This window comes from Pseudomonas sp. KH_046_2 (genome assembly GCF_057838985.1).
The window spans coordinates 57,672-112,837 of sequence record NZ_JBYQOW010000002.1 but is presented as its reverse complement, the minus strand read 5'-3'; the positions used below and the strand labels follow the sequence as shown (position 1 = coordinate 112,837).

Below are 55,166 nucleotides of genomic sequence, written 5' to 3'. Positions count from 1 at the left end.
CGCGACACGCAGGCGTTTGCTACCCTTGCAAGTCATCGCCTGAGAGGAAATCGACTACATGAGCAGAACAAACGACTACGTTCACCAGGCGAGCGACCTACTGGCACGCATTGGTGTTTACCAGCCTTCAGAGGGCGTGTGGGCCTTCACTGACGTGGACACTGCCAGCCAGGCTTACATCCATCACTCCGCACAACCAGCTGCACTCGTCGCATACGCAGCCGTGAACCCTACGTTCGCTGCGGGACGATTTCCGGGCTGGACACTGGTAGATATGGTCGACAAGGTCCCCTGCATGGATGCCATCGAACATTCTGCCCTGGCGATGGTATGCGGCACTCCTGCACCGACCTTCCCTAGCGCCGAGGTGCGAGGGGAGATTTTCGGTCGCACGGCCTGGGGCATCGTTGAGAATTACGCGCTTGAAGGGTGTTTTGAGTGTGTTCGCGAATACGGTAGTGAGGGTAGCCACTTTACCCTGCGACCCCGTGGTTTCGACTGGGCAGGCGGGCTAGGCCCTATTCCTGAAGCACTGAAAGCTATGCGCAAGAGCTATCGGGCGATGACGCCACTGCAACAAGTGATGGTTCTGACAATCCTGCACTTGTTTCACCAGGGCAAGGATAAAGACTTTTTGATCGGAGGTTGCCCGACACGCGTCCTCGCCGCGGACGCTATGAGTATTCTGCGTGACAATGGATCAGCACTACCTACTTGGGGGCGGCTGGTGTCGCATTACGCGGGATGGTGATGAGGGTAACCGCCCTGGGTAACGCGGCTCCGTAAGTGATTCCTGAGTGGCTGGTGCGAGCCCGTATTGCCAGTGCTGCAAGAGGCACTTCAGGACCTGAGTTTATTCAACGCATCAGCGGCAAACAGCGATTCGCCCGAGCGGTAGAACGGCCAAAACATAAACCCGCATCGGTAGCGCATCGGTTGCTGGGCATCTTTCCCGGGTGCAACCTCGAGCCAATCACCCGCTGAACAATTCACATCGGCGATTCGGGCGTTGGCCAAATTTATTCTGCCCACGACCTGGTCAACCCATACCATGCGATCCGCCAACAATCCAACTGCCACGACAGCAGCCAGGCCGATCTTCACGACCGTGGCAAGGTTCGACTTTTTTTCCACTGTAACCATCGGCATTCCATTTTTCTGCGGATGAACCATGAGTGCCCGGAGCGCCAGCATTGAAAGGCAATCCTGAGCAGATTCAGGTCGCGATTCTACATTGATTCAGGCACCGGCGTGAGCATCAGCATGCTGCACGCTGATAGGTAGAGTTCGTCGCTGACCGCGCCTGCATGCAAACCTTTTTTAGGGAATGGGAACTGGGCGAATTTTCCGCCGCTGTGCGTGATGTGAATTACGCGCATCGACCCAGCACCAACCCGGCGTCCTTTTACCGTTTCCACTGCAAGTAATGGGTGATGCTCTTGCAGCGTGGCCAGGAGCCTCCGAGCAAAATGCGCTTCGCTATGAGTGGTCACCGCTGGGGGCTCCTATGATCGACTGTATGAGGGCGATATATGGCTCATCAGTTCATCGATTTCGCCAGCAGTAGGAGTGTATGCAGGCTCAAATCGGCCACTTTCACCGGCGAACACGTACTTTGAACAGAGGCATTCATCATGCGACTGGTCACAGTTCAAGCAAGGGGGGTTGCAGAGTTCGATCATTTGATCGATCGCCGTTGATGGGTCAAAGGGATCGTAGATATCAAGGTACGACGAGCTCTCCGCAACGATGTATTCGCCCCTAGCGAAACTCACAACGTCGTCTGTGCCTTCAAATTCCCAGTTCGACAAGGCTCTCAGGGCGGGCAAGAGCACCACACGACAGTAGTCGAATCGGTACTCCTCAAGGTGACACAAAACGCGCCCCTCCTCCTCCACCAAACTCTGAAACGAAATCTGCCCGTAGCGTTCGCCCAGACCTTTGTACCGGGCCGGGTTGATTCGAATATGCTTGAGCGCGTTGTTGATCCCGTCGACCAGTTCCATCTTCCGATTAGCAAGATAAGCTCCTGGAACTGAGAACTTTGCATCGAACGTCGCGACCAGATCTCTGCGGGTTTCTGTTATCCCGTCGGCCGCTCGCACTGCCTGCAAGTAATCAACGCTGTGAGCCAAGATCAGATTTGCACCGAACGCCTGGTGGAGCTTGGTCTCATTTTTTCTGACCATTGCCTCCAAATCGTCCTTCGCAGGCTCAAGGATGTAATTGATGAAATGTTGGAAATCTTCACATGCCTGTTCAAGGGTCGAGGTTTGCTGGACAGCCGCTGGCTCGACTTTTAACGAAGAGACCACACTTTGGGGGTTGTTGGATTTCTCGGCAGCTTTCAAATCTACCGACGCACCCGTAGCAGGTTCTGGGGGCCGCCATTCCAGCCCTCCACCAAACAATTTGGCAGCAGCGGACTTCGCACCTCGAAGGGTTTGATCGTGGCGTGGCAACTCCAAGTAAGCCGGACTACCACGGCGATCCAGATTGCAGTCAAGGGTGAATGGTTTGTCGAAGCGGTTAGCTACCCTGATGTACAAATTATCTCCGCCGATCGCCGCAACAAACATCACGTCACTCATGACAACACTCCTCAATGAAAAGTAGGACTCAGGCGCACTTGAACATGGTTGGGAGCGCCAACAGGTAGGCGATACCGGTGATTACCGCGGCCATGAGAGACAGAACGAAGTTCAACTGGTCTTTTCTACTCCACGTTCTGAAGCCGGTAGACACGTATTGATCGGTTGTCAGCTGGCCAGAAAACAACAGGATCGAGAAAAAAGTACTAAAGGCGCCTACGCCAAGAGCCGGGTTATGCCAACCAACCCAGAGAGAGACGAAAACGCAGAACGCCGCGACCGGCCAGAAAAAATGCCGAACGGCCGATTTACCCATTTCCTGATTACTCACTTATCTAGTTCCCCACCATGCGGGCGCAGAAAGTAGCGCCCCTCTACTGACTCAACCCCGCACGGGCAGGGATATCGGCGGGCTCTTGAACGGCGGCGCCAGGCACATCTGCTTATCCAGCGAAATACCGCTACCAGATCACCCCGCTGGCGCGACTAACGCCCCCGCAAGAACCATTTTTGCTCCTGCACGTTTAATAATTGGACCCCAGTCTTCTAGCGTATAAACCGGGCCGGTCTTTGATATCTGGACCCCCGCCTGCTCGCCAGCCTGGATAATTAGATTGGAGACCGTCTTCTTATCGATGCCGGTTCTTTCAACGAGTTTCACCAACGTCGCATCAGGAATGGCGTCGATCGCAGCTAGCACAGAAAGCATGCGCCGCAGGTCACCTTTTGGATAGCTCACAACATTGGTCATTGAACTGCTCTGAGGTGCGATTAATGCACCTATTCTAGACAGTGATAGTTGCCGTTGTCACGCTCAAAACTCGAGCGCAAACACGCGTCAGAACGGATCTTGAGGGGGGTATGCTTTCGACTCGGTTTCGTCCGGCGAATCATCCAGCCCGACGTTCATGAGGAGATGGAAGTACTCGTCGGCAGTTACCCTCGCCAAGGCTTCGTCTTCATGCCGGTCCATGAACCAGGGAAAATCGATGACTTCCTCATTGACCTCATCGGCGGGTACTCCAAGTTCGATAAGGCGATCGGCAACGACTGCAATCCATTGGTTGTACTGCATGGGTACTCCTGGCGCCATTGGCGGCATTACGCAACGGGTTAAAGCATCGTGGTACTGGCCTGCAATGTAAGCCACCTCTTGCGCTTCGCAAGCGCGTCTCCGCCGACCACACGAGCATCCCACTTCTAACCCGCGTTCGACGCCCAGGCAGCGGTACAGGAGCCCTCAAGAATCATTTGTTCAATCGTCACTGGTGTTTCCATGTGTCTGTAGCTCCGTGATCAGTTTGGGGGAGCAATCGCCACTGCCGGGGGCCGCGATAGGATCACTTACGAACCTATGTGAAATCAGTTGGGCTTACTGAGGCCTATCAACGTCATGCCGGGTTGCTGATTCACCAAATGCAGCTGCTGCTTATCGGCCTCATTCAGTTCCGAGCAATCCAGTCCCTGAAAACCAGCTTGGCCAAGCATCTTTGCAGCCAGGTTTGGATCGCCCAGCCGGGACGCCGCGGCGGCGGCGACAACGAATCCATGCTCAAAATCACTGAGCGGTTTGAGTGATGCCATCGTGAATCAGTCCTAAGTCTGGGTTGGTCATCTACGGTCGCAGCCCCGCAATCGCGGAGCTCGGTGCTGTAGGGTCAAGAAATGTGGATCTACACTGCTCTCTTGTGAGCATCGAGCCGCAAAAGGATCTGGCAAGCCGGGCATTCATCGTCACGGACCATTTCGCCTTCAACCTGATCAGGACACGAGCCGTTGAACGCGTGTGCAGTGCGGCCGACCGCAATGCCCTCCAGATCATGTACCAATTCCGCCGGCACAAGTGACGTAGTGGTACGTGGCAAGGCAAGCGCAGCACGCAACTCATCACGAACAGGCTTGGCAGCTTTGAATGCAGACGCCGAATGGATCATCTGTTGGTAAGCACGCTCAACCAATGCGCGAGCCAGGGTGATGGTATCGGGGGCCATTGTGTTTTTCCATTGTCGAAATGACTGTAGAAAGCAGACTTTAGAAAATCTGCTTTCGACAGGCCCCGGCGCACCAGGGCGTATTGAGTTCAGACAGTTTGACTGTCCTCCGTCATCACCACCTTTAGAGCTTCATCGAAAGGCAGGTCCAGCTCCTCGATGAGGTGGACGGCCTCACCGAAAATATATTCCTGCTCGCAGGAGCAGTCGAATTCCTCGAAGTCCTTGTACTCCATGTGCTCGACGCCTTCTGCCAGGTTGCGATTGACCTCGCGAACGGCTCGCTGGCCCACTGTCTCGGCAGCCCTCTTGATGGCCTTGATCTTCTGCGCCCACGTCGGTAGCGAAGCCTGAACTCCAATGGTCTCATTGGCCATTACTGACTCGCTGACAACGTTCGGTCCTGCCTGTGCAGACACCTGCGCCCCCTCGCTCGGTGCCTTTTGGACAATGTCGTTCCGGGTTTCAGATGTTGCGAGGATCCGCCCGCTTTTATGCCACTTATCAGCCGTCCCGCATGCCACGTAGGAGCCGACACAGCCATAGTCATGCCGGGTTGATGCACGATCGATCATGACGCGGTCGCCGCCACGGGTGAGGTACTCACCTGGCGCATCGATGATATCCGGGAGTGTGAACAGGGGGATGAAGTAGACGCTCATGTGTGCTTCCAAAAAGGTGGCTTTGGCGAAATCATAGGTGCGTTAAACGCACCTGTAAAGCCATTTCAGGCCCCAATATCAAATTCCAGGCCGGACCCCGACCGGCAGTGGGCACACCTGAAATTGGACGCGCAACCCCGACAGGCTCCAGTCACGGTGAAGCGGCATGAGTACGTTCATAGCAGGGGGTGACGGTGGCAGGGTTCAAAACCATCGATATCTGATAAAATGGCTACGCGCTTACAGAAAGCGCCCCGCTCGCACTGGGGAAGCCGCAATGGCGCTGTGAGTCTAGATTCGACCCTATTTGTAACTCCTTACGGGTTCAAGGGGCATGCGGGCAGCTCCTTGAATTACGGAGGAGTCACCATGAAAGTTATCCCAGCAAACCTGCCGACTACCAAAAGTTTGGCGAAGTCGCTATTTGAAAATCTCGTTGATTTCCTCGATCTAGATATTAGTTTACAACAAGGTTACGAGTTGTACGCTAAAGCTCTCGGCTATAACAATTGGCATGAGCTTTCGAAAGTTGTTCAGAAAGCTCATATACCTATGTACTTGGATCTATTACCCGAAAGTGAACAAGAAGATGCTCAAATTGTTATCTGTACTAGATTAGCAGCAGAATTAGGGTTCGATTATCTTCACGGGCGTGTCTTCAACGCCGCGGAAGCATCCGGACTTGGTTACAGCCCTAAAAAAGCATCTTCACTCAAAGAGATGGTAACTCCTTGGGGAATTTACTCTGAAAAGGATATTGTAGCACCAGGTATCATCTGGTATGAGACACCAAGCCATGGTGGATATTGGTTGTCACCGGAACGCCAAGTGCAAATGGAGAAAATCGCGGGCACAACCCAGGAATGGTTCGAAGAGGACTGTGAAGCCGCAAAAGTAGAGGCTGTCTTTAAAGAATTCTTCGATCAAAAATCGGCCGCTGCTAGGTTGAGGAAAACCTTTCCAGAACTCATGAAAAGGCTGTTCAATCTTTCCCCCGAGGAATATGACGCTCAGAGGCATTCCGATGCCCTCAAAGCTTTCAGAAGCCAACCTGATATTTGGTTTGTCGTCGACCGCCTGGGCTACATGAACAAAATCCGCGAATATTCAGCGTTTGGATATTTCGCCATGAAAGGCAGCGACGCTACTCTCTGGTTTGAAGATGGCAACAAGGATGCGGTAACAAGAGGAGCATATTTTGTTACCGCACCCTCAGATTTTGAATTAATGGCTGTAGGTGAGCCACTACCAACTTCATGCCTACCTGTTCCAGTAGAGAATGACCAAAATACAGATTCAAAATCATATTTCGGCGGTCGTCTTCACACGTTGGAAGACTTCATGATTAATCGACAACGCATTGTGTGAATTAAAGATCACAGTTCTTACGCGCAATGCATCATGTCTGGCGCACATAAAAAAACCCCGGCCTAGGCCGGGGCGGATACTACGTTAACACTGAAACAAATGTCATTTCGTTGCGCATGCCCTGAATGTGTTCTAACACCTTCAGGCGCGTTCGCTGCACAGTTGCTCGTAATCCACATAGTCGAGCAGCTTGCGCAATCGCTGAAGCTCGTTCAATTCGGACCACTCAACGCCACTGAAAAACAAACCCGCAACGTCCCCAGTTTCTATGAAGCAAGTGTCCTGGACGGCTCTGACGGCATCGTCAATGTCGTCAATCACTGCGGACGCAGCAAGAAGCTGAGCAGAGGCTTTATTGATGTCGAATTTCATGCAGGAACCCCTTGCTTAACCGCCAAGTTGCGCTTTGCAAGACACGCTCGAGCCTGCTCTTTCGCTTCTGCCAACCCTTCAGAATCCGAAGGATCTTCATCCAACCAATTTTCAGCGTCTAAGGCCTCAAGTGCACTGATGCCCTCAATTGGCGTGCCCGCCTCCTGTGACAAGTTGAAGCCAGCCGGGACAATGAGTTTCCCCGTCCGCTGCGGCGTTTTAAAGTCGAGCACTACCAACGTGCCCTCCTCGATCAGTTCCTGGACCGCAAGGCGCACCTCCAAAAACATTTGGCCTCGTTCCATCGGTGACATTTGCGCTTGAAGATCGTTAAGGAACTCGCCGTACCGGTAAGGCAACCCATCAAGTAGCAGCAATGCGGATTGCTTGATGCTGGTTTTAATCCGGTCAGGGGTATCGCCTTGAGTTTGCATAGTGGTCATCGTGAACATCTCCGTTGGGATTTAACTTCGTGGCAGGAGATGGCCAACAGCGACGCAGAAATTTGCCGGCTCGTCGTACTCAGGGAGCCTTCTTCGTCGGTGAAACATCCAGGGGTGTTACTGGCTTGGGGAAAGCCAGTGAAAAAAAACCGGCTTCAAGGGGCGGTTTTTGTGGTCAGGACAATCTGTCTATTGGTTCGCTCATATCGTTGCCAATTGTCACCTTGAAGGGGTTGTATTCCTCCGGCCGTAAGGCTTCAGCTGGCTCGTAGTCCTCGGGATACAACTCGGCACCGGTGGTGCTGCTTTTGGTGCCGGCGAGCTGACTAAGGAATGATCCGGCCATAAAAGCAATTGCGCAAACCAGAAGAGCCAGGAAGCCGATACTCGGAGCGTACGCTGTGTTGAGCACACAAAAGACTCCCAGCCCGCCGAGCGTGAAAGCAGGCACCTTCATCTCCGCGTTCTTGCTGTGCGTCAGGTGCAATGCCCCCGAGGCAATAATCAAGGCCAAGGCGATATAAGCAAACATCTCGTAGCCGAAGGTCAAGGTTTTGGTGCTGCCTACAAGGACGCCAGCGAACGCCAGTACGATCGTCACCAGGTGCTTCAGCGTCCAGAGTCCGCCAGCATTGCGAATGCCCTCCTCCACCGTCCACAGTTTCTGGATGGGAGCAGGCAGTTTCTGCCCTTGCGCGAGTTCAGCAATTAGGTCAACCGCGCTCACCGCGTAGGCCACATCGGCTTGCGAAGGATTATTTTTAACTGCTATTTGGCGCAATGCGGTGATAGCGCGTCCAAAGTCGGCGGGAGCCCTGCGCAATGCATCAGCGTTGAAGCTGAACAGATCTATCGTCTCTGGCGGCAGGCCCATGTAGTGCTCAACCAGCACTTCAGCTCTTTTGACTTCTGACTCGATGATCATCTTCATTGCGAACTCTCCTTTCGACTGAGGATATCCTACCGCACCAGGTGGAAATGCAATCTGCCCGTGCAGGCTGGCAGTTGGAGCGCATTTCACAGCAGCACTACCCGATCGGCTTGATCGATACCACATCGAAAAAACGGTACTTGTCCTTTTTGGCCAACGTTTTGGCCTCCTGCTCGGCATCGAACTGGCTCAACGTATCGGCATCATGAGTGAACTCGACGGTTTCACCCTCAAATTCCTTGCTGACAAGTAACGTCACCCGGAGCTTGGGGGACCGGGGTTTATGCTTGCTACCGACAACCCGGGGTTCCGACTTCACTTTTGTCGCCGGCGCGGGTGCCTGAGGAGTGGAAGGACTGACATGTGTCTCGGTCAGGCCTAGGGCCCGACGCATTTCGTCCTCGGTGAATCCGCTGCTCATTGTCAGGGCTCCCATAACTGAGTGGTGGCTGTCGCTCGATGTTGCCAGCGAGTGAGGCCTCAAGGTGAGCACGGACGCCCACCATTCTTTCAAACGAAATTTTGTGTTGCCGACCCACGTGGAAGACGGCACCGATTGGGTAGAGCCTCCAGGTGCACGTGCCAACTGGCCTTGAAACAGAAACCACTCGCCTTGTTCTGTTTGCTCGGGACCACATGCGACATCACGGATATGTCATCGACGGATGCAGGCACTGGTGCCGGTACCAACTTAACCAGGGATCGCTGACACAACTTGCAAGTAACCCGACCAGAATCGGTAGTGCAACTGAGATTGTGATTGTTGCGTCCACAGGCGACATCGCTGCCACCAGTTGAGTAGTGAATAACCAAACCGTAAAACTCCAACCTTTGAAAATTGCCATTTTATTTTCGCACACGTTTGTAGAGAGTGCAGATCCCTTCACCGGTCAATGGGGACAAATACTTCAAATCCGACGCATCTCGAAACTCATGTAGGTGTGGCAAGATACATACATGCGGAGTGGTTGTGCTGGCAGGGAGCTTTGTCAGCTTATTCAGGGTGACAGCTTAATCGGGCTGACTTTTCGCCCCACCATCACAACCACTCTGCACTGTCCAACCGCGGCGCCAGCGTGCAACGACCGCCGACCATAACGAAGCAACTGGAAGCCCAGGGCTAAGACTCTTTTATACCCCCCAAACAATGAAAAACCCCCAGCCTCGGCCGGGGGGTAGTGTTGCGTTAAAGCTGCGAAACGAGATGCTGATCAGTAGAATTCGACTTTGCAGCACGGACCGCTATCGCCACTGACAACCAGGTGATGCCTGAAGAGCCGGGCATTGCATGACATGGACGTTCGACCATTGGCGTTCAGAAGGACACGAAGCCTTACTTCACGCACAGGCGGCACTTTGAGCTCGTTCGCGTACCAGGCCGCCAGCGACTTTTCCAAAGTGCCTAACCATTTTGTGCCCGACTTGCTGCTCTCTCCATGGTAGATGTTGAAGTTCTCGCCGCGGCGGATGTTGAGGGGGACGCAGGCGCGACGCAGAGTTGGATGTCCGATCACGTCGTAATCGCGAAAGCCATATGCGGAGCGGTGAAGTCTAGTTTGGAACTGCTCGATGTTCGTAGATGGGGTCATCGTGTTTTCTCCGAGGAAATTGAACTGGTGCTCGGAGATGTCGAACAAGAAACAAGAACACGCCCTGTATTCGATATCAGAAAGGCTTTCGCAATTCATCAGCTAAAAGGCTGCTCGTAGCCTAAGACTCTGCCGCCATCCGGGAGTGCACGAACTTTCGAAAATGGAGTCCCGGCTGCTCGCTTTCTGGATTAACCGGTGGGCGGCTGGCCGCGATGCGAACGTATGGTCAGCTAGAATGAAAACAGGTGGTCAAGTCCCTGCATTTGCTCACCAATCATTGGATGGGATCTCAAAATATCAAATCGCTACCTGCGGAATCCATTGCGGGCATTGCACCCAACGATGATGTCGAATCAGTAGGAGGTCTGGCCATGCCTGTAAGCGAAATATCAAGTAGCGCTACAACGAGGCGCCCGATCCGTTTTGATACCCCAGACGATCGCGCTCGGGGTGCATACGCTATGCGTCAGAACGGATGTACATACTGCCAAATCGCTTCGTTCTTAGGTGTGAGCACCACGCGTGCACAGCAACTCTCTAGAAAAGGGGGGTGGCTACCTGATCAACCTGTTTGGTATGACGGCTTAGACAAGCCTTTGCCGACTCTTCTTCTCAGTGCCAATTTTACGGGGCGAGATCAGGTGTATCAGGCCGTTGAAAGCGGGGAAATTAAAATTCCAGGACTAGGACCGAGGCGTTACCAAGCGTTGCGAAAATGGCTTGGAATGGAGCCAGTTCAACCTGTTTGGTATGACGGTTTAGACAAGTCTTTGCCGACTCTTCTTCTCAGTGCCAATTTTACGGGGCGAGATCAGGTGTATCAGGCCGTTGAAAGCGGGGAAATCAAAATTCCAGGACTAGGACCGAGGCGTTACCAAGCGTTGCGAGAATGGCTTGGAATGGAACCAGTTCAACCTGTTTGGTATGCCGGCTTAGACAAGGCTTTGGCGAATCTTCTTCTTAGTGCCAATTATACGGGGCGAGATCAGGTGTATCAGGCCGTTGAAAGCGGGGAAATCAAAATTCCAGGACTAACGCAGCGCCGTTACCAAGCGTTGCGGAAATGGCTTGGAATGGAACCAGTTCAACCTGTTTGGTATGACGGCTTAGACAAACCTTTAGCGAAGCTTCTTCTCAGTGCGAATTTTACGGGGCGCGATCAGGTGTCTCAGGCCGTTGAAAGCGGTGAAATCAAAATTCCAGGACTAGGGCGGGGCCGTTACCAAAGTTTGCGGAGATGGCTTTCAAAGAAAGCGAGGATCGATTACGAATTGAAAAACGAAAATGAAAGCTCTGAAAAGGCAACACTGACATTGTTTGCCTTGCTGACTGGGGAAGGCTCTCTCTAGAGCACCGCCCGGAAAAAACAGGAAAGAAGAACACGCTTGCCTTGCAGGCATAGCTTGAGATAGCGGAGTTTCACATCAAAATCACCAGCGTAGCCAGCTGGTTGTACTCACCGGCAACGCGCCATATCGGGCAAAAAAAAACCACCCCGAGAGGTGGTTCACATCATTCAAAACAGATCCATAGTGCGACCTGGATCTCCTGCCTTTAGGGCCTCAGTTTTCAGCGACTGAAGGATTGCATCGTGCTCAGCGTTGCTGATCGATAAATGACGAATGTACGAACGCAGATCGATACCACCAAGATCGCGTTCCATCCGCTGCCAGAATTGCGCCCGGCGTGCCATCTCGTCGTAGTCAGCAGCCTTGCCCCTGGCCAACTTAACCATGCCTCTGTTCAGGTAGAACTTGGCACTGTCGGTTGGCGCAAGACCTTTGGCCATCTCATAAAACGCTTCATCGAACTCGTCCACGAAACAAATTGCATCCGCCGGGTCGATATCCATCTCGTCAGATTCTTCGTAGTAAACGATGTTTCGTTCCTTGCCTTCGAAGCGGTCACGGATCGTGCGCATCGCCGGGCGTTCAGGGTAGCGGTCCTTGTTGGTGGCTTCGAGGTAGGGGTCTTGCAGACCCAGTTCCAACGCAGGGCTTTGCCAGTCATCAAGCTTGAACCATCTCTGCTCTGGAATGATGTCTTTCTCCACAGGAGCGACATCCTCGATCAGATAGCGTTTGCCAAGGACACGGATCTCGTACCACTCAGTCAGCGCCGGAAAGGCGTGATCGAAGCCGTAGCTCAGTGACCAGGCGAAGTCGATGGCCAGAAGGTTCTTTGGCGTGATGAATTGGAAGGTGATCCCACGAAGTGTCTCGTTGGATTCCGTCTTCTCCAGTTCGCCGCGGAACATGCGCGCATCGTGCTCCTCTGCCCGCTCCTCTTCCAGCACATCCAGGGTCAGCAGGTACCGCAACAGCTCACGACGCATCGCTGCGCTGTAGGCCGTCCCTGTGACGTTGATGTAGCCGGCTTCAGAGTAGGTTCGCCCGATCCAATCTCGACGCCCCATGTCCCAGCGGGTGTTGATGAGATGGTTCCTGAAACGGTTGATCCCTGTCATGTGCCCGTGCTTCTCGGGGGCCGAGGCGATCAGTGCCTCCATGGACTTGTCTCTATCACCGGTGACCGTGCACCACGCACAACCGAAGCGAGATCCGCATGCCGCCTTGTTACCACCGTCGCCGGTGATGATCGCGCACACGCCTTCATTTGCCTCTTTGTAGAGCTCCAGACACCAGTTGAAGTTGTCGACGTACGTCCGATACGGACCACCGCGCTTCGCATCGCATGCCATCAGCAGTTCCCAGACCTCTTCCATCTCCCAGTCAGCGATGATCGAGCAGTTGTAAGAACCGTGCTCATTCAGCGCCAGCCGTCCGGCCTCATCTTCGCCCCGCACACGCATGTTGGTTGCACGGGTTGTCGACTCCGATAGGCGGGTGCCCACGAACGTAACCAGCTCACCAGGATTTTGAAGTGTTGAGAGCAGCTGCTTGAGGGCCTTCTGCTGCGGACGCAGCTTCCAGTCCACGGAGCAGCTTCGGGATGCGCCGGCGAAAACCGGAAGCTTTCCACGGCCAAGGGTGGCGTAGGCAAACGACGAGGTCATCGAAGGCTGTACCTTGATCACCGTAATCGGCAGGTTGTGCCGGGCACAGTACATTTCCAGTTCGGAGATCATAGCGTCGGCATAGACGTCCATGGCCGGATTCTCGGTACCAGTGTTCGCCGTGGTTACAAATGCCGGCGGCACGTATACCCCAGCCTCCACTCGGCGTCGGATAGCCTCCAGCATCAGAATCAACACGACGCTACTGTCTTTCCCGAAGGAAACTGCCGAACAGCAGGTGTAACTCTGGTCGATCAGCTCGCCAATTCGCGCGATGCACGCTTCAGCCCGTGCCACGATCCGGGAGAAACGACCAGCACTGATCATTGTCGGGACTGGATGAAGCTCCCTGGCGGGTATGATTTGAACTGCTTGCATGGTGGATCTCCTGAGGAAGTTGGCGTTGTGCAGAGAGATGTCCAACATTCGTCAGGAAAAACGTAGGTACATTGCCAGCTCCTTGTTAGCGCGTTACCAGAAAGAAAAAACCCCGGCCAAAGAGATGGCCAGGGTGGGTGCTGCGTTTTGGGAGATTGTCCAGCAAGCTGTGCAGTTGAGCTTCAAAGGTCTTTGAGGTATTGGGAAACGGAGATCTTCTTGCCGCAGTTCACAAAGTTCTCAAGGTGGCGAGTCGCCTCCTCCTTCGTCCAACCCTTGTCAGCCATGATGCGCTTCATGAACAGACCGTTCAGATAGTTTTTGATGACTCTGGAACCATTCATAGTCGATGTCCTTGGATTGCCCAGGGTACCGGCCGTAGCAGGTAGTCGTTACGAGTAGAGGTGTTTGATGTTGTGGCAAGGGATCTCATGGAATTTCCGGCCACAAGCATCGTGAGCAACGAAACAGCCACTGTCGTCATCAGTGAAATCTATTCCCAGCCTACCGCGATCTTCAGACCTGATTGTCCCTTTTGCTCCAACCGTTGCGATCAGTTCACCGTGCAAGTTTCGGTAGTCCTGCTGAATCATGACTCTCGTGAAATTAGCCATTTACATGCTCCTAAGGGCAGGCAAGGCCGGCCTCTGGTTGCGGGTTGAAAATCAATTCGAGTCCAATCCACCTGCACGGTCGATCGCGAGCATTTCAGTGCAAAGAGCCCTGAGATCTTCAAGCTGCGTCGTCGGATCGTCCTCCACCGGGTCATAACCCACGTTGCGCTGGTACCACGCGGCCAGGTCTTTCAAGTCCATGGTGGTGAAATCAGCGTCCTCGAATTCACCGACAGGCCTATCCACCGGGTCGGCGAGTAGACTTTCTCTGTCAATCTTGACGGCAAACTCGTACTCATCACCTGGCAGCGGTGTTACCTGGAAAAACGCGGACACCAACACCAGCTTCGTGGCGAGTGCTGTAGCCTCTTGAGTGCCTGTAACCATTTTGAAAGCGAGTTGGGGGTATTTGCTCATTGCGTGCATCTCCTGAAGAAGTTGGCGTTATGTAGAGAGATGCCCAACATCCGTCAGGAAGAAATTGTGGAGTAGCATCCGATCGCACTGTGTTGTTGTCGGGGTACGAGAAAGAAAAAACCCCGGCCAAAGAGATGGCCAGGGTGGGTGCTGCGTTTACTGAAAGCTCACCACGCAACACGAACACTCATCGGAGCTGCGTGCGGTGATGGCTAACCGGAAAAGACCCCGGACATCTGTCAGTCGGGGTTTACCCTTGATCGAAACCAGAACCAACAGCCGAGGCCTCATTGGTGCGACACCAATTCAGCGGCACGGGCAGCCGGCGATGGGGTTTCTTTTATCAGTCGTGCGAGGAAAGCAACGTAACTTGCCTCCTCGTTGACATGCATGATGCAGGCGATGAACTCACGGCGTTTTTTCTCCAGCCATTGTTCCGCTTTGGCAGCGCCTTCACAGGGCACACGCCCTTCAAAAATCTTGAAGTCATCAAAAGCGACCTGTTCTGGCCAGGTGAGTTCGGTAGCGGTGAGCAGGTTCATGTTGGCGTCTCCGGGAGGATGTAGGCTTTGTATCCGGGAGATGCGCAACACCGAGCATGAAAAGCCGTCAAGGATTCCGCTCGGTGCGGCCAATGGCGTACACGCGGCGATGGCCACCGCCGTTGCAGTTCACCTCGACGACGAAACCCGAACAGATTGCTTATTCATCTGCCAACTTCAGAGCCTGCGCTATCACTTCACGCCGCTTGCTTGAGCGCTGAGCTTTGCGAGCCTTGTCCAGCAGGCGGTTCACCACCCCCATCCGAGTTGGCGTCCTACTACTTCGCACCTAGCCCCACGTTTGACGGCGGGGCTTGGGGTACCTGATGCAAGGTCCTACCTGGAGGGACCGCCCGAGGGCATCACACTGGTAATAAAAGCCGCACCCTTTAACGCCTCGGTCCAGATTTGGAGTGTTTCGACGGCTTGGGGCTGGGAGAGAATTTCGGCCCGCCGTCCATCCAAATTGCGCTGTACTTCATCCAGACACTGGGCGGGTGTAATTTTCAAGTCCAAGCTTAAGTAGTCTTTGATGGCTGATTGCATATCTGCCAAGAGACTGGATGCCTGATTTCGACGCCATTGGGTTACCGTAATGTTGGACCAACGCGGCGGTTCCTCTTGCATCACTTTGCGCAGCTGCGGGTAGCCCTTCAGATAGACCGCTGGCCCCAACACCACCCGTGCTACCAGGTACAGTTCCAGTAAACACAATTGTTCGGCCACCGTGTCCGCTGGTAGGGAGAAGTGCGTTTTGACCAGTTGCTCGGCTTCTCGCTCCCACTGCTGGCGTTGTTTGGCCACGGCTTTCTCGTCGCGGGCCTTGCGCTCTTTTGCATGCTCGACGTTGTACTTGACCGAATCCAAAAGCGTTGCGGCGTTGGTAAGCAACTCGCGTTGCTCGATAGAAAGTTTCTCGCCCAGGCGGCCAAGTAGCGAGCCGTGCTGGGTCAGAGCACGGAGTTCACGGGCAGCAGTGGTAAGGCCGGTCTGCACCTGGCGCATGTCCTTGGCGCTGTAATAGGTGCCTAGCTCCGACACCACGTCAGCCGTGATGCCTGATGCCTTGGTCAGACTGTTGGGTTTATCTGTCATGGCTCGATTACCTTTGACTCGTAACTGCATTGGTAGAGCGGCCCGGCCTGACGTTTGATTACCTTCTGACGACATGGTCATCCCAGGCAATCGGTACTCCGGGCAGCTCTCCGATGCCGCCCCGTGCGGCAGTCGGATTTTCCCGCAACAGTATAATGATCAGTTGTCTTCGGCGCCGTGCATCCGCCGGTATGCTGCCCTGGGATCACGTCCCGCCAGTTCGGCGAGCTCGGGCGCCAAAGCGTTGAGAACATCCCACGCGTGTGCAATCGCTTTGTGTTCCTCTCGGAAATACTGAATCGACACCAACTCTTCCAAAGCACGCTTGAGTCGGGCATCGGTAAGTTCAGGCACCTCTGCGCGAGGCACGTATTCGATACCGTCAATCAGAACAGTGGGCATTACTAATTTCCTACATCGGTTCAGGGACTGGTGTGAGCTGCAACATACCTCAGCGGCATTTCCTAGCGGCGTATTCGCGAAAGCACCTTGCCAAGCGCATCGCCTACTTCCATTGATATGGCTCGGTACCAAAGAGATAGCTTGGCCCGTCTAACGCGCTCAAATCCTCCCGTAAGGTCGTTTGTAATGTCTCGACCCTGCCAATGGACTTATCGAACATTTCCGTAACGTCGAGAAACTCGTTCCGTATTTGTTGAACCTCAGCAACGGTATATTCGACGTCATGACGTTTTTTTAGTACCTCGGCGGCCCCCTCCGGCGTAACCCGCTTACCTATTTGATACGGAGCTTGAGAAGTTTGTCTTGCTGGCTGTCACAGGTAGCCCCCACTGCTGTGGTTACCGCCCATGCTAACGGCTCTTCGCCCAGCTTAAGCTCGATGATTTTTTCCGAAACTTTCGTCGCCAGCTCTTCAGGGGAGAGCTTGTTGCGGCAGGTCGCCCACTCGCTGTCAGCTAAAGGCGGCTTGCTCATCTTGGCGGATACAGCCTCCGAAATTTCGCGCTGATCTGCGATCCCTTTGAGATACCAAATCATGGCCGATTTATAGGCGCTGCCGCTGTGAGGATTCAGTGCGGTGACAAAGTCCAGACCTTGCGGGTCGGAGGCCGCATGGCTTGAGAGTGAAGCGGTTAGAGCGATGAAGCACAAAGCAACAGCAAACGCATTTCGTCGCGGGTTCATAGTTTTCAAGATTATTTTCCTTCACATTTCGAGGGGGCGACGGGGGCCATCGATCCCGCTTTCGAGGTCGAACGCTTTCACCAGCATGGCTTTTGGTGCGTCGAAGTTCGGGGCCGACTCCGCATGGCACGTTGCGCCGTAGTTGTGGAAGCCGTCGCTGAAAAATACTGGACGGTCGCCGTACAGCTTGATGCTCTCTTGCAGGACTCGAACCAGTTCGGAAGCTTTCAGGGTTTCGCGTGCCATGGTCATTCCCTCGATCAGTGGACGCGAAAACCGCGCCCTGGTACTGCAAAAGGCCCTTTCGGGCTGATGGTGTGCAGCGATCTTTTCCTTGAACAGTTGCGTTGTTCGATACAACACCGCCTATTTGAGATTTGCCGTCATCGAATACCCATAAAAGGGAAGATCGCCGAGTGTTTGGTCGGCTCGAAAGATCTCCTCCCAAACGGTACAAATCTGGTGAAGAAATTGCAGCAGATCGACTTTCTCGTCATTGCTGAGAACGATTTCGAAGGATGGGTGAGACCGTTCTGAGCCTTCGATTGGCCCAAAAGGACCCAGCGCGACTCTCGTTTCAAGAACGTCGGTCAATACGGCTATCTTCTTTCGAGACTCGAAATGCTTAATCACATTGGCCATATCTGCGCATTCACCAAAATAGCCTTTGGCACCTGATCGCCATTTTTCGAAAGCTACTGATCTTTTAAGGTGCCCCTGGTGCTGCAATACCCAGTCTCTGAGAGCAGAGTTCGTTATGCAAAAATTTAGCAGGTGATCCGCCGCAGACTCGGCATCCTCAGCCGTCCAAGCTCTTCCTGCTTCGCGAAACAGTTTGAGTGCCATATCTCTAGGGGTATTCAAAGCTGCGATAGTCATACTTGAATTCCATTTCCTTGAAAGACATTTCGATCTTTCCTACCTACGGTTGAAGGAGCGAGTTTGCTAAATGCTCCCTGCGTTCTGACCAATAGAGCTGCATGCCCACATCACTGATCTGATCCAGCTCAATAATGTCAGTTTCGTTGAACATCCCGTGACCAGCCCCGGAGTCTATCAGCGCCTGAATCCGTGCTCGACGCTGGTTAAGCAGCTCAACACACGCTGCCTTGATAGTGATAGGTACGCCGATCACACACATGGTTTCGGCAAGAAGAAAGGTGACGATCATAAAAATACGCAGACGGTTTTTACTGCGAAAACGATCATCAGCCAACCCGACAATAGCGTGAGCACCAGAAGGGCTGTAACACACCTCATTGACTAGCTGTTGGTCATGACACTGGGCTTTCAACTCAGCAGCAACCCGTGCCAGAAGTGCGCGTCGTTTCAAATAGTTGAAAAACAGCATTCGTTTCCCTTGTCTTGAGCTTCACGGACGCAAAACCACGCCCTGGTACTGCATTTCTGCCGAAGCCCGCAACATTGGCGGGCAGAAGGGCAGAAGGGCAGCGGCTTTTCCGTTGCACATCGGAGAGCCCCTACTTCATGCAGTCGCGGCGAGATTCCGGGCTTACCTCGCAAATTTCCTTACCGTCTTTGCTCAGTTTCAAGAAGTACTCTACCCGTCCCTCTGCTTCGACGATCTTGGTACGTGAGACGACCACATCGCCAGGACCGTTGCTGATCGTTCCGAAGTAATGGCCATCTACGTAAACCACTCGACCGTTCGCGAAAAACTTTGCTCTCGGCGTCTCGCCATGCAGAAGGGCCACCATATCGAGAGTATAGATCGAGGACGAGTTCGCGCCGGTATGCGCCTCTATGTACGCCAAATTGCGCAGCTCGTCGTATCCTCCGATATGGAAGTCCTCGACCTTAAGCTCAGGGTCCATCGCAGTCGATACCAGGACGAGCCTTTGGATAGCATTTCCTTCTGCCTTGATCAGAACAATCGCTGCTTCTGGTTCTCCGCCGTCCGAGCGCGGCTTGTTTGCGGCAATCAGCGCGACGTTGCTCAGGGGATGAATACCGGATGTCATCGTCAGGCCTTGGCCGGCAGCCGCCTGGGACACGTCTTCTCCGAGGTAGCAGAGTCGGTCCCGGTATGTATTCAGGATATCAGCGGCAGGTCCGTGGAGCGGCATGTTGAGGCTTAGGCGACCCATGCGATCCAAGTGCTGATAGATAGAGGCACAATTCAGCGCCACCTTATCCGGCGAAGCCAAAAGTGGTCCAGGTGCTAGGACGGCGGCAGGGAGCAGGCAACAGGCGAGTGCTTTGAGCATGATTTTCCCTTAGAACGGCTCGCAGGTTCCGAAGAACACTCCGTCATTAATCATGAAGTTGAATGGCTTTCTTTTGCCCTCAACGAACTCCATCACATTCAATGCTGTTACCGACGTCCCAGGCATCCCCTGATCAGCGCTAAACACCGACACGACCTTGAAGGAATTCGCACTGTTTCCTCGATCAATAACAGTGGGCTTCGAATCAGTTGAGTTTTTCAGTGCACCTACGGTGATCCCAGATGCGCGGTCAACTGTGAATTGCTTCCCCACGATGTTATCGCTGAGCATTTTGTAGGATGGCCCGTCATCGCCTTGAGCCTGAGAGAAGCGCTCGATGGTGCATCGGTAGTCGTCACCGCCTTGCGAAGCATTGACGTTGCTCATAACCAGCAGGAGCATGGTTACCAACAACATAGTTTGACACAGCCCCTCTCGTAAATCGGGGCCTGTAGGATGATCCGGGATCCACACGACAGCAACATAGACTGACACAGACGGGTCGCACTTCAAATACGGGGCTCGATTGGTAACAACATAGATTGACACAACAGCGAGAGCGTTCATTCAGGCCGAAATATTATGTGAGCGCGACCGGTCACTCACCTGTGCGGAAATAGTCTTTTTTCAGCACAGGCTCAGTGCGATGTCTAAATCCGTGCGCAACCTTCGACCAGTCCCCATCAGCACATAAACTGTGTTTTTTGTTCGAAATAAGCAGTCATGGGTGAAGGAAACACCCAGCGTTGTTCGGACCCAATCACCAGGCGGGAAGCGGCCTTTACTGTCTTGGATAACGGTCAAAGCGTAAACGAGAGCAGGAATTAGCTGTCTATCCGTAATGGCTTTTCGCTGACGTGTTGGAATGTCGAGATCCAATATTGCCCAATCAGCAACAAGACAATAGGCATGGGAAGGAAAATGCAGACTGGCGAGGGCCACAGCATCTGAGGTGGTGAGTTGGCACCCATCTATTTTCTCACCCGCAGAAAGCACTGAGACAAAATCTGCCAGATTCATCTGTACCTCCGGCCGATCAAAAAAACGATTCGAACGAGAAGCATAAATCAGCTTAGCTCCCATCGACACACGAGGTTCCGATGCCGAAGACTGGGCCATTTCACAGCTGGTCCGTCTTCTCCCCTCATCCCACTGAACGGGATGATTTCTATCTAGCTGTCACCGGATAAAGTGGGTTTTCGCCAGTACCCAGCTATGCCATTGCCGTGCGTGAACCCTACCTAGCGGTAGGTGCCAATGTGGGTGAAACCTAGTGCTTCATGGATGCCCGTGCATGTCGTATTCGGCAAGGCGACGCCGGTATAGGCGCATGAAATCCATGTTACTCAAGGAGCGGTAGAAGCCGTTTGGCTGCGGCTGAATCAAAATGACATGCCCTCAGACACTTGAATCAGCATTTCTTCGACTAGATGTGTGCCAAAGGTTGTAGTGACCATCGCCGATGGGCTTTCTCCCAAAAAACGGGCTTTGGGTTTGGAAAGCCATTGTTTGGCCTTCCCTTTGTCACCGAAGATCACCTCGGCCATGGCGGTAATATGTGCAAACCGGAACAGGCGATCGCTCTCATGCAACGTTAAAAGCTGATTGGCTGACAGTTTTGTTTTGAGCGTTTTGGGTTGAATGATTCTGTCGCGTTCTTCGTCGCTGAGGGTTCCATCATCACAAAGCATTTTGATCAGGCTGACCGAGAAGCCAGCTACTATCATGTCGTGAATGTCCAGATCCGAAGCATTGACAGAGATATGAAGAAGCGTCTCCAGACGCATGCGGTAAGCATGATAGACATCCTGACGCAGGACGCCAGCAAACATGGGCCGCACTGATGTTGCGTTGCTCACGGGCGTCAGGACTAATGTGCCATTCACTACCGTTAGCTCCATGTCGTCCCCAACACCTAACCTCATTTGGTCAAGCAACTCTTGAGGCAGATCAATGATGATGTCGCCAGTACCGTCCTCAGTTTTCTGGCATTTTACTATCCAGCGCTCAGTTTCACTCATGATCGTCCGGCCCTCATCCGCCATCAGAGAATGACACACATCATTATGCTTGGGCCCAGAGCTGACCAAAGGAACGCGCAATCCGCTGGTAGACAGGCACTGCCGCTGCTCGAACGCCGGATAGCGAGTGAAACAGCAAAAAATGGGGCAATGACTATACCTGCCTTTCCACCTTCACATGGCTAAGAGCCTGAGCGTGATCAGGTAACTACACTAAAGGATATGACATGCACCCTGATGAGCTTTATGTTTCCGTCGACGTCGAGACTTCTGGGCCTATACCAGGCGAATACAGTCTGCTTTCCATTGGAGCCTGTCTTGTAGCCCAACCTGTAACGTCCATCTATCTTGAACTACGACCTGACAGTCCAAAACACGACCCGGAAGCACTGGCAGTATCGGGGCTGAGTCTGGAGAAGCTGGAGCGCGAGGGCCTCGCTCCGCAACAGGCGATGCTGACATTTGATCAATGGCTGAAATCGTCCTGCCAACCGGGGCAAAAGGTCATTTTCGTAGGACTCAATGCACCGTTTGACTGGTCATTCGTCAATTACTACTTCCACAAATACCTGGAAACCAACCCCTTTGGTTTTACCGCTATCGACATGAAGGCCTACTTTATGGGCGCTGTAGGTTGCAGCTGGCAGGAAACAAAATCATCCAAAATGACCGCTGCGCTGAAGCCACTCAGCGAACCGAACCATAACGCATTGGATGATGCCCGCTTTCAGGCAGAGCTCTTCGCACTAATGCTAGCGGGTAAAGGTAAACGCTGACCTACCTTCCACCGCACTGACTCGAAGCTCATCTGACCCAGGTTGCCTCAACATATCTGCCGTCCCTGAACGACCACGCCTTGATACCTTCTGGTTTTTCGGACTTGCCGACAATAACGGCTATTGGGTGCGGCAGATCCTGCGTGTAACGTGCAGCAAATTTGGAGAAACTTCCGATGTCTGCCGGAGAGATCACCGGAACGGATTGGGGATGCGTATGCCAATAGCCCACCAGACGTAACCCTTGTTCGTTGGCAGCCTGGATTTCCTGACGGCACCGCTCCGCATCCAACTCTAGCCAAGACCAGCCTGACCGATCGGCGCGATGAGGCAACGTGGCCAAGGCCAGCAGCAACCCTTTCGGATCAACCGGGTTGACAAATAACTGTCCCCCTCGCTCCACGCCAAAAAGGCCCTGCCGATGACTATCCAAGATGTCCGCGACAGCTTGGGACACCAATAGCTCGGAATTCACCTCCGGCCATCGCCAGCGCCATGCGATATCCGTCATACCGTTTCGTCCTTATCTTCCGGCCATCCGCGCTCGAGTAAGATTTGCTGCGCTCCCTCTGGCAGTTTGGGACCATGGTATTGGCCTCCTAGGCTCAGAACATCTTCAGGCCTGTAGATACTGCTGACCCAAGATGCAGTGGCGATGTTGCCGGTCAATGCGCGTAAGGCCGTGTGCGACACCATAGAGGCGATATTGGTCATTCCCAGCGAGCCGCCTGGGATAAAGCTCTCGCCACACGCGGGCAGTGGAACAACACCGCCTCCCGGCCACTCTGTAAATCTATGCAGAAAATCGCCGACGTCCGTGAACAACTGACGGCCATCAAAGGTGCCGGCTGGTGCGAATAGCGCATGGCCTACCTGGGTATACGGTTCGCTCCAGGCTTGTAAAAGCCCCCAAGGAGCGCCGCTTGATTTGGCTCGCCATACAGTGACCTCCGACAGCCAGTCTGCTGTCGTGATCACCACCAGATCTGCGTTATCAAACACTTCTGGTTTGCTGCTCATCACCACTTCGGCAAAAGTCGCATAAGCGGTGCATTCTGTCGTCGGAAGATCTAACAGAATCTTGTCCCTCAACGCGGAGGCTTTCAGTCTACCTAGGCTATCCGCTCCCAGAACGTGCCTCCCCAGATTGGCTGACACCAAAGTGTCAGGATCGATGAGGGTAAGGTGGCCGACACCGGATCGTGCCAATTGTATTGCCACCGCACTGCCTAACGAGCCAACGCCAACACAAACGACTCGAGCATTTTCAAGGTGCTGTGCAGTACCGCTTATATCGCGGGACAGAATGGACGCTCGATCAAGCACGTCCAGGGCAGTTGCTCGGACGAGCGCCGGAGGATGTGCATTTGCGATAGCTGGCCGACGGCGCGCTGTACGCAAGCCAAACTTTGCCCCCCGCTCCTGCTGTACGCCGAGCGAGCGCACATTGAGGCAATATGTTGGAGCATCTGCCCCTCCTGGAAGCTCCAGAACAATCCATCGACTCGCCAACGTTCCATGCAGCTCAAACCATGCCAGCAATTGCTCGGCATCGTCTGGTTGAAGGTGTGGCGTGAGCCACAGCAATAAATCTTCCGGATCCGGGGTGCGGATATCCGGATAAGTCTGAAGCTTTACGTAAAAACCGGGAGTTTCGGCCGCGCGAATGACAGCGGAGCGCCCGACAACCCGTCGGTAATGCCCTTTGAGTGCAGCTACGTTCGATGCTAACCAAACCGTTTCCTGACCGGATGGCACAGCTCGGCGCGGATCGCTGAGCGCAAACAACTGCGAGGCAGCCTGAGGTCGATCCAACAGTAAGAGGTTCTGGAATGACTGACCGTGCTGAAACGACCAGTAGGTAGTGATCTCATTCTGAAATTCAATATCGCGCGTTGCCTGGCTTGATCCCTTCTTGGACAACGAAACGATCTGGGCCAAGCGAGCAAGGCTGTCCTCTACCACGACCTCCGGGGAGCCCATGATGGGGCGTTCCTGAAAGCCATGAAGGCAAAGCCCCGACTTGGTGGCATGCGGCCAAACCAGCCATGGAGAGGGTTCGACGTTCAGCCGCAAGAGCCCACGGGGAAAGTTGGAGGGGAAACCAATGCGCAGTCGCCGCTCCTGCCCCGTGTAATCGATGGGCAAGGGGAAGTGAAAGCACGCCGCTTCGTCAGCCCGCATGGGTGCGGGCTGGAGCAATGCATCGGCAGCATCCTGACCTAGGGTGTTTCGCAGTGCGGCGATTCCGCGCTGCAATGGCGTCTTAATAGGATCAGCCAAGGCGTCCAACTGGCTTTACGCTCGACTGAGAGGTTCCGCCACCGCTGGCCCCTCCGAAGAGCGAACCCATCGAAGCAGAGTTTCGAGTAGTGCCATCCGGTCGGCCGGGCATCGTCCAATTCGCAGGGATTTCATTGTTCACTGCCGTGATGAACGCCGGCGCAATACCGAAATTCTTTTTCACTGCCTCGGCAAAGGAATCATTGGACTCAAAACTTTCCAAACCTAATGACACAGATGCACTGGCGTCCGCATGCCACTTGGCGAATGCCTGACGATAGCCTTGCCCCTCGCTCGGTCGATTCCACTTTTCTGCAAAGTTTTCGCCGTTATCGGCAGGGTTGCAGACAAAGCAATCGTTACCTCTATGCGCGATGTGCTGCGGCATTCTGCGGACGATTTCCAAAATTGCATCGAGCGGAGCCAAAGGCTTGGACTGCGATTCCTTCACGACATCCAGGTATGCGTGAGTGGCCAGGGTGGTGATGACCGCAGATATGGGGCGAGTATCAGAGCTCCTTGTGTTGATGGCCCATTCATCGCGATGCCGCTTGAGCAGCTTTATGGTCGCACGCAGGGGATCTTGATCGATGTAATCCTGATAATGCGGCAATGGATCTTGTGTCGCGGCATCGAGCATCCGCTGGCTTTTGGCAACTACCAAGCTTTCCAGAGAGATTTCCTGGGCAGAAGCAACCTGTAACCAATTCGAGTAAGGGATAGGGCTGCTTGCTTTCCACCCTGTGACCCGATCCGGAACCTCCAGCTTACCTTCGCCGTTTGCTTCGCCATTTCCGTTGATCGCGCGGGCAGGCGTGACATCGATGTGGAAACCTGGATTTTCGTCGGCATAAACGATCCGGATGCCACGACGTAATTGCTTAACTTCTTCTTGAACGCGGGAGCCTTCCCTAAAACGCTGCTCAATCGCTTCTAGAACTTCCTTTGCACCAGCGCCCTGAGCGTGAGGAAGCCAAATAATTGCGTCCGCATCAATGGTGTCAAGATCCGCAGGCGCGCCGGGGATTGGCTTGATGGTCGTTTTCAGCCGCATCGAGCCTTGAACGAAAATATGGGCTTCAGCGAGCAGCGGGTTGTCGGAAGCCGAGAGGATTTTTTCCAGTTGGGAGTAGCGGTCATTGATTTTTTCGTACTGCGCTTCCGACAGCGAGATTTCCCGCGCGGCGCGAAGCAGAAAATATTCCCAACTGCTGCGCTTGGTCTGTTCGTTGCTCAAAAGCATTACATAGCCTCCTGGGCCACGGGACCCAATTGCAGTGTTTGCGTAAACCGATCTTGGTTTTCTTTGTCCCGATCGAAGATCAGGTATGTATGTTGATGCTGTGTTGTGAGCAACGCGCCAAACTCGATGGCCAATGCCGCAGGAATGGCGGCGAAGACGTGGATAGGGTCAGGAGTCAGAGCCTCAAGCTGGCTCAGTCGTATTTGAAGTGCGTCGCGAAAGGCATGAATCACCCGACGGTTCTGTACCATCGCGTAGCTTGGTTCTGGGATCGACAGCTCTGCAATACGTGCACCGGGTAGAGCGTCGGTCACGTCGCGAACTGGAACTTGCGCAGAAATGGAGAGCACCAACGCCAGTGGGCCATCGCCGTTGGGTGGAGGCGTAAACAGAAAACTAGGCGGCTCAGCAGACTGATCGGGCCAGCGCAAAAGATGCTCGCGGTGAAAAGAGAAGATCAAGCGTTTGGAACGGTCGCCGATACTCTGGCCCAACATCATCAAGGCCGGAATGTCGGCCAAGCCGACTACTGCTAGCGCGGGCGAATCGCCATAAGTGCCGCCACGACGCTTGAGTTGCTGCTCCAGCTCATACTGGACGCTGTCTTTGACGTTCTGCCAATAGGTAGTGTCCCTGCCACGTGGTCCGGGTGCAGCGAAGGCGATTTTGATGCCTTGATCGAAGGCGGTTAATCCCTCGGCGGACATCGCAGTCAATAGATCGCGAACGGGGATATCGTTGATCGTCTGAAAATGCTGACTCTGGACGATGAGAGGAATGGCTCTGCCACCATCGGGGGTCGTTGCGGCGAGTCGGATGCGTTCCAGGTACGCTTGGTGTAAACCACTCAAATCATTTTCAGGATACCCATCTGCGTCACGATCAATTTTGTCATGACAACCTGGGCACAGGAGCATCAGATTAGCGGTATCGTTTGTGTGCGCCTCAGCATCATGATCCGCGCGTCCCCGAGGGCCTTTGGGACTGGCGGGCAGGATATGCGCCACTTCGCCCCATTTCATTGGCTTGCCGGCACGATAATCGAACGTCAGATCCGTGCCGCACAGTTCACAATGACCAGCGGTCTGTGTCCATACGATCCGCTTCGTCTCATCATTTGTGTTGAAGCGCCCGCTTGCGGGCTTAGCGTCTTCTTGTTCTGCCATTCCGACCTACCCCCGAGAAACATCCATGATTGAAAACGATGATGGCAAGATAAGATCATATTAGGGTCATTTGCCTCGATTTCAAGAGAGATCTAAGGGTGACGAATGCTGAGTCGGCTATAAGCAGGATGCTGTTTGTGGCTCATCGAAACGGAGTGGTCGCAGCGTTCGTTTTTCTGGCAAGTGCTGGTGGGTAATGGCACTGGCCACAGCGTATGTATCGAAATTAGCGAGTTTATGCAAAAGACATAAACTTGCTAATTTCGATACATACCGCGCGTAGGACTGATGAAAACGGGCTGTGCAGCTCAAACGAGGCTGCAAGCGCAGCCCCTTTTGTATGCATTTTTACGCGTCAGTGCTTGCCAGGCTCAACGGACAAGTGTCGACGACGCATGAGGTGATAGGCCGCCGGGATCACAAACAGCGATAGCAAGGGCGCCGTAACCATACCTCCAATCATCGGGGCGGCAATGCGGCTCATCACCTCGCTGCCGGTACCGCTTCCCAAAAGTATTGGTAACAAACCAGCGATAACCACCGCAACGGTCATGGCCTTGGGTCGAACGCGCTGCACAGCGCCTTCACGAATCGCCGCGACCAGACCGCGCTCAGTGCTGTCGCCGAGGTCTTCACGTTCGGCCCAGGCGTTCTTCAGGTAGAGCAGCATGATCACGCCAAACTCGGCGGAAACACCGGCCAAGGCAATAAAGCCGACCCCGGTGGCGACCGACAGGTTGAACCCCAACAGATAGAGGAACCATGCCCCGCCAGTCAGGGCGAATGGCAGAGTGGCCATGATCAGCAGGGCCTCGTCGAAGCGGGCAAAAGTCAGGTAAAGCAACACGAAGATGATCAACAGCGTGGCAGGCACCACCAGTTTGAGTCGTGCGTTCGCCCTTTCGAGAAACTCGAACTGCCCCGAGTAGCTCAGGCTCATGCCGGGCTGCAACTTGACCTGCTCGTTGACCACCCTGCGTAGATCGGCGACTACCGAGGCAATGTCCCGGCCACGCACGTCGATGTAAACCCAACCAGAGGGTCGTGCGTTCTCGCTCTTGAGCATCGGTGGACCGTCCGTGACTTTGACCTTCGCCACTGTGCCGAGGGTGATCTGGCTACCTAGCGGGGTATAGATCGGCAATTGCTCCAAGGCACCGAGCGAGTCACGCCACTCCCGTGGATAACGCACGTTGATCGGGAAGCGTGCGAGCCCTTCAATGGTCTCACCGACATTTTCACCGCCGATAGCGCCGGCCACGATCGACTGCACATCGGCGATATTCAGTCCGTAGCGGGCGGCGGCTTTGCGGTCGATATCCACATCGATATAGCGACCACCGGTCAGTCGCTCGGCCAGAGCCGAACTGACACCGGGTACGCCCTTGGCCACTCGCTCGACCGCCTGAGTCGCGGCATCGATCTCCGTCAGGTTGGTGCCGGCAACTTTCACCCCAATAGGACTCTTGATCCCCGTAGCCAGCATGTCGATTCGGTTGCGAATCGGTGGTATCCAGATATTGGTCAGCCCAGGAACTCGCACTACTCGATCCAGCTCTTCCACTAGCTTTTCCTGAGTCATGCCTGGGCGCCATTGCTCCTGTGGCTTGAACTGGATGGTGGTTTCGAACATCTCCAACGGCGCCGGGTCGGTGGCAGTTTCAGCACGACCGGCTTTACCAAAGACATGTTCGACCTCCGGCACGGTCTTGATCAGGCGGTCGGTCTGTTGCAGCAGTTGCGCGGCCTTCTGCGCCGACAATCCCGGCAGAGCCGAAGGCATATAGAGCAGGTCGCCCTCGTCCAACGGCGGAAGAAACTCGCCACCCAAGCGCGACATTGGCCAAAGTGCGCTGATAAAAACCAGCAACGCGACCAGCAGCGTGATCTTCGGTCGTCTCAAGACTGCATCCAGAGCCGGCTGATAGATCCGGATGAGCCAGCGGTTCAACGGGTTCTGTTGTTCACTGGGAATTCGTCCCCGAATCCAGTAGCCCATCAACACCGGCACCAAGGTCACTGACAATCCCGCCGCTGCGGCCATGGCGTAGGTCTTGGTGAAAGCCAGCGGGCCGAATAGCCGCCCCTCTTGCGCTTGCAGGGTGAACACCGGAATGAACGATAGGGTGATGATCAACAAACAGAAGAACAGTGCTGGTCCTACCTCCGCTGCCGCTTCAGTCATCACGTGCCAATGACGTTCACCTTTCAGTTCCTCCCCAGGATTGGCCACGTGCCAGGCCTCAACCTTCTTGTGCGCGTTTTCAATCATCACCACGGCAGCGTCGACCATGGCGCCGATGGCGATGGCTATCCCGCCCAGGGACATGATGTTGGCGTTGATCCCTTGATAGCGCATCACGATGAAGGCGATCAGCACCCCCACCGGCAGGGAGATGATTGCCACCAGAGATGAACGCAGGTGCCAGAGGAAGATGCCACACACCAACGCCACGACGATGAACTCTTCGATTAGCTTGTGGCTGAGATTTTCCACCGCGCGGTCGATCAGCTTGCTGCGGTCGTAGGTGGTGACGATTTCCACTCCCGCCGGCAAGCTGCTTTTCAACTCGTCGAGTTTGGTCTTGACCGCCGCAATGGTTTCGCGAGCGTTCTTGCCGCTGCGCAGAATTACCACACCGCCAACCGTCTCGCCTTCGCCGTCGAGTTCGGTGATGCCACGCCGCATTTCCGGACCCAACTGGATCGTGGCGACATCGCCAAGGGTCACCGGCACACCGCCCGATCCCAGCTTGAGTGGGATCGCCCGAAAATCATTGAGCGTTTTCAAGTAGCCGGAAGCCCGCACAATGAACTCGGTCTCTGCCATCTCTAGGACGGCGCCGCCGGTTTCCTGATTGGCCTTGCCGATCGCTTCGGTCACCTCGGCCTGCGTGATACCGAGGCTGGCCAATTTGAGTGGATCAAGCTGCACCTGGTACTGCTTGACCATCCCACCCACGGTGGCCACCTCGGCAACGTTGGGCAGAGTCTTGAGTTCGAACTTGAGGAACCAATCCTGAAGTGCACGAAGTTGCGCCAGATCGTGTCCGCCACTGCGATCTACCAGCGCGTACTGGAAAATCCAGCCAACGCCTGTCGCATCTGGCCCCAACGCCGGTTTGGCGCTGGCCGGCAAGCGACTTTGTATTTGGCTCAGGTACTCCAACACCCGCGAGCGGGCCCAATACAAGTCAGTACCGTCTTCGAACAGGACATAGACAAAGCTGTCACCAAAGAAGGAGTAACCGCGCACCGTCTTGGCGCCAGGCACCGAAAGCATGGTGGTGGCCAACGGATAGGTCACCTGGTTCTCGACGATCTGCGGTGCCTGTCCCGGATACGGGGTGCGAATGATCACCTGAACATCGGAGAGATCCGGCAGCGCATCGATGGGCGTGCTCTGCACCGACCAGATGCCCCAAGCCGTGACAAACAGTGTCGCCAGTAGCACCAGGAATCGGTTGGCTACTGACCAACGAATCAGGGCAGCAATCATAGCTGGCCCCCTGATTTCTCTAGACGCTCAACACGCAAGCCATCGTCGGTTTGACTCACTGCAATCCGGACCTTGTCGCCCGTTTTGAGGCCCTGCATCAGCTCCGGATTGGCGAGCGGGAACGTCATCGTCATGCCAGGCATGCCCAGCGTTTTGAAGGGGCCATGGGCGAGTGTGACTTCTTTGTCGTTGATCTCAACGATCTGCCCATCCGCCTCATGAAAACTGGAGGCTGCTGCATTGGTTGGTGACTGTTCCTCTGAGTTTGCAACGATGCCCTTAAGACTGGCCTCCGAGTCGAGCAGGAACTGGCCAGAGGTAACCACCTTCTGGCCCTCTTCCAGACCTTTCAAGATCGCCGTCTTGCCATCGTTTTCCTGCCCGATCAACACTTCAACAGGACGATAGCGGCCAGCGTCTTCAGCGAGCATCACCAGAGCACGTCGACCGGTGCGAATGACGGCCTCGCTCGGCACCCACAACACACTTTGCTCCGTTGAACGATTGAGGCTCACTCGTGCGGTCATACCCGGCCTGAGACGGCCTTCTGGGTTAGGTAACTCGACGCGTACGCGAAGGGTGCGGCTATCCGGATTGGTTTCCGGAAGAATCGCGCTGACGACGCCCTTGAGCACAACCCCAGGGAACGCGGGCAAACGCGCCTCTGCCGCTTGCCCCATGAGGATCGATCCAGATTCCGTCTCCGGAACGGCCAGGGCCAGCCAGACGCTACTCAAACCATTAACGCGTGCCAGTGTCTCGCCGGCGGCCACCGTCATACCCTCGCGCACATTGAGCTCTTGCAGCACACCACTAATAGGGCTGGTGAGGGTCAGGTTTGTTTGGACTTTGCCACTGCGCTCTACTTGAGCAATTGATGCCGCCGGCATCCCGGTAAGCCGCAAGCGCTGGCGAGCCGCTGCCAGCAAGCCCGCATCGCCACTGCGCTTGAGTGCGAGAAACTCCTCCTGAGCCGCAGCCCACTCAGGTACAAGGATATCCGCCATGGCGGCATTGGCTTTGATCACGTCGCCAGGAGCATGGGCATACACGCGCTCGACGAAACCCGCCGTACGGGCTTGAATGACGGCGACGTCCCGTTCGTTGAAAGCCAACACACCGACAACGTCCAGACTCGAAGCAAACACACCTCGACTGACGGTAGCCAGTCGCACACCGAGATTCTGAGTCAGGCTTGGATCAATGCGAACGACTGCGCTGTCCCCTTTGATGTCGGCGTACTGAGGGACCAACTGCATGTCCATGAAGGGCGACTTACCCGGCTTATCGAACTTTTGCTGCGGGGACATAGGGTCGTACCAATACAGCACTTTGCGTTCGTCCAGAGAGGGTAGGCTCTGCTCCGGGGCTGCACCGGGTACTTCGCTCATGCCCTGCTGAGCGAACCAGTAACCACCGGCAACACCCAATACCAGCGAGAGGCCTACCGGCAATGCCCCGTTCCACTTTCTAAGGTTCATTGGCTGGACTCCCCGTAAGCAAAATACAGACGCGCACTGGTCAGCGCTCGCTGCTCTTCCACGTCGATCTGTTTGAGGCGGGCTTCGATGAGCTCACGTCGAGCGGCCACGACGGAGCTCAAATCGCCTTTGCCGGCGCGGTAGCTGGCCATGCTGAGCTCGACCTTTTCCTTGGCCAAGGGCAACAGACTGTCCTGGGTTCGATGGACGGCACGATTCAAGCGTTCATAGTCGGCCAGCTCGTCCTCCAGTTGCTGGGTGTGCTCGCGTGACAGGGCTTCCCGCTCGGCCTCTAGCTGGTTGAGTTCAGCGTGCTTGGCCGCAATTTTGGGGTTTTGCCGAGAGTCAGGAAACAGTGGTAGATCCCAGGAAAATTGCACGCTGACCATGTCGCCGAACTGTCGGCCGCGATTCTGATAGTCGACTTCCCAGCTCCAATCCGACTGTTTTTCCGCTTCGGCTTCACGGACCTTGGCTTGCGCTTCGCGGGTCATTGGCGCAAACGCTGCCAATTCTGGGTGATGTTGCAGCTTATGAGAGTAACCAGATGCGTCGACAGGCCATTCAGGCAAGCTACCCACAGGTTTGTCGTTGGCGGCTGGTCCAATCCAGCGCTTCAGGGCCGCTCGGGCCTGCGCTCTCTGGCGAATCAGATCGTCCTGCTGCTCTTCCAGTTGTGCCGCTTCCTGTTTGGGCGTTACTGCATCAGCAGGTTGAGCGCGGCCGCCGGCAATTTGTGCCCGGACGGTATCGGCCAGCAGACGGTTTTCTTTGTAGAAGTCCTGAAACAGCGTGTCTTTGCGCTCAACCGAGTAGCTGTTGATCCAGGCCAACGCCGTGGCCTGACGAACCTTTAGACGTTCGACCCGGCGCTCAGCGGCTGCGCGGTCAATGGCCGCATCAGCGACCTCGACTCGGGCTTTGCGCTTGGCGCTGTTGGGCATCTCCTGACTGACTCCGACCATTCGCATAGTCATGAAGTCCTGGTCGATGCTCCAGCGATCCGGGCCCCCAATGGGGTAGTTCTGTACGCCTAGCAGCAACTTGGGATCGGGTAGTTCACCAGCGGGGATGGCCGCACTACTGGCAGCCTGAATTTTCGCGTCTTGTGCAGTCAGCGACGGCGCATTGTTTTCAGCCAGCTGCAAAGCTTCATCGAGTGTCAATGCGGCAGCGAGACTCGGCAATGCCAGTACGCTTGCCGCCAGGCCGGCCACGAGGGACCACCCTGTGCAATAGCACTTGGAGTTCATGTTCACGATTCCTGTGATGATCCACTGCGCGCTTCTTCAGACATGCACGCAGATATGCCATCCCGCTAACGCGGAATGAGGCTCAGTGTGGTACAGGAATCAAGTGCGGGGCGGTCGCCATACCCCTGACGGGGTTTGTACTGGATGGGAATCTAGGGAGAAGGACAGTACGAGGGGGCTGGATAAGGTGATAGGAGGCTTGATGATGGAGACTTGCAGCATGCCACCTGTCTTGCACTCCTGGCCTGGCTTGCAGGGTTTGCCGTGCTCGGTGGGACTTTTCATGTCATGGCAGCAGTCTTGACCCATGCCATCCATCATCGCCATGCCCATGGTTTTCATGGGGCAGGGCTCAGTCGGCGCCTGGACACCCGCCATCCCGCTGAGGGGAAGCGCCAGGCTAATCAGGAAAATCAGGCAAAACCGTAGGTAGCGTTTCATGGGCTGGAGTGTAGCCGGTGGAAATGGCCCTTACAATTCACCTTCGAGACTCCTTAGTCGGCTGTCACCAACCTCTATTCCGAGCTCATTTCCATTTCCGGACTTAAAGTGCCTAACCATGCGACAAGACAAATTATGACGACTGCCATTAAAAACTCGAGTGTCATGCTGCGGCGCAAGGCATTGACTGCGGCAGAGTATTCTCCATTTCGAACTGACCGCTCCAATACCGGACTTAGGTGAAAGCGGTTCAGTGTGGCTAAAACGATCATCACAGCAAAGAGCAATATTTTCAAAAACAGCAGCTGGCCATAAGTACTGAGCATCACTTCATCAAGGTTTGGGCCAACGATAAACAGGTAATTTACTACGCCCGTAACGCTTATGATCGCAACAATCACTCCGCCGGCCGACTCAAAACCAGTTAGTACCCGTGCAAGAATTTGAGCTTCTTGTTCGCCCTTCAGCGATTTCAACCGCAGCAGTAGAGCGAATGCCAATAGAGCACCCAACCAGCCACCTGCGGCTAAAAGATGGAATATATCGGTAATGAAATGCCAGTAGCGTCGGCTGCCTTCATCCATGGCGCCGTGCCCTGTCCAAGCCAACGTCGCCAACGCAATTGCTCCGCATACGGTGACGATCCAGAGACTGGGTGTCGGAAATCGCTTGTTCAACGCGACGCCAATAATTGCCATCACCAAGGCAGCTATTCGGACCATCCAGGTCAACCCGACGTCGGTCCCCATGAGGACCATTTCAAAAATATGGCGATGTAGCTCCATAAGCTCCGACACACCGCTCATTGCTTTCGCAAGCAACAACATGGCGACAAGGGATAGAGCTACACCTGCAACAGAAGTACCGTAAAGAAGCGACTCAAAATTCAAGACCGTGCCCGATACTCTTTCCTTTCCCCTGAGGCTGTACAAGCCGAAAATTGCCAATCCGAATAACAACATCAGGTCGAAATAAAGAGCAAAGCGAACCACAATATTTATTGAGTCGCTCATAAATCATTTCACTTTAAATGAGAAGTTGCCGGTGATCGGGTGAGTGTCCGAGGAGACAGCACGCCATTCGACTTTGTAGGTACCGGTGGTCAAAGGTGCTGCCGGTGTAATCACCATCGTTTTCGGATCACCGCCACCAGCGACGGCGGCCTTAACACCCATTGGGGAGTTCGGCATGCCAGGCATATCGGTCATGATCAGTTTTGCACCGGAAAACTGAGTGGTGAGATTCTCAGAAAAGTGCAGTTCAATTTTCGAAGGGGCCGCCGCATTCGAGCCTTCTGCCGGAGTGGAAGAAAGGAGCTTTGGATGTGCTTGAGCAACGGCACTCAGAAGCAAACCAGCGGTAAGTGCAACAGCTACGGTCGTAGTTTTAAGGAATGACATGCAAGACTCCTCACAGCAAGAGCTGTTGATTCGAGGTTTGTTTGGGAACATCTAATTTTTACTTTTCGATTCTTGTTAAAACCACTGATGATTAGCTAGTAGCCTCCGTGTTCTAGGTCAGGTTGAACACGAGAAACTCACTAGGCCCCAACGTCACAGTGCAAGAACACGATGCCACACGAACGCAAACTGTTCGATTACATTTCAGTCAGCTTGACGCGGTGTTTGGCCTCGAATTGGCGGGCGTAGCGAGACTTAAAGACGAGACCGCGTGCCCAGATACTAGGGTTTTCACTCATTCTAAAATAACGAAAGTGGACGCTGGGCGCAGGCTGAGAGATCGCCGTTGATCACAAATGCGCCGTTGTTCAGCTGACCTTCAAGTCAACACTAGGAAACTCTAGATGAAAGGCCGTTTTCCCGTCACATGACGTACACCAGATCTTGCCATCATGCGCTTCAATAATTGATCGGGTAATCGACAAACCTAACCCTGCGTTGCTTGGACTCCCTTCTCGCCGCGCTGGGTCCACGCGATAAAAACGATCGAAAAGCTTTTCAAGATGTTCGGGGGCAATGGGTTCTCCGTGGTTCTCCACGACGACCAATACCGACATCTCCTTCTGGAGGATTTCGACACTGATCGTCTTCCCTTCAGAGGTGTAGCGAAGCGCGTTAGAGAGCAGGTTAGAAATGGCTCTGTGGAGCATAAGGACATCGCCTCGGACGCTGCCCCTTCCTGAAACCTTGAGTTCAATCCCTCGCTCATCAGCCAAAAGGCGGTAGTACTCAAGCAATTTTTCCACGACTTCCACGAGGTCTATTGGTTTGTTCTCGTGTGTGATCAGACCGTTGTCAGATTTCGCCAGAAATAGCATGTCATCAATCATCCGACTCATACGCTTCAAGTCATCAAGATTTGAGTACAGGTTGTCTTCGTAGTCCTCAATATTCCTTTTTCTTGAAAGCACCACTTCGGTGTGGGTCATCAAGTTGCTCACGGGGGTCCGTAGTTCGTGGGCAATGTCTGCGGAAAAGTTTGATAACCGGACAAATGCATCGTCGAGCCTGGACAACATTGCGTTAAACGACAGCACCATTTGCTGAAGTTCTTTGGGAACGGGTGCTAAGGGGATGCGCTCTTTGAGTGATTTTGCTGACATTGAGGCAGCGACCCGCGTGACCTGGCGAATAGGCCGCATGCCACTGCTTGCTACCATCCAACCGAGTCCAGCACTGACCAATGCGCTGATCACCAACCCTATCCAAAACCAGCGCTCAAGCGTCTCGAAAAAGGACATATGCTGAGTAACGTCAAAGATTAAAATGACTGTCAACGGCTTGTCTTGCCCCGTCACTACGGCTTGTGCTGTCACGCCACGGAACATCTGCTCTTGCTCCCGCCACTCCCAGACGTTGTTGTTTGTGGTTGTGCGGAACTCCTTCGGAATATCTACCGGACCGGGATCAGCAAACAGCAGCTTGCCGTCACCATCGATTATTAGGGCAGTCAAATCACGGTGAGCCCCCAGCAGCGCCTCCAGCTCAGGCTTAAACTCGCTGAATTGATCGATGCTGTTCAACCCGGACAAAATTTTCTGGGTCGAGTGGAGCTTTTCGTTCAATGCCTGCTGATCCAGCATCTTAAAATGATGCCGGCTGAGGTTATTGAAACTGAGTCCGGCGACCGTGAGCACGGCCGTTACCGCGAGCATGAACATCAGACTCATGCGGGTCGTCAGGGACATTCGGTTCATTCCGACTCCGAATCAGGTGCATCAAGCATGTAACCCATTCCCCTTGCGGTATGAATCAACTTGACCTCAAAGTCGTCATCTATCTTGGCCCTCAACCTCCTCACTGCAACCTCGATAACGTTGGTATCGCTGTCGAAGTTCATATCCCAAACCTGGGAGGCGATAAGTGACTTTGGCAGCACCTCTCCTCGACGTCGTAGCAACAGCTCAAGCAACGCAAACTCTTTGGCCGTAAGGTCTATGCGCTTGCCTCCACGAATGGCCCGACGCTTGAGCAGGTCTACCTCCAGATCAGCCAATTTCATGTAGGTTTGCGAGGGAGCGCCGTTACCCCGACGCAGCAACGTTCTGACACGGGCCAGCAATTCAGAAAATGCGAAGGGTTTAATCAGGTAATCATCTGCTCCGAGTTCAAGTCCTTTTACTCGATCCTCAACACGGTCTCGCGCCGTGAGAAAGAGCACGGGAACGTCTTTCCCCGATGCACGAACCTTCTGAAGCACTTCCCAACCATCCAGCCCGGGCATCATGACGTCGAGAATCAGCAGATCATAGGCCTCGCTCAAAGCGTGCTGAAGCGCCACTTTGCCATTAGTAAAGCGATCAACATTGAACCCTGCCTCGGTGAGTCCTTGCTGCAAATAGATACCTATTTTTGGTTCGTCTTCAGCGACAAGAAGTCTCATGAGGGTCGTTCTCAGATAATGGTGAAGCGGAGTCTGCAACGAAAACCGGCAGCCAACCAGCAACTGACAGAAAAGTAATATTGGCTTCAGGTAGATGTCAGCAAGCGCTGTCTAGGGTTCAAGCATGAGTACTTCCTGGTGCTCGACCGACTCTTCAGCATGAAACGTTTGGGAGCCGGAAAACAATTCCATAAGGAGTTGCCCCATGAATCGCCTGAAAATGCTGTTTTTTGTGAGCTCGATACTCGTCTCAGCTTCTGTATGGGCTGAAAGTGGCGGAGACCGGGTGATAGAGCGTATGAAAGGCCTGCGCGACAAGGCTGAAGCCGTACTGATTCAAGCTGAAAATGCCCCTGAAGGACAGCGTCATGCCCACATGGCCGAGCATATGAAGATGCTCGGCGACATCATGAGCCAACTCCATAAAGATCATCCAGACGCCTCAATGTCACCCCAGCAGCACGTAGCCTGGATGGAAAAGCACGACAAAATTGTCGACGACGTTTTGAGCCAAATGCAACGTGAGCACAAGCTGATGCTTTCAGAGAACCACCAGTGAGCAACTCGCTGAAAAGAGCTTTTTGAACAGTCTTGTTGAATGCGGCGTCATCTGGACGCCGTATTTATTTCGAAAACTGACAGAAATGTAGTGTTCAGGTCAGTTAACTGGCAGCTCCGTGTCTTTAGCATAGCCAGTACTCCCACTCTTACTCTCGAGGTCACCATGAAAGCTAAGCTCGTTACCCCTGTCATCGCAGCAATCACTCTACTCTTCGGTGCTACGGCTATGGCCAGCGCAGGGCATGGGAAAGAGGACATCGGCCAACCTGGGGTCGCCTCTGAGGTTACCCGGACGGTGGAGGTCGAGATGGGCGATATTTTCTTCAAACCTGAAAGCATCGACGTAAAGCCTGGTGAAACTATTCGATTTGTCCTTCGCAATGAGGGTTCGCTGCTGCACGAGTTCAACATCGGCAAAGCCGCTGCTCATGCAGCACACCAAAAAGAAATGGCAAGCATGTTCCAGAACGGGACGCTTAACCCCACCGGTACCGGGAAAACGATGAGCGGTATGAGCCACAGCATGGGTGGAATGAAGATGGTCGGAATGGAGCACAACGACCCGAACAGCATCCTGATTGAGCCTGGCGCAACCCAAGAGCTGATCTGGACCTTCAACAACAGCACAGGCCTTCAGTTTGCCTGCAACGTGCCGGGGCATTATCAGTCAGGGATGGTTGGTCCGTTTGACCTGAAGTAAGCCGGAGCTGGCTGCTAACACCGCTTCGCCGCACGAGTTGGCTACGCTCTGTCGCAGAGATCACAGCAACGCTCACACAGTGGGGTTTAGATCATGAATAACCATCAGCATCCGGAAGGAAACACCACCGCACCATTTTGGAGGCGCAAAACAGGCGTTGTACTGATCATGCTCATTGCGATTGGTGCCTTTTACGTTTTGCGGGAGCATTTCAGCCACGTTTATCCATTTTGGCCTTATCTGATTCTGTTGATCTGTCCATTGATGCATTTTTTTGGACATGGCCATGGCGGACATAGCCATGGCGATCAGGAAGCAACCCACAAGGACGAAAAAGGGAAATAGCCATGCCTACCATATCGAGCCACCACGACCACAGTCACGCCCATGCTGCTCCGCTCAATGACGATGATCTACGTGACCCGGTGTGCGGGATGGCAGTCACTTCATCAAGTAAATTCGGTGAGTCTTATCAGGGACGGACGTATCGATTTTGTAGCCTGAAATGCCAGGAGAAGTTTCGAGCTGATCCTGAACGCTACGGCGGTAATGTTTCGAGCGCCGAGTCCCGTGTCACCACTTCAGAGTCTGCGGTACAAACAGGCACTGAGTTTACCTGTCCGATGCACCCGGAAATACGCCAGCCCGGACCCGGTAACTGCCCTAAATGTGGCATGACATTAGAGCCGGTCATGCCCGCGCTCGATGAAGAAGAAAATCCTGAACTCCGGGATTTCGCCCGACGCTTTTGGTGGTCGCTGCCATTAACCATTATAGTGACCGTGCTCGCCATGGCGGGACACTCGTTACAACTCCTCCATGGCTCGATCCAAAACTGGATCGAGCTCGCTCTGGCGACACCGGTGACCTTATGGGCAGGTTGGCCCTTTTTTGTAAGGGGCATAGCCTCTATTAGAAATCGCAGTCCAAACATGTGGACTTTGATTGGTTTAGGTACCGCCGCAGCCTACCTTTACAGCGTCATGGCAACGCTCTTACCCCAAAGCTTTCCCGCCACCTTCATGCAAGATGGACGTATCGGCGTCTACTTCGAAGCCGCCGCGGTCATCATCTCGCTCACCTTGCTTGGGCAGATTCTTGAGCTCAAAGCCCGATCGCAAACCTCCGCCGCCATTAAGTCCCTTCTCGGTCTATCGCCCAAGACCGCACGCCGGATCAATGCCGATGGACAGGAGGAAGACATTCCTCTCACCCATGTTCACCTTGGAGACCATCTGCGGGTCAGGCCTGGTGAAAAGGTGCCAGTTGATGGCTCAGTACTGGAGGGTGAAAGTGCGGTGGATGAGTCCATGCTCACTGGTGAGCCAGTGCCGGTAATGAAGAGAGCTGGAGATAGCCTGATCGGCGCCACGCTGAATACACATGGCAGCTTGGTAGTGGAGGCGCAGAAGGTCGGCGCCGAGACCATGCTGTCACAAATCGTACAGATGGTCGCTCGGGCTCAGCGCTCCAAAGCACCAATGCAACGAATGGCCGACTCTATTGCTGGCTACTTTGTGATGGGTGTTATCGCGATTGCGATACTGACATTTGTCGGCTGGGGGCTTTTTGGCCCTGAGCCCAGTTGGGTGTTTGGTCTGATCAACGCTGTCGCCGTACTGATCATCGCTTGTCCCTGTGCGCTAGGTCTTGCTACGCCGATGTCGATCATGGTTTCGACGGGTAAAGCAGCCAGCATGGGTGTGCTGTTCAGGGATGCCAGTGCCATCGAAAACCTTTGCAAGATCGACACGCTGATTGTCGATAAGACAGGCACCCTGACAGAGGGACGGCCAGTGTTTCACAGTGTGGAGGCCACACCCAGATTCAATCCCCACGATGTTCTTCAGCTGGCTGCCAGCCTCGATCAGGGCAGCGAACATCCCTTGGCTCATGCAATCGTCGATCACGCCCGAACCGAGAACATTAAGCTCACCAAGCCAGAATCCTTTGAGTCTGGTTCAGGTATCGGGGTCAGTGGCATCGTTGATGGCAAGAAGATCCAGCTGGGGAACACCGCGCTGATGGAAGCCGCAGGCGTAAACACCAAGCCCCTACAAGTTCGTGCAGAGTTGTTGCGTCTTGACGGCATCAGCATCATCTACCTCGCAGTCGACGGGGTATTGGCAGGGTTGTTGGCAGTATCAGATCCAATTAAGCCGACCTCCAAAGAAGCAGTCACCAAGCTTAAGGCTGATGACATCAAAATCATCATGGCTACTGGCGACGGGCTCACCACCGCTCGGGCTGTCGCCAGGGAGATGGGGATTGAAGAAGTCCACGGTGAAGTGAAACCTCAGGACAAGGAGCGTCTGGTCGCAGATCTCCAGCAATACGGCCGGAAGGTCGCCATGGCTGGTGACGGTATCAACGATGCACCGGCCCTGGCGCGAGCAGATGTGGGCATTGCCATGGGGACAGGGACTGACGTTGCGATGAATAGTGCGCAACTCACGCTGGTAAAAGGCGACCTGATGGGGATTTTACGAGCAAGGGCTCTTTCGGTCGCAACAGTAAAAAACATGCGGCAAAACTTGGGTTTCGCCTTTCTTTACAACTCGATGGGTATTCCCCTTGCCGCAGGCTTGCTCTATCCACTGACGGGACACCTCCTGTCGCCAATGATCGCTGCCATAGCCATGAGCGTCAGTTCTGCATCTGTAGTTTTCAATGCATTGAGACTGAGGAATGCCCGAATTGACTGAGCTTCAATGACGCTCACAACCCGAAACAGATAACTGTTGACCTTGCCATCGTGTCAACGTTGATGCTGTCTGTGCGGTGAAACGAGACCGCTCAGCACGAGAGGAATAACCATGTTCGTCTTAGATGTATCAGGCATTGGATGCGGCAGTTGCGTCAGCAAAATCACCAAAGCGATTCAGTCACTGGACACCGAAGCTACGGTTTCCGTGGATCGGTCAGCCGGTAAGGTGAGTGTTGAAAGCAGCGAAAGCCCAGAGCAGATTCGTAAAGCTGTCGAGGCGTTAGGTTTTCCTTCCCAGATCAGCGCTTGAATGCTGACACCTGCCCCTGGTCAGAGCCCCATATGCAAAGGGCTCCCCTTGGTGAACCCTCAGGGAATACCGAAGCAGCCGGTCACAATTACCGCTCGCAAGCCCCTGCGCTACTAATCACCTCGCAGAGCTTTGAGCAAACCTTTGAATGCTCCATTCAAGCGAGTAAAAGCGGCGTCGAAACGTATTCCATTTTCTGCGTACTTTGCGACCTCGATCTGCTGATCGACAGTATTTTGATCAATGGCAGGTTGAGCCGGTGTGCTGTAAAGCAAGCCACCTCCATAAATATCACTTGCTGATTCTTTTCCGGCAATGTGTTTTATATTTGTTGTTTCCAAAGAAAACGGAGTAGTAGGTGTTTCTTTTGTCTGGCTTGCAAGCACAGTAGAAAAATCTAAATCTCGGGCCTTGAAGTTCGGCGTATCAGCGTTTGCGATATTGTTACTCAGGATCTCAGCTCTTTGACTACGATAAATTAACGCTCTTTCTGCGGAGCCAAGCGCTTTCTCAAAATTAATACTCACACTCAATCACCCTCAGCAGCGCTACTTTTTTCAAGAACATCGAACACTTAAGTGTTGACACGGTGCATCCAGATTCACATAAGCAATTCCAGTGTAGAAACTAAAAAAACGTCTTCACCTTGGAAATTAACGAAAACTTACAAAGTTCGCACCTCAAACTGATACTCAGTAAAATTGCGGTGTGACGTTGGAAGATCGAGACCTTACGGATTAAATAGCGTGTTCCTCAAGAGATATATCGCAACCTGACACAACTGTAATATTCACCTAAGGTTCCTGACAGGGGATGAGCCTTATAGTCCTATTGAGCCTTAAGCTCTTCCCTAAGAATCATCACTTGATGTGGATTCGGGGATTACCAATACTCATCAGAGGAAATTCAAATGAACCCCATCAAAACTTTGTTCGTCATCGCAGCCCTGACCGTCTCTTCTTTGGCAATGGCTGAAGGCGGTGGTGACCGGGCGTTCGCACGTATGGAAGCGGCTAGGAATAATTCAATGGAATCGTATCAAGTAGCCCAAAAGCAAAGCACCCAACCTCCCATCGCAGAAAGCCAAGCCAAAGCGATGGACCACAAGAATTGCTGAATAGTTGCTGCGTTCCCAAGCTGACAGAAATGTAATCACTGTGGTGGTTCAAATGTGGCAATTTCAGAGCTCGCTTGCCGTAAGAACTCGTTTTTAGTGACGGCGAGCGAGCTCATTCGGGCTCATTACCCCCCCGAAAGAGTGCCTTCACCTGTTTGAGCAACTCATTGGTTGTTTCGCACGGCTTCCCTTTTGACTGATCGGACATAAACGGCATGCATTCCAAAACCTCTAGGCGGACATTCGTTAAAGGCCTGGCCGCTGGTGGCATTCTCGGCGGCCTTGGTCTGTGGCGCACTCCTGTATGGGCAGTGACCAGTCCTGGTCTGCCAAGCGTTCTCACCGGTAACGAATTTGATCTGTTTATTGGTGAAACCCCTGTAAACATAACTGGCTCGCCGCGCACAGCCATGACCATCAATGGTTCGTTGCCCGGACCTTTGCTGCGCTGGCGCGAAGGCGAGACGGTCACACTGCGTGTGAAAAATCGCCTAGACCAAGACACCTCCATTCATTGGCACGGGATCATTCTGCCCGCCAACATGGACGGTGTACCGGGTTTGAGTTTCCATGGCATCGCGCCCGATGGCATGTACGAGTACAAATTCAAGGTGCATCAGAACGGTACGTACTGGTACCACAGCCACTCTGGTTTGCAGGAGCAGGCAGGCGTTTACGGTCCAATCGTCATCGACTCGAAAGAGCCTGAACCTTTTCAATACAACCGCGACTATGTAGTGATGTTGACTGACTGGACCGATGAAGATCCTAGTCGCGTCATGGCCAAGCTCAAGAAGCAATCGGACTATTACAACCACCACAAACGTACCGTGGGCGACTTTATCGACGACGTCAGCAAGCAAGGTTGGTCTGCTGCCGTGGCCGACCGGAAGATGTGGGCTGAAATGAAAATGAACCCCACTGATCTCGCAGACGTCAGTGGGGATACTTACACCTATCTCATGAATGGCCAGGCGCCTAACGGAAACTGGACCGGTATTTTCAAGCCGGGCGAGAAGCTGCGCCTGCGCTTTATCAACGGCTCAGCTATGAGCTATTTCGACGTCCGCATCCCTGGTTTGAAAATGACCGTAGTGGCGGCTGATGGCCAACATGTCAAACCAGTCAGCGTCGATGAATTCCGCATCGCCGTGGCAGAAACGTATGACGTGATCGTAGAACCTGCCAGCGAAGAGGCTTACACAATCTTCGCCCAGTCCATGGATAGAACCGGTTATGCACGTGGGACCTTGGCAGTTCGCGAAGGATTAAAGGCACAGGTACCGGCGATCGATCCTCGCCCGCTTTTGACCATGGATGACATGGGTATGGGCGGTATGGCGGGCATGGACCATGGCAGCATGGCTGGTATGGGCGGCGGCGATATGAAACAAGGTGACATGTCAGGCATGGCTGGCATGGACCACAGCAAGATGGCGGGAATGGACCAAAGTGACATGACCGGGATGACCGGCATGGACAGCGGCGACATGACTAACATGGCCGGTATGGACCACAGCAAGATGGCGGGAATGGACAAAGGCGACATGTCCAACATGGCCGGCATGGACCACAGCAAGATGGCAGGGATGGGCGGTATGGATGGCGAAATGCAGACTCACCCAGCGTCCGAAACCAACAACCCCTTGGTTGACATGCAAGCCATGAACCCTACGCCAAAGCTAAACGATCCAGGCATCGGTTTGCGGAACAATGGTCGTCGAGTACTCACCTACTCAGATCTGAAAAGCACTTTCCAAGACCCTGACGGTCGCGAACCCAATCGCACCATTGAGCTTCATCTGACCGGTCACATGGAGAAATTTTCGTGGTCCTTCAACGGAATCAAATTTTCTGACGCCGAGCCACTTCGTCTGAAGTATGGGGAGCGTCTTCGAATCACCCTGGTGAACGACACCATGATGACCCATCCCATCCATCTTCACGGCATGTGGAGCGACCTTGAGGATGAGAACGGCAAGTTCATGGTGCGCAAGCACACAATCGACATGCCACCAGGTACCAAGCGCAGCTATCGAGTCACCGCTGATGCCTTAGGTCGCTGGGCTTATCACTGCCACCTGCTTTTCCATATGGAAATGGGCATGTTCCGTGAAGTACGGGTTGATGAGTAAAGGAGACGATCTGTGAGCACATACCTAAATCGTAAATCGCTGGTCGGTTGCCTCTTTGCCATCGGCTTGATGGGTGGACTCTCGTCCGTGGCGCGGGCAGTCGAAGATAGTAGTGATCATTCACCTGCTACTCCTGCAAAAGCAACGAGCAAGCCTGCAACTACGACAAACGAGTCAAAGCCCGATCACGGGTCAATGGACCACAGCAAGATGAGCCATGAGTCGATGGATCATGACCAAAAAACCAAAAAGGCAGATTGAGATCATGACCAGTAAGTTTTTACGCCCAACGTTGATGGCACTGGCAGTCTCTACCAGTCCTGCTTTCTTTGTCGTGGCTCACGCCGCTGAAGAGATGGATCACTCCAAGATGGACCACGGCTCAATGGGAGCTATGGACCATAGCAAGATGGGGGCTATGGATCACAGTAAGATGAGTTTGGATGATGACGGGCAAATGGACGGAATGGAAAGTATGGATGGAGGGGCGACTACCACCAGTCGAACCCCAGTCCCCGTACTTACCGACGCTGACCGTGCAGCCGCCTTTCCAGATGTTGCTGGTCATGGTGTCCACGACAAAAAACTCAACTCCTTCATGCTGCTGGATAAGTTTGAGTACCAGGATGCTGACAACGGTAGTGCATTGGCCTGGGATGCAAAAGGATGGATCGGCGGTGACGTTGACCGACTGTGGTTGCGTTCGGAAGGCGAACGTACCAATGGCGTAACGGAAAACGCTGAACTCTCAGCACTTTGGGGGCACTCCATCGGTCCATGGTGGGATGTCGTCACCGGCGTACGACAAGACTTCAAGCCCGGGTCACCACAAACTTGGGGAGCGCTCGGTATTCAGGGCATGGCCCTCTATAACTTTGAAGCCGAAGCGACTGCCTACATCGGTGAGAACGGTCAAACCGCTGCTCGATTGGAAGGCGACTACGACATTCTGCTGACCAATCGCCTGATCTTGCAGCCGACGGCCGAAGCCAATTTTTACGGAAAAAATGATCCTCAGCGCGGCATTGGGTCTGGATTGGCAAACACCGAAGTCGGGCTCCGATTGCGTTATGAGATTGTTCGCCAATTTGCCCCTTATATTGGGGTTAGCTGGAGCCGCTCCTACGGCAATACGGCAGACCTGGCCCGCGATGAAGGAGAGGATGCGAATGAGGCGCGATTTGTCGCCGGTATTCGGATGTGGTTTTGAGGGCCTGACATGAAAAGGACATTGAAAACATTGACTGCTGCCGGGGTGGTCGCCGCAATAGTAGGTGCCGGCGTGGTGTATTTTGGTGTGATCAATGTTGGGGCGGATGATCCACATTCCGATCCCGTTTTAGCCCTACTTTCCACCGCTCGGGATCGCTCGATCGAAGTGCGCTCACGCGACATTAAAGTCCCCGACCTGAGCGAAGAAGCTCTCATCCGCGCAGGTGCTGGCAACTACAACTCTATGTGCATCGGTTGCCATCTGGCTCCGGGTATTGCAGGAACCGAGTTAAGTAATAGCCTTTACCCTGCACCTCCAAATCTTTCAAAACTGGGCGTTGATGGAAACCCTGGCGCAGCTTTCTGGATCATCAAGCATGGAATCAAATCCACAGGCATGCCCGCTTGGGGTAAAAGCATGGCCGATCCCTACATGTAACGGCCTGCATTTGAAAACTCCCCGGCCTGCAATCAAGGCGTTTTCCGACCAGGATTAACTGCGATTGTCCGGTCCTGCAAACCAGCATTAACTGCGAATGAACCTGCATTGATCCGCGTTGACCTGCATTCCATCGTCGCCAACCAGCATTAACTGCAAATGACGGGGCTCAGATCGGCAAGCCCGCTGCCAGCATCTTGTCGCGTAATTCGACGGCCCGAGTCGGGTCGAGCGTGTTGCTGAACAACGCCTTGATCTCGGTGGGCCTGGCATCGAACTGTTCCACCAGGTCCTTGATGCGGTAACCGTGACGCGTGAGGGTCGGCTCCAGGTCATCCAGTTGGCGCGACAGCACCGAGAGCACGAGATCTGCCGACACGGGTTTCTCGCCGGTCAGGTAGCCCGCTTCCAAGGCTAAACTGAGATGCAGTTGGATTTGCAGTGGCGTGCGCAGCTTAGTGGCGAGCAGGTCAACGGCGTCTTCGGTCAGGATCGACTCGGGTTCGACCTTTCCCTCGGTGCAGGTTTCCAGCAGCCAATGAATGTATTCCCTCTGACTGCCGGTGATGCCGTCGAGCGAGAAGATGTCGGTGCGGTAGCCGATTTCCTCCATCGTTGGTCGGCGCAGGTCGTTACGTAGCTTGGGGTGCCCGGCCAACACAATCGACAGCCGCCCGTTGCCATCCTCGACCAGCTCCATCAAGCGTTTCAAGCCGGTCAGGGTATGACCGTTGAGGTCATGGGCCTCATCGACGAACAGAGCGACTGGACGCTTGTTCTTCCTTACCAACTCGCGCAGGTCACGCTCACGCTTTTCGCCTAGGGTGGGGATGCGTACCTGCTTCTCGGTGGAGAGGTCATAGAATAGCGCTGCGATGAAAGTAGCCAGCTTGATGCTGTGCTTTTCAATGGCGAGAGACTTGGAGACAGTGATCTTCTTTTCCTCTTCCATCGCTTGTTGCAGTCGGCGCAGCATCACGGTCTTGCCGCTGCCGATGACGCCACACAGTGCAATCAGCCGTCCTTCGAAGATCGCTCCCTTGATATCCTTGATCAACTGCTGATGGTGGGCGGTTTCAAAGTAGCCGGCCTGGTTCAGTGGCAACGACAGTCCGTAGTGCTGCATCACTTCAGCCCGCATGTTCTTCTCCTGCTTTCTTGTGGCGGAAGTAGTCCCGCACGCGCTCCAACACAATACGGCGTGTCAGGGTTTCGCTCAGCACCTGGTGGATGAAGGCCTGATCGTCGGGTGAAAGCTTAGCCAACGGCTGCGCCAAATCATCGGCAATGGCGAGCTTGGCGGCGATGGTGCTGGGAAACCGATATTCGTGCGCCTCGGCATTGAAGGGTTGGCGCAGCAGTGCCATAGGCGTGGCGGGAGGTGTCAGCCGTACATCGTTACCGGCCAATGCGGCGATGGGCAGGCCAAGCTGGTCGGCCAGCGAGCGGATGCGATCAGAACGCTCGTCCGCCTTACCGCGTTTGAAAGCGCGGTAACGATGCAATGGAATTGGTCCGGAGACAGGGTAGTAAGGTCCGAAGCGCTGCCCCTCGAACTCGGCATAGAGTTCATCATCGAACAAGCCCCAGAGCAACATCACAGTTTCGCCCGCCATGTCGGGCTCCACCTCGTAGGCTGTGCCCTCGATGGTGACGCGCGCATCGACGCCGACCTTGCGCCGTTCTGGCTCACGGGCGAAGCGGCAAAATTGCTCCCAGGTGCACATCTCGCGCAGACCTTCGGTCGACAAGTTAGCCAGCCAGTCCTCGATCCGCGAATGCGGTTCGGATCGGTGATCCTGGGTGTTGTAGGTGCGCACCAAATAGCGCAGCAACCACTCATTGGCCTGAGCTTCGGTTTCCGGTTTATGGAAGTGATACAGCGTCTCGTGGGCTTCCTTCACGGTGCGGAAGGGCCGCTCCACCTTGCCTTTCGAGCGAGCCGTGGTACGGGTGCCATCCTTGCCGGCCGGGATGTGTGTCTGCCATTCGATACCCAGTGCCTGCATGACGTTCTGGAAGACGCGGCGCTTGGCCACCGGGCCGTTGTCCAGGTAGAGCATCTTGGGGCGGCCCTGAAACGGAAAGGTCGGGTCCGCCTTCGGTGACATGGCTTTGAACAGGAAGCGCAGCGCCGACTCGGCGTCTTCGCCATACACGCAGTGGTATTCCTGATAGGCCACGCCACTGCGGTCGTCCACCACGCTGAACAGCATCAGCGTTGGCTCACCCCTGGCCGGGTCGATCCAGTCCGGTTTGTCGAGGTGTTTGAGGTCGGAGGGCGACAGGTCGAACTGCCAGCAGTCGTTGCTATGCTCCGCCTGAAAGCGCGTGGCTGGCGGTTGCCGCAACAACCGTGACTGATCCAGATGCCAGCGGCTGAGGTATTCGTTCACCGTGCTGCGGGTCAGCACCCCTTGGGGAGCCTTGACCAAGCCTTGCTCGGTCTCCACCCCGTAGTCTTCCAGCAGCTCGATGGCGCGGCGGGTGGACAGGTGCCGCCCTTGCTTGTTGGTGGTGCGCAGTTTCAGCGCGGCGATCAGTTCGCAGTAGCGTTCCAACTCGGCATGCTGCAACACGCGCGGCTTGCCGTGGTCGGCGCGATGGGCCGCGTGGGGTTTATGGATAAAGTTCAACGCCCTATACACGGTGCTTGGGGACACGCCGTACAACTCGGCTATCGCGGCCACCTGGGTAGTTCGTTCCGGGCTTTTCTTCGGCAGGCGGTCGAGCCGCTGCCGCAATTGAATCAGCGAATCGGTCGGAATGATTTTACGCCGCCCGCTGGGCATCACGCTCGGCCTCGGTCAGGTAGTTGTAGAGCGTCGAGCGGCCGATGCCCATCATCCGACAGATTTCCGCCACCGTGTGTTGCCGCTCGTGATAGAGGCGTAGGGCCATCTTCTGTTTGGCCGGATCAAGCCGCTTCTTACGGCCGCCCTTGCGGCCGCGAGCCCGCGCGGCGGACAAACCGGCTTGGGTACGTTCGCGGATCAGGTTGCGCTCGAATTCGGCCAAGGCGCCGAAAAGGTTAAACACCAGGCGGCCACCAATCGAGGCGGTGTCGATATTCTCCTGCAAGCTGCGTAAGCCGACGCCGGCGGCGTCCAGTTGCTCGACCAGCCGGATCAAATCCTTCAGCGAGCGGCCGAGACGATCCAGGCGCCAAATCACCACGGTGTCGCCACGGCGAAGCGTGGCCAGCAAGGCTGTCAGCCCGACCCGCTCGGCCTTGGCGCCGCTGGCGGTATCCTCGAACAGGCGCTCGCAACCGACTTTCGCCAGCGCATCGCGTTGCAGATCGAGGAGTTGGTCGTCGGTCGAGACGCGGGCGTATCCAATCAACATGACGATGTCCAACTATTCAGCGATAACTCAGTGTAGTCGGATGCTGAAAGATGGAGACTGTAGTTGGATATCAGCAACGCGGGGTTGGGTGAGAATTGTGTCGTTTTCAGAAGCGAAATGCACCGTAAGCGATCCATCGCCTACACATTCAAAGCCGCCAGTTGAAGCCTGATGCTGTGTTGCGCACAAGCGCAACCAGCTTGGCTGTGGTGGCCTCGCTGGTGACTTGGAGGTGAAAGTCCTCTACACACCCGGCAAGGGGTAGCCAGAGGCAAGGGCTACTGTGGATGTCTTCAACCAGTCCGCCAATAGGTCTGGTGGTAGCGGTTGGGAGAATAGGTAGCCTTGCCCCACCTTGCAACCTTGAGCATCAAGCAAAAAGCGTTGCGCCTCGGTCTCCACGCCCTCAGCGATCACTGTCAGGTTCAGGCTGTCTCCGATGCGGATCACCGCATGTGTGAGAGCCTGCGCGGCGACGTCGTGCTCCATGCCATTCACGAAACTTTTGTCCAGTTTCAGCGCGCTGAGCGGAATACGCCTCAGGTAACCGAGACTCGAATAGCCGGTGCCAAAGTCGTCCATGGCTAGGCCGATGCCCAGAGCATGCACCTCGTGTAAGTTGCGCATCGTGCTGAGGTTGGTGTCCATCATCACGCTTTCAGTGATTTCCAAGATCAGGTCACCCGGCAGCAGGGCGTGTTGCTCGAGCGTCTCGATGAGGTATCGCGCCAGATCGAGGTTGTGAAAGTTGGTCGACGACACGTTTACCGAGACGGTTGGTATATTCAGTCCCTGACGCCGCCATTCTGCGAGCTGGCGACAGCTTTCGTTGAGCGCCCAATGGCTGATCTCGTCGATTAGGCCGCACTCTTCAGCCAGAGGGATAAAGCGCGTCGGCGAGATGTGGCCGAGCACCGGGTCGTGCCAGCGAGCCAACGCTTCGATGCCATGGATCTGCCCGCTCTTCAGGTCAACCTGAGGCTGATAGTGCAGGTACAGGCATTGCGCGCGTACCGCCTCGCGTAGCGCCGCCTCGAGGGCCAAGCGTTCCTGGGCGAGCACGTTCATTTCACTGCTAAAGAAACTGAAACGCTCGCGTCCATTGGTCTTGGCGTGGTACATGGCGAGGTCGGCGTGATGTAGCAGGGTCTCCAAATCTTGACCGTTATCCGGGTACAGGCTGATGCCGATGCAGGCTGACGGCGTCAAGGTGATTCCGGCGATCTGGCAGGGTATGGACAGCAGTTCCTGCAGGCACTTCACGGTGTCGGCTGCCTGGACGTGAGTACAGGAGTTGAGTACGACGATGAATTCGTCTCCGGACAGGCGCCCGAGGAGATCGGTATCACTAATTTGCTCGCGCAAGCGTTCGGTGACCACGCACAACAACTCGTCTCCGGCCGTGCGACCGAGTGAATCGTTAACCTGCTTGAAACGGTCGAGATCGATGTAGAGCACTGCGAGCGACTGGTTGTGGTGCTTGGCGCTAGCGATCGCCTGATCGGCTTGTGCCAGCAGCAGGTTGCGGTTGGGCAGGCTGGTGAGGCTGTCGTAAAAGGCCAACTGGCGAATCTGCAGGCGCGCGCTCTCGCGCCCCAGGGCCAGGGCGCACAGGTGCGTGCACATCTGCACCAGGCGCAGGTGGAAGTTGTTCGGACTGCGGTTCTCGCGGTAGTAGAAAGCGAATGTGCCGATTACCTGGTCGTTGCTGGCTTTAATCGGGGTTGACCAGCAGGAGCGTAAGCCTAGGGGCAGGGCTAGGTTCTTGTAGTCAGCCCACAGCGGGTCGCTGCCAATATCACTAACCATTACCGACGTGCCGCGAAAGGCGGCAGTGCCGCAGGATCCAACATTCGGGCCAATTGCGATGCCATCGAGTGCCTGAGAGTAACTTTGCGGTAAGCTCGGACTAGCGAGAGGCCTGAGGCGACCTTGCTCATCGACGCGCAATATCGAGGCAATTACGTCGGGTGCGATGCGCTCGACCTCTTGGCAGATCAGTGTCATCACTTCCGTCAGGGGCGCATCTCGGGCCATGGCTTCCAAGGCTTTCTGCTGTAGAACCTCATGTATCTTGTTGTCGGTGATGTCGGTGATAACACTGAGGGTATGGCTCAGCGCGCCCTGTGCATCGAAGATCGGACTGACGCCCAAGGCGCACAGCAGCGGTTGCTGGAACTTGCTGTAGATCAACTCTTCGCCGCGGTAGGGGTGGCCGCTGCTTAAGTGCTGGCGGATGTAAGTCAGCAGGTTGCGCTCGGGATATACCATATTGAGCATCAGCGCGACAGGCTGGCCGAGCACTTCCTCGGGCTGGTAGCCGAGCAGATGGGTGACTGCTTCGTTGATATAGACCACTACACCTTTGGCGTTGGTTATCACCAAGGAGTTGTGAGTGCGCTCGGCGATCTGGGTGAACAGCCGCGTACGCTCGTTATCGCAGCGTTCCGCCTTGACCCGAGTGCTGACATCCGAGGCGAACTGGATGATCTTGAGTAGTTGACCATCGGCTGCGAACACCGGGTTGTAACTCGCTTCCAGCCACACCAGACAACCCTCAGCGCTGACGTACAGATACTGCCCGCTGATGGACTGGCCCTCTTGCAGCCTGCACCAAAAGTTATTGAAGGCCGACGAGTTAGCGTAGTCGGCCTGGCAGAGCGCGCGGTGGTGAAGGCCACGGATCTGCTGCTCCTGGTAGCCGAAAATTTTCAGGTAGTTGCGGTTGGCGCGCAACACAGTGCCATCGGGGGTGAACTCGATGATAGCCATGGAGCGGTCGAGGGCACTGAGCAGCTCCATCTGTTCAGAGGTTGTATTCGATCGATCGTCTGAGGGCAGGGGCATGATTGAACTTCCTGTTCTCTCGCCACAGCGATGGCAATGAGATTTTTGAATCTTATAAGCTGAGACTGGCGAGCTACTCTATCAATTCTGGGAGCAGCCTGAATCGAATTTTCTGCAAAAAGTCGTACAAGCTCTGATACTGAGCGTCATCAATCAGTTCAGCATCATTGAGGGCTTGGAGATAGCCATCGGCAAGACACATATACCTATGCGCCTGTTCTGAGGTGGGGCTGTCATAGACGGCTTGAACCATTTGCCGCCAGCTGACTCGCGTACGGCCATTTACACGCTCAGGCAGTAGAGGAACAACAAGCATATACAGGCTCTCCATGCGTAAGGATTGGTGAAATATGTATCTTCTGCGGATTCCACGCCATCCAGATACTCAGTCCACTAACATCCGGACAGCTGTTCCACGATCATCCGGACAGGCAGTCGTCGCGAAGAACGCAGGTTTGCATTGTTAGTCTGAAGTCCCCGCCGACGTCAATTTCGGCGATCGCCTGCACATCGACTTACCCTTCAATTCGATGTGGTCAGTGTAGTGCACCAGCCGAACCAGGATTGCGTAGGCCAGGGTCGGCCCGCCGATCAGGTCGTGCCATTTGTCCACCGGCATCTGGCCGGTCACCAGCGTTGAGCGCTGGCCATAGCGGTCGTCCAACAGCTCAAGCATGTCGCGCCGTTGTTCGGCGGTAAGGTGCGTTTTCGAGGGCTAATGAAGAACGCCGCGCAACTGGTGACGCTATTCGCCCCGTTGAACCTGTGGATGGCGCGCCGGCATTTGCTGGCTACCACAAGTATAGGTGCGCCTGGAATGCGGGAAATGGTCGCCGCGAGGTGCCCGCTGCGGCTAAAAACATAGGGAAAAGCGGATGATCTGAGCGTTCTGGATCGATTTTCCGCATTCAAAAATTGGCAGAGCTGAAGTCAGCCAAAAGGGGGTCATGCCGAGATAAGGGAAAATTCACTCATTTGGTCTGCAACTACTTGTTGGGATTGAAAATTCCTGAGACAACGCGACAGGCGTGCGAGGAAAAGTCGAGTCCTGCGCCCATCCATCAGTGAAACGTAGAGTACGTTTACTATAAAATTTTTATAGATCATCCACTTGCGACGAAAATATCCTGATTTTTGCCTTATCTCGGCATGCCCCCTAAAACACTTGCCAAAGTCTGCGAGATTTCTGAAAGTGGATCACATCATCGAGCAGACGCTGGAAGTTTTGTCAGGTTGGCAAAGGCTATGTCGTGATCTTGAAATCAACCCACAGCAGGCTGGTGAGGTGCGGGGGGCGCTTGATCTGATCAGAAAGCTACACCTTGCTGCGTAGCAGATAATTTCCCCTCCACGCTGCGAAAGTGTAGTTCTCGCAGCGGGTCATCTCCGAAGGCTGCGGGCGAAAAGCCCCGCCAGCACTCTTGCTGACGTTCCCAGTGGCACGCCTCGCAAGCTCAGGATTCCGAGTGACATAGGTGGCGGCAGGGGAGTGACGGAGAGCTGCTGCAGTCCGGCACCAAATAAGGAATCGCCGAGCAAGGCTGTTGGTCCGAAGCCTATGTGGTCAGTGCGGCGCATCAGTTCAAGCATCAAGGTCAGCGAGGCGCAGCACACCATGTTCGCTGGAGCGTCGATGCCGTTGGCTGCGAGCCACCGCACTAGGTGATTGCCCAAGCTCCCGTCAGAGAGGTTCAGCACCCAACTCGCATTCTTCAATTCTGCCCATGTCTGCGCATTCGCTAGCGGGTGACCGTGGCGGCCGGTGGGCGCTGCATGAACCTCGATCAACAGCTCAAAATTCACCTCATAGGGTAGATCCCGCGGGTTAGCCAGCGCGACCGCGAAATCGAGCCTGCCTTCTAGGAGGCCCGGTATGGCGTGCGTTAACAGTCCTTCCTCGAGACTTAGCGCTGCGTCGGGATAAATACTGCGGAATTCAGTCAGGACCGGCGGGAGGATCGTTGCCGCTACCAGCGGCGTCAAGGCGATGGCTACTCGAGCGCCAGCACCGCCGCGCAACAGCCGAATCTCCTCGCGCGCCTTGTCAAGCGTCGAATGAGCAAGGCGCGCGCGAACCAACAGCGCGTTGCCCGCTGGAGTGAACTCGATGCCCTTGTAGCTACGCATGAGTAGTTCCGCGCTGACGTCATCCTCGAGCTCGCGCAGGGCTTTCGTTAGCGCACTCTGGCTGAGGTTCATTGCCCGCGCGGCAGCGCGGATTGAGCCGGATTCGGCGACCTGAATCAGAGCTTTGAGCTGATGGTCCTTCATGGCAATTAGTGATTCCTTTTAGTTGTCATCTCGGAAAAAGTAATGCCTTCCAATAAGCACTGCAAGTTTTATGATCAGCGCATGAATACATTCGATTTGTTTCCCCCTAACGAAGCCGCGATGAAGT

At 54.6% G+C, this 55,166-nt stretch carries 60 protein-coding genes and 2 pseudogenes (1 of these 62 only partly in view); 15 read left to right on the top strand and 47 right to left on the bottom strand.

Translation table 11 applies throughout. From position 1 onward, the window contains the following. The first annotated feature begins 58 nt into the window (after positions 1–58). Entirely contained in the window at positions 59–751 is a 693-nt protein-coding gene (locus AC3IX1_RS29280) for a hypothetical protein (protein ID WP_102599748.1), read from the top strand. Between the two features lie 89 nt (positions 752–840). On the opposite strand, the gene AC3IX1_RS29275 is transcribed toward AC3IX1_RS29280, so the two are convergent. The 9 genes from AC3IX1_RS29275 to AC3IX1_RS29235 form a co-directional block, all read right to left on the bottom strand. Next, a complete protein-coding gene (locus tag AC3IX1_RS29275) occupies positions 841–1,194 on the bottom strand; it encodes a hypothetical protein (RefSeq protein ID WP_102599747.1) in 354 nt (117 codons plus the stop codon). A gap of 35 nt (positions 1,195–1,229) precedes the next feature. Beyond that, positions 1,230–1,493 carry a hypothetical protein gene (locus AC3IX1_RS29270; protein WP_102616827.1) on the bottom strand — a complete coding sequence of 88 codons (264 nt, stop codon included), beginning with the start codon at positions 1,491–1,493 and terminating at the stop codon, positions 1,230–1,232. A gap of 12 nt (positions 1,494–1,505) precedes the next feature. After that, positions 1,506–2,591 carry a hypothetical protein gene (locus AC3IX1_RS29265; protein WP_489388893.1) on the bottom strand — a complete coding sequence of 362 codons (1,086 nt, stop codon included), beginning with the start codon at positions 2,589–2,591 and terminating at the stop codon, positions 1,506–1,508. A gap of 28 nt (positions 2,592–2,619) precedes the next feature. Then, a complete protein-coding gene (locus AC3IX1_RS29260) occupies positions 2,620–2,922 on the bottom strand; it encodes a hypothetical protein (protein WP_138985801.1) in 303 nt (100 codons plus the stop codon). Positions 2,923–3,060: 138 nt separating this feature from the next. Then, entirely contained in the window at positions 3,061–3,342 is a 282-nt protein-coding gene (locus AC3IX1_RS29255; protein WP_100226637.1) for a hypothetical protein, read from the bottom strand. Positions 3,343–3,429: 87 nt separating this feature from the next. After that, complete coding sequence (locus tag AC3IX1_RS29250; RefSeq protein WP_020191010.1) at positions 3,430–3,666, bottom strand: hypothetical protein; 237 nt, start codon at positions 3,664–3,666, stop codon at positions 3,430–3,432. 287 nt (positions 3,667–3,953) lie between these two features. Then, positions 3,954–4,175 carry a hypothetical protein gene (locus tag AC3IX1_RS29245; protein WP_102599829.1) on the bottom strand — a complete coding sequence of 74 codons (222 nt, stop codon included), beginning with the start codon at positions 4,173–4,175 and terminating at the stop codon, positions 3,954–3,956. Positions 4,176–4,264: 89 nt separating this feature from the next. Then, positions 4,265–4,582 (bottom strand): hypothetical protein, encoded by a 318-nt coding sequence (locus AC3IX1_RS29240; RefSeq protein WP_102599830.1) that lies wholly within the window; start codon positions 4,580–4,582, stop codon positions 4,265–4,267. An 89-nt stretch (positions 4,583–4,671) separates the two neighbouring features. After that, a complete protein-coding gene (locus AC3IX1_RS29235; protein ID WP_102599831.1) occupies positions 4,672–5,244 on the bottom strand; it encodes a hypothetical protein in 573 nt (190 codons plus the stop codon). Between the two features lie 369 nt (positions 5,245–5,613). On the opposite strand from AC3IX1_RS29235, the gene AC3IX1_RS29230 reads away from it, so the two are divergent. Beyond that, positions 5,614–6,612, top strand: coding sequence for a DUF7007 domain-containing protein (locus AC3IX1_RS29230; protein ID WP_102599832.1), 999 nt, complete (start codon positions 5,614–5,616; stop codon positions 6,610–6,612). A gap of 141 nt (positions 6,613–6,753) precedes the next feature. On the opposite strand, the gene AC3IX1_RS29225 is transcribed toward AC3IX1_RS29230, so the two are convergent. From AC3IX1_RS29225 to AC3IX1_RS29205, 5 genes are all read right to left on the bottom strand, one after another. Next, positions 6,754–6,984 (bottom strand): hypothetical protein, encoded by a 231-nt coding sequence (locus tag AC3IX1_RS29225; protein ID WP_020190740.1) that lies wholly within the window; start codon positions 6,982–6,984, stop codon positions 6,754–6,756. Next, entirely contained in the window at positions 6,981–7,427 is a 447-nt protein-coding gene (locus AC3IX1_RS29220; RefSeq protein WP_102599833.1) for a hypothetical protein, read from the bottom strand. The genes AC3IX1_RS29225 and AC3IX1_RS29220 overlap by 4 nt, the downstream gene beginning before the upstream one ends. 175 nt (positions 7,428–7,602) lie before the next feature. Beyond that, a complete protein-coding gene (locus AC3IX1_RS29215) occupies positions 7,603–8,358 on the bottom strand; it encodes a hypothetical protein (RefSeq protein WP_020190742.1) in 756 nt (251 codons plus the stop codon). Between the two features lie 97 nt (positions 8,359–8,455). Further along, complete coding sequence (locus tag AC3IX1_RS29210) at positions 8,456–8,779, bottom strand: hypothetical protein (RefSeq protein WP_029615395.1); 324 nt, start codon at positions 8,777–8,779, stop codon at positions 8,456–8,458. Between the two features lie 790 nt (positions 8,780–9,569). Beyond that, positions 9,570–9,995, bottom strand: a complete 426-nt coding sequence (locus AC3IX1_RS29205; protein WP_146013516.1) for a hypothetical protein — start codon at positions 9,993–9,995, stop codon at positions 9,570–9,572. 200 nt (positions 9,996–10,195) lie between these two features. Here AC3IX1_RS29205 and AC3IX1_RS29200 point away from each other — a divergent pair, with 200 nt between their 5' ends. Beyond that, the gene (locus AC3IX1_RS29200; protein ID WP_207235068.1) at positions 10,196–11,299 is read left to right on the top strand and encodes a hypothetical protein; all 1,104 of its coding nucleotides are present in this window, start codon (positions 10,196–10,198) and stop codon (positions 11,297–11,299) included. Between the two features lie 167 nt (positions 11,300–11,466). On the opposite strand, the gene AC3IX1_RS29195 is transcribed toward AC3IX1_RS29200, so the two are convergent. The 4 genes from AC3IX1_RS29195 to AC3IX1_RS29180 form a co-directional block, all read right to left on the bottom strand. Beyond that, positions 11,467–13,344, bottom strand: a complete 1,878-nt coding sequence (locus AC3IX1_RS29195) for a phosphoadenosine phosphosulfate reductase domain-containing protein (protein WP_489388892.1) — start codon at positions 13,342–13,344, stop codon at positions 11,467–11,469. A 182-nt stretch (positions 13,345–13,526) separates the two neighbouring features. After that, positions 13,527–13,688: a hypothetical protein gene (locus tag AC3IX1_RS29190; protein ID WP_153437711.1), complete on the bottom strand. Its 162-nt coding sequence runs from the start codon at positions 13,686–13,688 to the stop codon at positions 13,527–13,529. A 321-nt stretch (positions 13,689–14,009) separates the two neighbouring features. After that, complete coding sequence (locus AC3IX1_RS29185; protein WP_489388891.1) at positions 14,010–14,375, bottom strand: hypothetical protein; 366 nt, start codon at positions 14,373–14,375, stop codon at positions 14,010–14,012. Between the two features lie 287 nt (positions 14,376–14,662). Then, positions 14,663–14,917 carry a hypothetical protein gene (locus tag AC3IX1_RS29180; RefSeq protein ID WP_489388890.1) on the bottom strand — a complete coding sequence of 85 codons (255 nt, stop codon included), beginning with the start codon at positions 14,915–14,917 and terminating at the stop codon, positions 14,663–14,665. Between the two features lie 40 nt (positions 14,918–14,957). On the opposite strand from AC3IX1_RS29180, the gene AC3IX1_RS29175 reads away from it, so the two are divergent. Then, the gene (locus AC3IX1_RS29175; protein WP_489388889.1) at positions 14,958–15,131 is read left to right on the top strand and encodes a hypothetical protein; all 174 of its coding nucleotides are present in this window, start codon (positions 14,958–14,960) and stop codon (positions 15,129–15,131) included. Between the two features lie 122 nt (positions 15,132–15,253). Here AC3IX1_RS29175 and AC3IX1_RS29170 read toward each other — a convergent pair whose 3' ends face one another. The 10 genes from AC3IX1_RS29170 to AC3IX1_RS29125 form a co-directional block, all read right to left on the bottom strand. After that, positions 15,254–16,012, bottom strand: a complete 759-nt coding sequence (locus tag AC3IX1_RS29170) for a hypothetical protein (RefSeq protein ID WP_489388888.1) — start codon at positions 16,010–16,012, stop codon at positions 15,254–15,256. A gap of 159 nt (positions 16,013–16,171) precedes the next feature. Beyond that, positions 16,172–16,414, bottom strand: a complete 243-nt coding sequence (locus AC3IX1_RS29165) for a hypothetical protein (protein WP_489388887.1) — start codon at positions 16,412–16,414, stop codon at positions 16,172–16,174. A 333-nt stretch (positions 16,415–16,747) separates the two neighbouring features. Then, complete coding sequence (locus AC3IX1_RS29160) at positions 16,748–17,167, bottom strand: hypothetical protein (RefSeq protein ID WP_489388886.1); 420 nt, start codon at positions 17,165–17,167, stop codon at positions 16,748–16,750. Between the two features lie 12 nt (positions 17,168–17,179). Then, on the bottom strand, positions 17,180–17,404 hold the full coding sequence (locus AC3IX1_RS29155) for a hypothetical protein (RefSeq protein WP_489388885.1): 225 nt from the start codon (positions 17,402–17,404) through the stop codon (positions 17,180–17,182). Between the two features lie 120 nt (positions 17,405–17,524). Continuing rightward, positions 17,525–18,037, bottom strand: a complete 513-nt coding sequence (locus AC3IX1_RS29150; RefSeq protein WP_489388884.1) for a hypothetical protein — start codon at positions 18,035–18,037, stop codon at positions 17,525–17,527. Positions 18,038–18,080: 43 nt separating this feature from the next. Next, positions 18,081–18,509: a hypothetical protein gene (locus AC3IX1_RS29145; RefSeq protein ID WP_489388883.1), complete on the bottom strand. Its 429-nt coding sequence runs from the start codon at positions 18,507–18,509 to the stop codon at positions 18,081–18,083. A 130-nt stretch (positions 18,510–18,639) separates the two neighbouring features. Then, positions 18,640–19,386, bottom strand: a complete 747-nt coding sequence (locus AC3IX1_RS29140) for a hypothetical protein (protein ID WP_489388882.1) — start codon at positions 19,384–19,386, stop codon at positions 18,640–18,642. 9 nt (positions 19,387–19,395) lie between these two features. After that, positions 19,396–19,803, bottom strand: a complete 408-nt coding sequence (locus AC3IX1_RS29135; protein ID WP_489388881.1) for a hypothetical protein — start codon at positions 19,801–19,803, stop codon at positions 19,396–19,398. A gap of 210 nt (positions 19,804–20,013) precedes the next feature. Continuing rightward, positions 20,014–20,406 carry a DUF6957 family protein gene (locus AC3IX1_RS29130; protein WP_489388880.1) on the bottom strand — a complete coding sequence of 131 codons (393 nt, stop codon included), beginning with the start codon at positions 20,404–20,406 and terminating at the stop codon, positions 20,014–20,016. Positions 20,407–20,768: 362 nt separating this feature from the next. Beyond that, entirely contained in the window at positions 20,769–21,407 is a 639-nt protein-coding gene (locus tag AC3IX1_RS29125; protein WP_489388879.1) for an antitoxin Xre/MbcA/ParS toxin-binding domain-containing protein, read from the bottom strand. 227 nt (positions 21,408–21,634) lie between these two features. Between AC3IX1_RS29125 and AC3IX1_RS29120 the strand changes: the two genes are divergently transcribed. After that, on the top strand, positions 21,635–22,183 hold the full coding sequence (locus AC3IX1_RS29120; protein ID WP_017341626.1) for a 3'-5' exonuclease: 549 nt from the start codon (positions 21,635–21,637) through the stop codon (positions 22,181–22,183). Between the two features lie 28 nt (positions 22,184–22,211). Here the strand turns inward: AC3IX1_RS29120 and AC3IX1_RS29115 are convergent, their stop codons facing one another. The 12 genes from AC3IX1_RS29115 to AC3IX1_RS29060 form a co-directional block, all read right to left on the bottom strand. Continuing rightward, positions 22,212–22,694, bottom strand: coding sequence for a Mov34/MPN/PAD-1 family protein (locus tag AC3IX1_RS29115; RefSeq protein WP_489388878.1), 483 nt, complete (start codon positions 22,692–22,694; stop codon positions 22,212–22,214). After that, a complete protein-coding gene (locus tag AC3IX1_RS29110; protein WP_489388877.1) occupies positions 22,691–24,475 on the bottom strand; it encodes a HesA/MoeB/ThiF family protein in 1,785 nt (594 codons plus the stop codon). The genes AC3IX1_RS29115 and AC3IX1_RS29110 overlap by 4 nt, the downstream gene beginning before the upstream one ends. Continuing rightward, entirely contained in the window at positions 24,459–25,709 is a 1,251-nt protein-coding gene (locus AC3IX1_RS29105; RefSeq protein ID WP_489388876.1) for a nucleotidyltransferase domain-containing protein, read from the bottom strand. The genes AC3IX1_RS29110 and AC3IX1_RS29105 overlap by 17 nt, the downstream gene beginning before the upstream one ends. Beyond that, on the bottom strand, positions 25,709–26,875 hold the full coding sequence (locus tag AC3IX1_RS29100) for an SAVED domain-containing protein (RefSeq protein ID WP_019821280.1): 1,167 nt from the start codon (positions 26,873–26,875) through the stop codon (positions 25,709–25,711). The genes AC3IX1_RS29105 and AC3IX1_RS29100 overlap by 1 nt, the downstream gene beginning before the upstream one ends. Positions 26,876–27,230: 355 nt before the next feature. Then, positions 27,231–30,374 (bottom strand): efflux RND transporter permease subunit, encoded by a 3,144-nt coding sequence (locus AC3IX1_RS29095; protein ID WP_489388875.1) that lies wholly within the window; start codon positions 30,372–30,374, stop codon positions 27,231–27,233. Further along, positions 30,371–31,855, bottom strand: coding sequence for an efflux RND transporter periplasmic adaptor subunit (locus AC3IX1_RS29090; RefSeq protein ID WP_489388874.1), 1,485 nt, complete (start codon positions 31,853–31,855; stop codon positions 30,371–30,373). The genes AC3IX1_RS29095 and AC3IX1_RS29090 overlap by 4 nt, the downstream gene beginning before the upstream one ends. Then, positions 31,852–33,108, bottom strand: coding sequence for a TolC family protein (locus AC3IX1_RS29085; RefSeq protein WP_489388873.1), 1,257 nt, complete (start codon positions 33,106–33,108; stop codon positions 31,852–31,854). Before AC3IX1_RS29085 ends, AC3IX1_RS29090 begins: the two co-directional genes overlap by 4 nt. A 99-nt stretch (positions 33,109–33,207) precedes the next feature. Beyond that, positions 33,208–33,549, bottom strand: coding sequence for a hypothetical protein (locus AC3IX1_RS29080; RefSeq protein ID WP_019821287.1), 342 nt, complete (start codon positions 33,547–33,549; stop codon positions 33,208–33,210). 74 nt (positions 33,550–33,623) lie between these two features. Continuing rightward, the gene (gene copD, locus AC3IX1_RS29075) at positions 33,624–34,562 is read right to left on the bottom strand and encodes a copper homeostasis membrane protein CopD (protein WP_489388872.1); all 939 of its coding nucleotides are present in this window, start codon (positions 34,560–34,562) and stop codon (positions 33,624–33,626) included. Positions 34,563–34,565: 3 nt separating this feature from the next. After that, positions 34,566–34,949 (bottom strand): copper homeostasis periplasmic binding protein CopC, encoded by a 384-nt coding sequence (gene copC / locus AC3IX1_RS29070; RefSeq protein WP_019821291.1) that lies wholly within the window; start codon positions 34,947–34,949, stop codon positions 34,566–34,568. Between the two features lie 368 nt (positions 34,950–35,317). Next, a complete protein-coding gene (locus AC3IX1_RS29065) occupies positions 35,318–36,706 on the bottom strand; it encodes a heavy metal sensor histidine kinase (RefSeq protein ID WP_489388871.1) in 1,389 nt (462 codons plus the stop codon). Beyond that, on the bottom strand, positions 36,703–37,392 hold the full coding sequence (locus AC3IX1_RS29060) for a heavy metal response regulator transcription factor (RefSeq protein WP_489388870.1): 690 nt from the start codon (positions 37,390–37,392) through the stop codon (positions 36,703–36,705). The genes AC3IX1_RS29065 and AC3IX1_RS29060 overlap by 4 nt, the downstream gene beginning before the upstream one ends. A gap of 205 nt (positions 37,393–37,597) precedes the next feature. On the opposite strand from AC3IX1_RS29060, the gene AC3IX1_RS29055 reads away from it, so the two are divergent. From AC3IX1_RS29055 to AC3IX1_RS29035, 5 genes are all read left to right on the top strand, one after another. After that, positions 37,598–37,951, top strand: a complete 354-nt coding sequence (locus tag AC3IX1_RS29055; RefSeq protein ID WP_489388869.1) for a co-regulatory protein PtrA N-terminal domain-containing protein — start codon at positions 37,598–37,600, stop codon at positions 37,949–37,951. Between the two features lie 165 nt (positions 37,952–38,116). Continuing rightward, positions 38,117–38,653, top strand: coding sequence for a cupredoxin domain-containing protein (locus tag AC3IX1_RS29050; protein WP_489388868.1), 537 nt, complete (start codon positions 38,117–38,119; stop codon positions 38,651–38,653). Between the two features lie 93 nt (positions 38,654–38,746). Beyond that, the gene (locus AC3IX1_RS29045; RefSeq protein WP_489388867.1) at positions 38,747–38,998 is read left to right on the top strand and encodes a DUF2933 domain-containing protein; all 252 of its coding nucleotides are present in this window, start codon (positions 38,747–38,749) and stop codon (positions 38,996–38,998) included. Positions 38,999–39,000: 2 nt separating this feature from the next. Then, a complete protein-coding gene (locus AC3IX1_RS29040; protein WP_489388866.1) occupies positions 39,001–41,358 on the top strand; it encodes a heavy metal translocating P-type ATPase in 2,358 nt (785 codons plus the stop codon). Between the two features lie 111 nt (positions 41,359–41,469). Further along, positions 41,470–41,670: a heavy-metal-associated domain-containing protein gene (locus tag AC3IX1_RS29035; RefSeq protein WP_489388865.1), complete on the top strand. Its 201-nt coding sequence runs from the start codon at positions 41,470–41,472 to the stop codon at positions 41,668–41,670. A gap of 113 nt (positions 41,671–41,783) precedes the next feature. Here AC3IX1_RS29035 and flgB read toward each other — a convergent pair whose 3' ends face one another. Beyond that, positions 41,784–42,197 carry a flagellar basal body rod protein FlgB gene (gene flgB / locus AC3IX1_RS29030; RefSeq protein ID WP_489388864.1) on the bottom strand — a complete coding sequence of 138 codons (414 nt, stop codon included), beginning with the start codon at positions 42,195–42,197 and terminating at the stop codon, positions 41,784–41,786. Positions 42,198–42,580: 383 nt separating this feature from the next. Here flgB and AC3IX1_RS29025 point away from each other — a divergent pair, with 383 nt between their 5' ends. From AC3IX1_RS29025 to AC3IX1_RS29010, 4 genes and pseudogenes are all read left to right on the top strand, one after another. Beyond that, positions 42,581–42,787, top strand: a complete 207-nt coding sequence (locus tag AC3IX1_RS29025) for a co-regulatory protein PtrA N-terminal domain-containing protein (RefSeq protein ID WP_046056971.1) — start codon at positions 42,581–42,583, stop codon at positions 42,785–42,787. Positions 42,788–43,002: 215 nt separating this feature from the next. Next, positions 43,003–44,922: a copper resistance system multicopper oxidase gene (locus tag AC3IX1_RS29020; protein ID WP_489388863.1), complete on the top strand. Its 1,920-nt coding sequence runs from the start codon at positions 43,003–43,005 to the stop codon at positions 44,920–44,922. 232 nt (positions 44,923–45,154) lie between these two features. Next, complete coding sequence (locus AC3IX1_RS29015) at positions 45,155–46,132, top strand: copper resistance protein B (protein ID WP_489388901.1); 978 nt, start codon at positions 45,155–45,157, stop codon at positions 46,130–46,132. A 9-nt stretch (positions 46,133–46,141) separates the two neighbouring features. Further along, positions 46,142–46,570: pseudogene (locus tag AC3IX1_RS29010) on the top strand (c-type cytochrome); the annotation flags it as partial. 172 nt (positions 46,571–46,742) lie between these two features. Here AC3IX1_RS29010 and AC3IX1_RS29005 read toward each other — a convergent pair. From AC3IX1_RS29005 to AC3IX1_RS28980, 6 genes and pseudogenes are all read right to left on the bottom strand, one after another. After that, positions 46,743–47,714, bottom strand: coding sequence for an ExeA family protein (locus tag AC3IX1_RS29005; RefSeq protein ID WP_019694544.1), 972 nt, complete (start codon positions 47,712–47,714; stop codon positions 46,743–46,745). After that, positions 47,704–49,341 (bottom strand): IS481 family transposase, encoded by a 1,638-nt coding sequence (locus AC3IX1_RS29000; protein ID WP_242031608.1) that lies wholly within the window; start codon positions 49,339–49,341, stop codon positions 47,704–47,706. The genes AC3IX1_RS29005 and AC3IX1_RS29000 overlap by 11 nt, the downstream gene beginning before the upstream one ends. Positions 49,342–49,345: 4 nt before the next feature. Further along, positions 49,346–49,921: a recombinase family protein gene (locus tag AC3IX1_RS28995; RefSeq protein ID WP_019694546.1), complete on the bottom strand. Its 576-nt coding sequence runs from the start codon at positions 49,919–49,921 to the stop codon at positions 49,346–49,348. 243 nt (positions 49,922–50,164) lie between these two features. Next, positions 50,165–52,768, bottom strand: a complete 2,604-nt coding sequence (locus AC3IX1_RS28990) for a sensor domain-containing protein (protein ID WP_019694547.1) — start codon at positions 52,766–52,768, stop codon at positions 50,165–50,167. Between the two features lie 463 nt (positions 52,769–53,231). Beyond that, a pseudogene (locus AC3IX1_RS28985) lies at positions 53,232–53,465 on the bottom strand (ATP-binding protein); the annotation flags it as partial. Positions 53,466–54,148: 683 nt separating this feature from the next. Further along, positions 54,149–55,039 (bottom strand): LysR substrate-binding domain-containing protein, encoded by an 891-nt coding sequence (locus AC3IX1_RS28980; protein WP_019694550.1) that lies wholly within the window; start codon positions 55,037–55,039, stop codon positions 54,149–54,151. A gap of 81 nt (positions 55,040–55,120) precedes the next feature. Between AC3IX1_RS28980 and AC3IX1_RS28975 the strand changes: the two genes are divergently transcribed. Continuing rightward, on the top strand, positions 55,121–55,166 hold the beginning of the coding sequence (locus AC3IX1_RS28975; protein WP_031319771.1) for a M20 aminoacylase family protein. Its footprint extends 1,163 nt past the window's final position; 46 of the gene's 1,209 nt are visible here — the first part of the coding sequence; the start codon lies at positions 55,121–55,123; the stop codon falls past the right edge of the window.

What these genes read in the sequence shown, in the direction of transcription:
- AC3IX1_RS29280 (WP_102599748.1), top strand. Translation starts at nt 59, where the DNA reads ATGAGCAGAACAAACGACTACGTTCACCAGGCGAGCGACCTACTGGCA.
- AC3IX1_RS29275 (WP_102599747.1), bottom strand. Translation starts at nt 1,194, where the DNA reads ATGCTGGCGCTCCGGGCACTCATGGTTCATCCGCAGAAAAATGGAATG.
- AC3IX1_RS29265 (WP_489388893.1), bottom strand. Translation starts at nt 2,591, where the DNA reads ATGAGTGACGTGATGTTTGTTGCGGCGATCGGCGGAGATAATTTGTAC.
- AC3IX1_RS29255 (WP_100226637.1), bottom strand. Translation starts at nt 3,342, where the DNA reads ATGACCAATGTTGTGAGCTATCCAAAAGGTGACCTGCGGCGCATGCTT.
- AC3IX1_RS29250 (WP_020191010.1), bottom strand. Translation starts at nt 3,666, where the DNA reads ATGCAGTACAACCAATGGATTGCAGTCGTTGCCGATCGCCTTATCGAA.
- AC3IX1_RS29245 (WP_102599829.1), bottom strand. Translation starts at nt 4,175, where the DNA reads ATGGCATCACTCAAACCGCTCAGTGATTTTGAGCATGGATTCGTTGTC.
- AC3IX1_RS29240 (WP_102599830.1), bottom strand. Translation starts at nt 4,582, where the DNA reads ATGGCCCCCGATACCATCACCCTGGCTCGCGCATTGGTTGAGCGTGCT.
- AC3IX1_RS29235 (WP_102599831.1), bottom strand. Translation starts at nt 5,244, where the DNA reads ATGAGCGTCTACTTCATCCCCCTGTTCACACTCCCGGATATCATCGAT.
- AC3IX1_RS29230 (WP_102599832.1), top strand. Translation starts at nt 5,614, where the DNA reads ATGAAAGTTATCCCAGCAAACCTGCCGACTACCAAAAGTTTGGCGAAG.
- AC3IX1_RS29225 (WP_020190740.1), bottom strand. Translation starts at nt 6,984, where the DNA reads ATGAAATTCGACATCAATAAAGCCTCTGCTCAGCTTCTTGCTGCGTCC.
- AC3IX1_RS29220 (WP_102599833.1), bottom strand. Translation starts at nt 7,427, where the DNA reads ATGACCACTATGCAAACTCAAGGCGATACCCCTGACCGGATTAAAACC.
- AC3IX1_RS29215 (WP_020190742.1), bottom strand. Translation starts at nt 8,358, where the DNA reads ATGAAGATGATCATCGAGTCAGAAGTCAAAAGAGCTGAAGTGCTGGTT.
- AC3IX1_RS29210 (WP_029615395.1), bottom strand. Translation starts at nt 8,779, where the DNA reads ATGAGCAGCGGATTCACCGAGGACGAAATGCGTCGGGCCCTAGGCCTG.
- AC3IX1_RS29195 (WP_489388892.1), bottom strand. Translation starts at nt 13,344, where the DNA reads ATGCAAGCAGTTCAAATCATACCCGCCAGGGAGCTTCATCCAGTCCCG.
- AC3IX1_RS29190 (WP_153437711.1), bottom strand. Translation starts at nt 13,688, where the DNA reads ATGAATGGTTCCAGAGTCATCAAAAACTATCTGAACGGTCTGTTCATG.
- AC3IX1_RS29185 (WP_489388891.1), bottom strand. Translation starts at nt 14,375, where the DNA reads ATGAGCAAATACCCCCAACTCGCTTTCAAAATGGTTACAGGCACTCAA.
- AC3IX1_RS29180 (WP_489388890.1), bottom strand. Translation starts at nt 14,917, where the DNA reads ATGAACCTGCTCACCGCTACCGAACTCACCTGGCCAGAACAGGTCGCT.
- AC3IX1_RS29175 (WP_489388889.1), top strand. Translation starts at nt 14,958, where the DNA reads ATGCGCAACACCGAGCATGAAAAGCCGTCAAGGATTCCGCTCGGTGCG.
- AC3IX1_RS29170 (WP_489388888.1), bottom strand. Translation starts at nt 16,012, where the DNA reads ATGACAGATAAACCCAACAGTCTGACCAAGGCATCAGGCATCACGGCT.
- AC3IX1_RS29165 (WP_489388887.1), bottom strand. Translation starts at nt 16,414, where the DNA reads ATGCCCACTGTTCTGATTGACGGTATCGAATACGTGCCTCGCGCAGAG.
- AC3IX1_RS29155 (WP_489388885.1), bottom strand. Translation starts at nt 17,404, where the DNA reads ATGGCACGCGAAACCCTGAAAGCTTCCGAACTGGTTCGAGTCCTGCAA.
- AC3IX1_RS29150 (WP_489388884.1), bottom strand. Translation starts at nt 18,037, where the DNA reads ATGACTATCGCAGCTTTGAATACCCCTAGAGATATGGCACTCAAACTG.
- AC3IX1_RS29145 (WP_489388883.1), bottom strand. Translation starts at nt 18,509, where the DNA reads ATGCTGTTTTTCAACTATTTGAAACGACGCGCACTTCTGGCACGGGTT.
- AC3IX1_RS29140 (WP_489388882.1), bottom strand. Translation starts at nt 19,386, where the DNA reads ATGCTCAAAGCACTCGCCTGTTGCCTGCTCCCTGCCGCCGTCCTAGCA.
- AC3IX1_RS29135 (WP_489388881.1), bottom strand. Translation starts at nt 19,803, where the DNA reads ATGTTGTTGGTAACCATGCTCCTGCTGGTTATGAGCAACGTCAATGCT.
- AC3IX1_RS29130 (WP_489388880.1), bottom strand. Translation starts at nt 20,406, where the DNA reads ATGAATCTGGCAGATTTTGTCTCAGTGCTTTCTGCGGGTGAGAAAATA.
- AC3IX1_RS29125 (WP_489388879.1), bottom strand. Translation starts at nt 21,407, where the DNA reads ATGAGTGAAACTGAGCGCTGGATAGTAAAATGCCAGAAAACTGAGGAC.
- AC3IX1_RS29120 (WP_017341626.1), top strand. Translation starts at nt 21,635, where the DNA reads ATGCACCCTGATGAGCTTTATGTTTCCGTCGACGTCGAGACTTCTGGG.
- AC3IX1_RS29115 (WP_489388878.1), bottom strand. Translation starts at nt 22,694, where the DNA reads ATGACGGATATCGCATGGCGCTGGCGATGGCCGGAGGTGAATTCCGAG.
- AC3IX1_RS29105 (WP_489388876.1), bottom strand. Translation starts at nt 25,709, where the DNA reads ATGCTTTTGAGCAACGAACAGACCAAGCGCAGCAGTTGGGAATATTTT.
- AC3IX1_RS29100 (WP_019821280.1), bottom strand. Translation starts at nt 26,875, where the DNA reads ATGGCAGAACAAGAAGACGCTAAGCCCGCAAGCGGGCGCTTCAACACA.
- AC3IX1_RS29095 (WP_489388875.1), bottom strand. Translation starts at nt 30,374, where the DNA reads ATGATTGCTGCCCTGATTCGTTGGTCAGTAGCCAACCGATTCCTGGTG.
- AC3IX1_RS29090 (WP_489388874.1), bottom strand. Translation starts at nt 31,855, where the DNA reads ATGAACCTTAGAAAGTGGAACGGGGCATTGCCGGTAGGCCTCTCGCTG.
- AC3IX1_RS29085 (WP_489388873.1), bottom strand. Translation starts at nt 33,108, where the DNA reads ATGAACTCCAAGTGCTATTGCACAGGGTGGTCCCTCGTGGCCGGCCTG.
- AC3IX1_RS29080 (WP_019821287.1), bottom strand. Translation starts at nt 33,549, where the DNA reads ATGAAACGCTACCTACGGTTTTGCCTGATTTTCCTGATTAGCCTGGCG.
- copD (WP_489388872.1), bottom strand. Translation starts at nt 34,562, where the DNA reads ATGAGCGACTCAATAAATATTGTGGTTCGCTTTGCTCTTTATTTCGAC.
- copC (WP_019821291.1), bottom strand. Translation starts at nt 34,949, where the DNA reads ATGTCATTCCTTAAAACTACGACCGTAGCTGTTGCACTTACCGCTGGT.
- AC3IX1_RS29065 (WP_489388871.1), bottom strand. Translation starts at nt 36,706, where the DNA reads ATGAACCGAATGTCCCTGACGACCCGCATGAGTCTGATGTTCATGCTC.
- AC3IX1_RS29060 (WP_489388870.1), bottom strand. Translation starts at nt 37,392, where the DNA reads ATGAGACTTCTTGTCGCTGAAGACGAACCAAAAATAGGTATCTATTTG.
- AC3IX1_RS29055 (WP_489388869.1), top strand. Translation starts at nt 37,598, where the DNA reads ATGAATCGCCTGAAAATGCTGTTTTTTGTGAGCTCGATACTCGTCTCA.
- AC3IX1_RS29050 (WP_489388868.1), top strand. Translation starts at nt 38,117, where the DNA reads ATGAAAGCTAAGCTCGTTACCCCTGTCATCGCAGCAATCACTCTACTC.
- AC3IX1_RS29045 (WP_489388867.1), top strand. Translation starts at nt 38,747, where the DNA reads ATGAATAACCATCAGCATCCGGAAGGAAACACCACCGCACCATTTTGG.
- AC3IX1_RS29040 (WP_489388866.1), top strand. Translation starts at nt 39,001, where the DNA reads ATGCCTACCATATCGAGCCACCACGACCACAGTCACGCCCATGCTGCT.
- AC3IX1_RS29035 (WP_489388865.1), top strand. Translation starts at nt 41,470, where the DNA reads ATGTTCGTCTTAGATGTATCAGGCATTGGATGCGGCAGTTGCGTCAGC.
- AC3IX1_RS29025 (WP_046056971.1), top strand. Translation starts at nt 42,581, where the DNA reads ATGAACCCCATCAAAACTTTGTTCGTCATCGCAGCCCTGACCGTCTCT.
- AC3IX1_RS29020 (WP_489388863.1), top strand. Translation starts at nt 43,003, where the DNA reads ATGCATTCCAAAACCTCTAGGCGGACATTCGTTAAAGGCCTGGCCGCT.
- AC3IX1_RS29015 (WP_489388901.1), top strand. Translation starts at nt 45,155, where the DNA reads ATGACCAAAAAACCAAAAAGGCAGATTGAGATCATGACCAGTAAGTTT.
- AC3IX1_RS29005 (WP_019694544.1), bottom strand. Translation starts at nt 47,714, where the DNA reads ATGCGGGCTGAAGTGATGCAGCACTACGGACTGTCGTTGCCACTGAAC.
- AC3IX1_RS28995 (WP_019694546.1), bottom strand. Translation starts at nt 49,921, where the DNA reads ATGTTGATTGGATACGCCCGCGTCTCGACCGACGACCAACTCCTCGAT.
- AC3IX1_RS28990 (WP_019694547.1), bottom strand. Translation starts at nt 52,768, where the DNA reads ATGCCCCTGCCCTCAGACGATCGATCGAATACAACCTCTGAACAGATG.
- AC3IX1_RS28980 (WP_019694550.1), bottom strand. Translation starts at nt 55,039, where the DNA reads ATGAAGGACCATCAGCTCAAAGCTCTGATTCAGGTCGCCGAATCCGGC.